This is a genomic window from Streptomyces sp. NPDC004126, from assembly GCF_050275515.1.
Classification (GTDB): Bacteria; Actinomycetota; Actinomycetes; order Streptomycetales; family Streptomycetaceae; genus Streptomyces.
On sequence record NZ_JBNNPF010000035.1, the window covers coordinates 2004 to 58170 of the forward strand.

At 69.5% G+C, this 56167-nt stretch carries 55 protein-coding genes and 1 pseudogene (1 of these 56 running past the window's edge); 36 read left to right on the top strand and 20 right to left on the bottom strand.

Annotation, left to right across the window (positions count from 1 at the left end):
- Nucleotides 1-100 precede the first annotated feature (100 nt).
- From ACQKM2_RS27970 to ACQKM2_RS27995, 6 genes are all read right to left on the bottom strand, one after another.
- Entirely contained in the window at nt 101-1504 is a 1404-nt protein-coding gene (locus tag ACQKM2_RS27970) for an 8-oxoguanine deaminase (protein WP_427714564.1), read from the bottom strand.
- A 187-nt stretch (nt 1505-1691) separates the two neighbouring features.
- Nucleotides 1692-2615, bottom strand: a complete 924-nt coding sequence (pucL, locus tag ACQKM2_RS27975; RefSeq protein ID WP_427714566.1) for a factor-independent urate hydroxylase — start codon at nt 2613-2615, stop codon at nt 1692-1694.
- A 1-nt stretch (nt 2616) separates the two neighbouring features.
- Nucleotides 2617-3006 (bottom strand): hydroxyisourate hydrolase, encoded by a 390-nt coding sequence (gene uraH, locus ACQKM2_RS27980; protein ID WP_385533518.1) that lies wholly within the window; start codon nt 3004-3006, stop codon nt 2617-2619.
- 2 nt (nt 3007-3008) lie between these two features.
- Nucleotides 3009-3524: a 2-oxo-4-hydroxy-4-carboxy-5-ureidoimidazoline decarboxylase gene (gene uraD, locus ACQKM2_RS27985; RefSeq protein ID WP_427714569.1), complete on the bottom strand. Its 516-nt coding sequence runs from the start codon at nt 3522-3524 to the stop codon at nt 3009-3011.
- Nucleotides 3525-3671: 147 nt separating this feature from the next.
- Nucleotides 3672-4076, bottom strand: a complete 405-nt coding sequence (locus tag ACQKM2_RS27990) for a helix-turn-helix domain-containing protein (protein ID WP_427714571.1) — start codon at nt 4074-4076, stop codon at nt 3672-3674.
- A complete protein-coding gene (locus tag ACQKM2_RS27995; RefSeq protein WP_125598709.1) occupies nt 4073-4324 on the bottom strand; it encodes a thiamine-binding protein in 252 nt (83 codons plus the stop codon). Before ACQKM2_RS27995 ends, ACQKM2_RS27990 begins: the two co-directional genes overlap by 4 nt.
- 125 nt (nt 4325-4449) lie before the next feature.
- On the opposite strand from ACQKM2_RS27995, the gene ACQKM2_RS28000 reads away from it, so the two are divergent.
- The 3 genes from ACQKM2_RS28000 to ACQKM2_RS28010 all read left to right on the top strand — a co-directional run bounded on the left by ACQKM2_RS28000 (nt 4450) and on the right by ACQKM2_RS28010 (nt 7946).
- The gene (locus ACQKM2_RS28000) at nt 4450-5283 is read left to right on the top strand and encodes a TIM barrel protein (protein ID WP_401247885.1); all 834 of its coding nucleotides are present in this window, start codon (nt 4450-4452) and stop codon (nt 5281-5283) included.
- Nucleotides 5284-5358: 75 nt separating this feature from the next.
- Nucleotides 5359-6249 (top strand): 2-hydroxy-3-oxopropionate reductase, encoded by an 891-nt coding sequence (locus ACQKM2_RS28005; RefSeq protein WP_427714573.1) that lies wholly within the window; start codon nt 5359-5361, stop codon nt 6247-6249.
- A 239-nt stretch (nt 6250-6488) separates the two neighbouring features.
- On the top strand, nt 6489-7946 hold the full coding sequence (locus ACQKM2_RS28010) for a catalase (RefSeq protein ID WP_427714669.1): 1458 nt from the start codon (nt 6489-6491) through the stop codon (nt 7944-7946).
- 582 nt (nt 7947-8528) lie between these two features.
- Here the strand turns inward: ACQKM2_RS28010 and ACQKM2_RS28015 are convergent.
- Together ACQKM2_RS28015 and ACQKM2_RS28020 are read right to left on the bottom strand one after the other, a co-directional pair.
- Nucleotides 8529-8783, bottom strand: a complete 255-nt coding sequence (locus ACQKM2_RS28015; RefSeq protein ID WP_427714574.1) for a hypothetical protein — start codon at nt 8781-8783, stop codon at nt 8529-8531.
- Nucleotides 8776-8922: a hypothetical protein gene (locus ACQKM2_RS28020; RefSeq protein ID WP_427714575.1), complete on the bottom strand. Its 147-nt coding sequence runs from the start codon at nt 8920-8922 to the stop codon at nt 8776-8778. The genes ACQKM2_RS28015 and ACQKM2_RS28020 overlap by 8 nt, the downstream gene beginning before the upstream one ends.
- Before the next feature lie 136 nt (nt 8923-9058).
- Here ACQKM2_RS28020 and ACQKM2_RS28025 point away from each other — a divergent pair, with 136 nt between their 5' ends.
- The 4 genes from ACQKM2_RS28025 to ACQKM2_RS28040 all read left to right on the top strand — a co-directional run bounded on the left by ACQKM2_RS28025 (nt 9059) and on the right by ACQKM2_RS28040 (nt 11856).
- A complete protein-coding gene (locus tag ACQKM2_RS28025; RefSeq protein ID WP_427714577.1) occupies nt 9059-9379 on the top strand; it encodes a putative quinol monooxygenase in 321 nt (106 codons plus the stop codon).
- The gene (locus ACQKM2_RS28030; RefSeq protein WP_427714578.1) at nt 9376-10605 is read left to right on the top strand and encodes a helix-turn-helix domain-containing protein; all 1230 of its coding nucleotides are present in this window, start codon (nt 9376-9378) and stop codon (nt 10603-10605) included. Before ACQKM2_RS28025 ends, ACQKM2_RS28030 begins: the two co-directional genes overlap by 4 nt.
- 173 nt (nt 10606-10778) lie before the next feature.
- Nucleotides 10779-11207: an ester cyclase gene (locus ACQKM2_RS28035; protein WP_427714579.1), complete on the top strand. Its 429-nt coding sequence runs from the start codon at nt 10779-10781 to the stop codon at nt 11205-11207.
- Between the two features lie 82 nt (nt 11208-11289).
- Nucleotides 11290-11856, top strand: coding sequence for a GNAT family N-acetyltransferase (locus ACQKM2_RS28040; protein WP_427714581.1), 567 nt, complete (start codon nt 11290-11292; stop codon nt 11854-11856).
- 602 nt (nt 11857-12458) lie between these two features.
- Here the strand turns inward: ACQKM2_RS28040 and gcl are convergent.
- Nucleotides 12459-14246, bottom strand: coding sequence for a glyoxylate carboligase (gene gcl, locus ACQKM2_RS28045; protein WP_427714583.1), 1788 nt, complete (start codon nt 14244-14246; stop codon nt 12459-12461).
- Between the two features lie 267 nt (nt 14247-14513).
- On the opposite strand from gcl, the gene ACQKM2_RS28050 reads away from it, so the two are divergent.
- A complete protein-coding gene (locus ACQKM2_RS28050; RefSeq protein ID WP_427714584.1) occupies nt 14514-15353 on the top strand; it encodes a hypothetical protein in 840 nt (279 codons plus the stop codon).
- A gap of 110 nt (nt 15354-15463) precedes the next feature.
- Nucleotides 15464-15952 (top strand): glutathione peroxidase, encoded by a 489-nt coding sequence (locus ACQKM2_RS28055; protein WP_427714585.1) that lies wholly within the window; start codon nt 15464-15466, stop codon nt 15950-15952.
- A gap of 51 nt (nt 15953-16003) precedes the next feature.
- Here the strand turns inward: ACQKM2_RS28055 and ACQKM2_RS28060 are convergent, their stop codons facing one another.
- Nucleotides 16004-17683, bottom strand: coding sequence for an AMP-binding protein (locus ACQKM2_RS28060; RefSeq protein ID WP_427714586.1), 1680 nt, complete (start codon nt 17681-17683; stop codon nt 16004-16006).
- 45 nt (nt 17684-17728) lie between these two features.
- Nucleotides 17729-18865, bottom strand: a complete 1137-nt coding sequence (locus tag ACQKM2_RS28065; protein WP_427714588.1) for a winged helix DNA-binding domain-containing protein — start codon at nt 18863-18865, stop codon at nt 17729-17731.
- A 79-nt stretch (nt 18866-18944) separates the two neighbouring features.
- Here ACQKM2_RS28065 and ACQKM2_RS28070 point away from each other — a divergent pair, with 79 nt between their 5' ends.
- The 3 genes from ACQKM2_RS28070 (at nt 18945) to ACQKM2_RS28080 (ending at nt 21379) form a co-directional block, all read left to right on the top strand.
- Nucleotides 18945-20084 carry a magnesium and cobalt transport protein CorA gene (locus ACQKM2_RS28070; RefSeq protein ID WP_427714590.1) on the top strand — a complete coding sequence of 380 codons (1140 nt, stop codon included), beginning with the start codon at nt 18945-18947 and terminating at the stop codon, nt 20082-20084.
- A gap of 399 nt (nt 20085-20483) precedes the next feature.
- Complete coding sequence (locus tag ACQKM2_RS28075; RefSeq protein WP_427714591.1) at nt 20484-20696, top strand: hypothetical protein; 213 nt, start codon at nt 20484-20486, stop codon at nt 20694-20696.
- 44 nt (nt 20697-20740) lie between these two features.
- A complete protein-coding gene (locus ACQKM2_RS28080) occupies nt 20741-21379 on the top strand; it encodes a restriction endonuclease (RefSeq protein WP_427714593.1) in 639 nt (212 codons plus the stop codon).
- Between the two features lie 61 nt (nt 21380-21440).
- Here ACQKM2_RS28080 and ACQKM2_RS28085 read toward each other — a convergent pair whose 3' ends face one another.
- The 3 genes from ACQKM2_RS28085 to ACQKM2_RS28095 all read right to left on the bottom strand — a co-directional run bounded on the left by ACQKM2_RS28085 (nt 21441) and on the right by ACQKM2_RS28095 (nt 23456).
- Entirely contained in the window at nt 21441-22688 is a 1248-nt protein-coding gene (locus ACQKM2_RS28085) for a tyrosine-type recombinase/integrase (protein ID WP_427714595.1), read from the bottom strand.
- A 45-nt stretch (nt 22689-22733) separates the two neighbouring features.
- The gene (locus ACQKM2_RS28090) at nt 22734-23051 is read right to left on the bottom strand and encodes a helix-turn-helix domain-containing protein (RefSeq protein WP_207917769.1); all 318 of its coding nucleotides are present in this window, start codon (nt 23049-23051) and stop codon (nt 22734-22736) included.
- Nucleotides 23052-23171: 120 nt separating this feature from the next.
- Entirely contained in the window at nt 23172-23456 is a 285-nt protein-coding gene (locus ACQKM2_RS28095) for a helix-turn-helix domain-containing protein (RefSeq protein ID WP_427714596.1), read from the bottom strand.
- Between the two features lie 252 nt (nt 23457-23708).
- Between ACQKM2_RS28095 and ACQKM2_RS28100 the strand changes: the two genes are divergently transcribed.
- From ACQKM2_RS28100 to ACQKM2_RS28115, 4 genes are all read left to right on the top strand, one after another.
- The gene (locus ACQKM2_RS28100; protein ID WP_427714671.1) at nt 23709-24602 is read left to right on the top strand and encodes a hypothetical protein; all 894 of its coding nucleotides are present in this window, start codon (nt 23709-23711) and stop codon (nt 24600-24602) included.
- 71 nt (nt 24603-24673) lie between these two features.
- Nucleotides 24674-25297 (top strand): ATP-binding protein, encoded by a 624-nt coding sequence (locus ACQKM2_RS28105; protein ID WP_427714672.1) that lies wholly within the window; start codon nt 24674-24676, stop codon nt 25295-25297.
- A gap of 29 nt (nt 25298-25326) precedes the next feature.
- Complete coding sequence (locus ACQKM2_RS28110; RefSeq protein WP_427714598.1) at nt 25327-26190, top strand: DUF2637 domain-containing protein; 864 nt, start codon at nt 25327-25329, stop codon at nt 26188-26190.
- Between the two features lie 117 nt (nt 26191-26307).
- A complete protein-coding gene (locus ACQKM2_RS28115) occupies nt 26308-26958 on the top strand; it encodes a MobC family plasmid mobilization relaxosome protein (protein ID WP_427714599.1) in 651 nt (216 codons plus the stop codon).
- 92 nt (nt 26959-27050) lie between these two features.
- On the opposite strand, the gene ACQKM2_RS28120 is transcribed toward ACQKM2_RS28115, so the two are convergent.
- Both ACQKM2_RS28120 and ACQKM2_RS28125 read right to left on the bottom strand, forming a co-directional pair.
- Nucleotides 27051-27599 (bottom strand): GNAT family N-acetyltransferase, encoded by a 549-nt coding sequence (locus tag ACQKM2_RS28120; RefSeq protein ID WP_427714601.1) that lies wholly within the window; start codon nt 27597-27599, stop codon nt 27051-27053.
- Between the two features lie 23 nt (nt 27600-27622).
- A complete protein-coding gene (locus ACQKM2_RS28125; protein WP_427714602.1) occupies nt 27623-28861 on the bottom strand; it encodes a Tat pathway signal protein in 1239 nt (412 codons plus the stop codon).
- Nucleotides 28862-29063: 202 nt separating this feature from the next.
- On the opposite strand from ACQKM2_RS28125, the gene ACQKM2_RS28130 reads away from it, so the two are divergent.
- The 6 genes from ACQKM2_RS28130 to ACQKM2_RS28155 all read left to right on the top strand — a co-directional run bounded on the left by ACQKM2_RS28130 (nt 29064) and on the right by ACQKM2_RS28155 (nt 34739).
- A complete protein-coding gene (locus tag ACQKM2_RS28130; protein WP_427714603.1) occupies nt 29064-29456 on the top strand; it encodes a hypothetical protein in 393 nt (130 codons plus the stop codon).
- A gap of 193 nt (nt 29457-29649) precedes the next feature.
- On the top strand, nt 29650-30510 hold the full coding sequence (locus ACQKM2_RS28135) for a glycosyltransferase family 8 protein (RefSeq protein WP_427714605.1): 861 nt from the start codon (nt 29650-29652) through the stop codon (nt 30508-30510).
- Entirely contained in the window at nt 30507-31415 is a 909-nt protein-coding gene (locus tag ACQKM2_RS28140) for a phosphotransferase (RefSeq protein WP_427714607.1), read from the top strand. Before ACQKM2_RS28135 ends, ACQKM2_RS28140 begins: the two co-directional genes overlap by 4 nt.
- Nucleotides 31412-32143 carry a glycosyltransferase gene (locus ACQKM2_RS28145; RefSeq protein WP_427714608.1) on the top strand — a complete coding sequence of 244 codons (732 nt, stop codon included), beginning with the start codon at nt 31412-31414 and terminating at the stop codon, nt 32141-32143. The genes ACQKM2_RS28140 and ACQKM2_RS28145 overlap by 4 nt, the downstream gene beginning before the upstream one ends.
- The gene (locus ACQKM2_RS28150) at nt 32140-33648 is read left to right on the top strand and encodes a PIG-L family deacetylase (RefSeq protein WP_427714609.1); all 1509 of its coding nucleotides are present in this window, start codon (nt 32140-32142) and stop codon (nt 33646-33648) included. The genes ACQKM2_RS28145 and ACQKM2_RS28150 overlap by 4 nt, the downstream gene beginning before the upstream one ends.
- Nucleotides 33645-34739: a glycosyltransferase gene (locus tag ACQKM2_RS28155; RefSeq protein WP_427714611.1), complete on the top strand. Its 1095-nt coding sequence runs from the start codon at nt 33645-33647 to the stop codon at nt 34737-34739. The genes ACQKM2_RS28150 and ACQKM2_RS28155 overlap by 4 nt, the downstream gene beginning before the upstream one ends.
- Here the strand turns inward: ACQKM2_RS28155 and ACQKM2_RS28160 are convergent.
- Entirely contained in the window at nt 34736-35758 is a 1023-nt protein-coding gene (locus ACQKM2_RS28160; RefSeq protein ID WP_427714612.1) for a phosphotransferase, read from the bottom strand. The genes ACQKM2_RS28155 and ACQKM2_RS28160 overlap by 4 nt on opposite strands.
- Nucleotides 35759-35959: 201 nt before the next feature.
- On the opposite strand from ACQKM2_RS28160, the gene ACQKM2_RS28165 reads away from it, so the two are divergent.
- From ACQKM2_RS28165 to ACQKM2_RS28180, 4 genes are all read left to right on the top strand, one after another.
- A complete protein-coding gene (locus tag ACQKM2_RS28165) occupies nt 35960-37018 on the top strand; it encodes a serine hydrolase domain-containing protein (protein WP_427714613.1) in 1059 nt (352 codons plus the stop codon).
- Nucleotides 37019-37120: 102 nt separating this feature from the next.
- Nucleotides 37121-38185, top strand: a complete 1065-nt coding sequence (locus ACQKM2_RS28170; RefSeq protein ID WP_427714615.1) for a hypothetical protein — start codon at nt 37121-37123, stop codon at nt 38183-38185.
- A gap of 131 nt (nt 38186-38316) precedes the next feature.
- Nucleotides 38317-38820, top strand: a complete 504-nt coding sequence (locus ACQKM2_RS28175; protein ID WP_427714616.1) for a DUF4365 domain-containing protein — start codon at nt 38317-38319, stop codon at nt 38818-38820.
- A 1-nt stretch (nt 38821) separates the two neighbouring features.
- Complete coding sequence (locus tag ACQKM2_RS28180; RefSeq protein WP_427714618.1) at nt 38822-39958, top strand: hypothetical protein; 1137 nt, start codon at nt 38822-38824, stop codon at nt 39956-39958.
- A gap of 50 nt (nt 39959-40008) precedes the next feature.
- On the opposite strand, the gene ACQKM2_RS28185 is transcribed toward ACQKM2_RS28180, so the two are convergent.
- A complete protein-coding gene (locus ACQKM2_RS28185; RefSeq protein ID WP_427714619.1) occupies nt 40009-41511 on the bottom strand; it encodes a hypothetical protein in 1503 nt (500 codons plus the stop codon).
- A gap of 846 nt (nt 41512-42357) precedes the next feature.
- On the opposite strand from ACQKM2_RS28185, the gene ACQKM2_RS28190 reads away from it, so the two are divergent.
- The 5 genes and pseudogenes from ACQKM2_RS28190 to ACQKM2_RS28210 form a co-directional block, all read left to right on the top strand.
- Nucleotides 42358-42789, top strand: coding sequence for a hypothetical protein (locus tag ACQKM2_RS28190; protein WP_427714621.1), 432 nt, complete (start codon nt 42358-42360; stop codon nt 42787-42789).
- Nucleotides 42786-44834 (top strand): hypothetical protein, encoded by a 2049-nt coding sequence (locus ACQKM2_RS28195; protein ID WP_427714622.1) that lies wholly within the window; start codon nt 42786-42788, stop codon nt 44832-44834. The genes ACQKM2_RS28190 and ACQKM2_RS28195 overlap by 4 nt, the downstream gene beginning before the upstream one ends.
- 125 nt (nt 44835-44959) lie before the next feature.
- Nucleotides 44960-45631 carry a hypothetical protein gene (locus ACQKM2_RS28200; protein ID WP_427714624.1) on the top strand — a complete coding sequence of 224 codons (672 nt, stop codon included), beginning with the start codon at nt 44960-44962 and terminating at the stop codon, nt 45629-45631.
- Nucleotides 45628-45990: a hypothetical protein gene (locus ACQKM2_RS28205; RefSeq protein ID WP_427714625.1), complete on the top strand. Its 363-nt coding sequence runs from the start codon at nt 45628-45630 to the stop codon at nt 45988-45990. Before ACQKM2_RS28200 ends, ACQKM2_RS28205 begins: the two co-directional genes overlap by 4 nt.
- Nucleotides 45991-46180: 190 nt before the next feature.
- Nucleotides 46181-46366: pseudogene (locus tag ACQKM2_RS28210) on the top strand (CorA family divalent cation transporter); the annotation flags it as partial.
- A 79-nt stretch (nt 46367-46445) separates the two neighbouring features.
- On the opposite strand, the gene ACQKM2_RS28215 reads toward ACQKM2_RS28210, so the two are convergent.
- Nucleotides 46446-47735, bottom strand: coding sequence for an MFS transporter (locus tag ACQKM2_RS28215; protein ID WP_427714626.1), 1290 nt, complete (start codon nt 47733-47735; stop codon nt 46446-46448).
- On the bottom strand, nt 47732-48970 hold the full coding sequence (locus ACQKM2_RS28220) for an aminotransferase class V-fold PLP-dependent enzyme (RefSeq protein WP_427714627.1): 1239 nt from the start codon (nt 48968-48970) through the stop codon (nt 47732-47734). The genes ACQKM2_RS28215 and ACQKM2_RS28220 overlap by 4 nt, the downstream gene beginning before the upstream one ends.
- On the opposite strand from ACQKM2_RS28220, the gene ACQKM2_RS28225 reads away from it, so the two are divergent.
- The 5 genes from ACQKM2_RS28225 to ACQKM2_RS28245 all read left to right on the top strand — a co-directional run.
- Nucleotides 48969-50396: a PLP-dependent aminotransferase family protein gene (locus ACQKM2_RS28225; RefSeq protein ID WP_427714628.1), complete on the top strand. Its 1428-nt coding sequence runs from the start codon at nt 48969-48971 to the stop codon at nt 50394-50396. The two genes, ACQKM2_RS28220 and ACQKM2_RS28225, sit on opposite strands and share 2 nt — an antisense overlap.
- A 157-nt stretch (nt 50397-50553) precedes the next feature.
- Nucleotides 50554-50772, top strand: coding sequence for a DUF6243 family protein (locus tag ACQKM2_RS28230; protein WP_427714629.1), 219 nt, complete (start codon nt 50554-50556; stop codon nt 50770-50772).
- 77 nt (nt 50773-50849) lie between these two features.
- The gene (locus tag ACQKM2_RS28235) at nt 50850-51803 is read left to right on the top strand and encodes a formylglycine-generating enzyme family protein (protein WP_427714631.1); all 954 of its coding nucleotides are present in this window, start codon (nt 50850-50852) and stop codon (nt 51801-51803) included.
- A gap of 141 nt (nt 51804-51944) precedes the next feature.
- Nucleotides 51945-54320 (top strand): arylsulfatase, encoded by a 2376-nt coding sequence (locus ACQKM2_RS28240; RefSeq protein ID WP_427714633.1) that lies wholly within the window; start codon nt 51945-51947, stop codon nt 54318-54320.
- A gap of 298 nt (nt 54321-54618) precedes the next feature.
- A protein-coding gene (locus ACQKM2_RS28245) for an FG-GAP repeat domain-containing protein (RefSeq protein ID WP_427714634.1) crosses the window boundary here: on the top strand, nt 54619-56167 show its 5' portion. The gene runs 176 nt beyond the window's last position; the window shows 1549 of its 1725 coding nt (coding positions 1-1549); it begins with the start codon at nt 54619-54621; its stop codon lies off the right edge, out of view.

Here is a 56167-nt window from a genome sequence, read left to right on the forward strand (position 1 = left end):
CACCGTCTGGGACGTCCAGTCCGTGAACCGGCCGGTGCCCTTGACGTTGCCCGTGCCGTCCAGCTCGGTGCGCTCGGTGCCCCAGCGGTCGCTGGGGAGATCAGCCCTGGGCGGAGATCCGCGCCAGGCGCTGGGCCTCCTCGCGGGTGGAGACCGCGATGGCCTCCTCGTCCGCGAAGAGCAGCCGGTTGTTCTCGACGATCTGCTTGCCGTTGACGAACGAGGCGGTGACCGGGGCGGCCGCACCGAAGACGAGCGCGGTGACCGGGTCGGCGATCGAGGAGTGCAGGAAGGTGTTCAGGTTCCACAGCACCAGGTCGGCGTTCTTGCCGACCTCCAGCGAACCGATGTTGTCGGCGCGGCCGAGGACCTGGGCGCCGCCGTAGGTGCCGAGGCGCAGCGACTGGCGGGCGTTGAGAGCGGCCTCGCGGTGCACCGGGTTCAGACGGTTGATCAGCAGCGCGTTGCGCAGCTCGGTGTGCAGCTCACCGGACTCGTTGGAGGCGGTGCCGTCCACGCCGAGGCCGACCGGGACGCCGGCGGCCAGCATGTCCGGGACGCGGGCGATGCCGGCGGCCAGACGGGCGTTGGAGGACGGGCAGTGCGCGACACCGGTCTTGGTGCGGGCGAACGCGGCGATGTCGGAGTCGTTCATGTGGACGCTGTGCGCCATCCACACGTCCTCGCCGAGCCAGCCGGTCGACTCGAAGTAGTCGGTCGGGCCCATGCCGAAGAGCTCGTGGCAGAACTTCTCCTCCTCGACCGTCTCCGAACCGTGCGTGTGCATGCGCACGCCCAGGCGGCGGGCCAGCTCGGCGCCCTGCTTCAGCAGCTCGGTGGAGACCGAGAAGGGGGAGCACGGGGCGACGGCGACCTGCGTCATCGAGTCGGCGGAGGCGTCGTGGAACTTCTTGATGGTCGCCTCGGTGTCCGCCAGGGCGCCCTCAAGGGTCTCGACGGCGTGGTCCGGCGGCAGGCCGCCGTCCTTCTCGCTGCGGTCCATGGAGCCGCGGGCGAGGGTGAAGCGGACGCCCATCTCGGACGCGGCGCGGATGATCGCGCCGGAGAGGTCGCCGGAGTTCTTCGGGTAGACGTAGTGGTGGTCCATCGCGGTGGTGACACCGCCGCGGGCCATCGCGGCCAGGGAGCCCTGCGCGGCCACGTACGCCATCTGCTCGTCGATGCGCGCCCAGGTCGGGTACAGCGCGACGAGCCAGTTGAAGAGGTTGTGGTCGGTGGCCAGGCCACGCGTGATCCACTGGTAGAAGTGGTGGTGCGTGTTGACCAGACCGGGGGTCACGAGGTGCCCGGTGCCGTCGATCCGGCGGACGACGTTGTCGAGGTTCTCGGGGGCTTTGCCCGCGCCGATGGACTCGATCTTGTTGCCGGCGATGACGATGTGACCCGAGGCGTACTCGGTGTCGTTCGCGTCGACCGTCGCGATCGCACAGTTCTCGATGACGATGCGCTCTACGGCGCTGTCATGGGCTGCCGATGCTGCCATGGGACTTCCTCGTGCTTTCAGTGGCGGTGCGGGCACGGCAAAACCCAGGGGATTTGAGTGCCGGATCCGGGGGCCTGACAGCTGACAGTACTGCCGCCCCGTGTGCTGGTCCGGGTGCCGATTCAGGAAGTTGTGGGGGTGTCGCGCCCCGGGGCCACTGCGGAGCCCCGGGACGCGCGTGCACTGCTTAGAGGTTGGTCATGTCCACGGGAATGCGGGCGTCAGCGCCGTCGCGGAGGACCGTCGCCTCGATCAGACCGTACGGGCGGTCCGCGGCGAAGTAGACCTCGTTGTCGTTCTTGAGGCCGAAGGGCTCCAGGTCGACGAGGAAGTGGTGCTTGTTCGGGAGCGAGAAGCGGACCTCGTCGATCTCCGAACGGTGGTTGATGATGCGCGAACCCATCTGGTACAGGGTCTGCTGCAGCGACAGGGAGTAGGTCTCCGCGAAGGCCTGGAGCATGTGCTTCCGGGTCTCGGCGTAGGACTTCTCCCAGTTGGGCATCCGCTGCTCGTCGTCGGTCCAGTTGAAGCGCCAGCGGCCCGACACCTGGGTGGCCAGGATGCGGTCGTACGCCTCCTGCAGGGTCGTGTACTTGTCCTTCACGTAACCCCAGAACTCGGAGTTCGTGGAGTTCATGACGATCAGGTCCTTGAGGCCGGAGACGACCTCCCAGTTCTGGCCGTCGTACGTGATCTGGGTGACGCGGGTCTCCATGCCCTGGCGGACGAAGGAGTGGTTGACCTCGTCGGCGCCGATGAACTTGGAGTTGGCGTCCGAGGTCGCGATGCGGTCCCAGGCGTACTCTTCGATCCGGATGCGGGCGCGCTGGATCGGCTCCTGGCTGTTGACGAACCAACGCGCCAGGTGGATGCCGAACTGCTCGGCGGACTCGATGCCGTACTCCTTGGCGAACGCGTACACCGTGTTCTTGGTGGTGTCCGTCGGCAGGACGTTGGCGTTCGAGCCGGAGTAGTGGACGTCGTCCATGTCGCCGGAGAGGGCGACCGAGACGTTCAGGTCCTTGATGTGGTGGGTGTCGCCGTCCCGCGTGATCTTGACGACGCGGTTCTCTGCCTTGCCGTACTGGTTCTGGCCCAGAATCGTGGCCATGCTAGCTCCCTCGGTAAACGGAGTAGCCGAACGGGTTGAGCAGCAGCGGTACGTGGTAGTGCTCGCCCGGGTTCACCGCGAAGGTGATGGTTACCTCGGGGAAGAACGCACCGCTGTCCCTTACGCGGGGGGCGTCCTGCTGCGCCTCGGCTTGCTTCTTTGCGAAGTACGTCTCGGTCTCGAAGTCGAGACGCACGTGTGTGGTGCCCTCCGGCAGGGCCGGCAGGTCCTTGCAGCGCCCGTCGGCGTCGGTGGCGCTGCCGCCCAGGGCCGCCCACTCGCCGTCGAGGCCCGCGCGGGCCGACAGGGAGATGGCGACGCCCTCGGCGGGACGGCCGATGCTGGTGTCCAGGATGTGGGTGGACACCGACGCGGTGGTCTCGGTGCTCATGGTCACTCTCCTTCTGCGAGTTCGGCGAGGCGGGTCAGGCGGATCCGGTTGATCTTCACCAGCTCGCCGCGGGCGATCTCTCGCTCCTGCTCGGCGGTGTGGTCGATCCGGACCTTAACCGCGTCCCGCATGAACTCACCGGTCGCACCGGTGGCGCAGATGAGGAAGACGTGGCCGAACTTCTCCTGGTAGGCCAGGTTCAGCTCCAGGAGCTCGTTCTTGAGCTCCTCCGAGGCACCGGCCATGCCACGCTGCTCGCGGGCGGAGGTCGGGTCTCCCGGCTTCGGCCGGCCGATCGGCGCGTGGCCTCCCATCGCCTCGCCCAGGTCCTCCGCGGTGAGCTCCGCCATGGCGGACTCGTTGGCGGCGAACAGGGCGTCGACGGTGGTGAAGGGGCGCTGGGCGAGCATCTTGCTCCCCCACGCCGAACTGGCGCACACCTCGTGCAGCTCGGCCGTGGCCGCGCTGTCGTCCAAGGCGTTGAACCGGGTGAGACCCGGGGTCGGACTCGAAGTCACGGTAGGCCTCCGTGGCCTGTTGTTGCTTTGACGGGCTGCGCATAGCTAACGCCCTCGGCAACACGGCGTCAACACTTTGTTGAAATTTCCCGTACACAAAAGCCGCCGCCCGGGTGAATTGGGCGGCGGCTCGTCACCACGGGTTAATCAGCCTTCACTCTTGGCTGTCTTCGCGGCCTTCGTTTGAGCGGCGGCGTCCCGGTTCAAGTAGTTGTAGACCGTGAAGCGGCTTACGCCCAGGGCGCTCGCGACCGTTTCCACACCGTGCCGCACGGAGAACGCGCCCCGCGCCTCCAGTATGCGCACCACGTCCTGCTTGGCCTTGCGGTCCAGCTGTGCCAACGGTACGCCGTGCCGGCGTTCCAGCACGGCAAGGATGCGGTCCAGCGAGTCGGAGAGCTGGGGCAGGCGCACGGCCAGCAGCTCCTGACCCTCCCACGCGAGCACGACGTCGTCGGGTTCCGCCAGGGACGGGTCCATCATCTCGCCGCCCATCGCGTCCACCAGCGGCTTGACCGCGGCGACGAAGGGGTGGTCGCGGGGCTCGGTCATGCGCCGTCCTCCCCGATCACATTGACCTGGAGCGAGACGCGCGTCGCGCCGGCGTCCAGGGAGTCGCGCAGCAGCGCGGCGACGGCGGTCAGCACCCGGTCGGAGTCGCCCTCGGCGGTGTTTCCGAACGGGCCGACGTCGACCGCGTCCAGCTCGGCCTTCTGGATGACCTCGCGGGCGGCCACGGCGTGGGCGGGAGCCTCTTCGAGGTCGAAGGGCTCGGTCGTGAACTCAACTCTCAATCGCACGTCGTCAAGCTACCGGGCGGTCGTGAGATTCCGGGAGTCCGCACTTGACAAGTCAGACGCTCTGCTTGCAATCTTCCATCAAGCAGAAAATAACTTCCGCAATACGGAAGGAGCGCACACCCCTCATGGGATACACGGACCAGCGCTTCGATGTGAACCTGTCGATCCTCTTCACGGAACTCCCGCTCCTGGAGCGCCCCGCGGCCGCCGCCGCGGCGGGCTTCACCGCGGTCGAGCTGTGGTGGCCCTGGATCGAAACCCCCACCCCCGCTCAGGAGGAGCTGGACGCCCTCAAGAAGGCTCTTGAGGACGCCGGCACCCAGCTGGTGGGCCTGAACTTCTACGCCGGCCAGCTGCCGGGCCCGGACCGCGGCGCGGTATCGGTCCCCGGCGAGGAGTCGGACCGCTTCAACGCCAACATCAACGTGGCGGCCGACTTCGCCGCCTCGGTCGGCTGCAAGGCGCTCAACGCCCTGTACGGCAACCGCGTCGAAGGCGTGGACCCGGCGGTCCAGGACGAGCTGGCCCTGAAGAACCTGGTCGTCGCGGCCCAGGCCGCGGACCGCGTGGGTGCGATCCTCCTGATCGAGACCCTCAACAAGCCCGAGTCGCCGCTCTACCCCCTGGTGAGCGCCCCGGCCGGCATCGAGGTGGTGGACAAGGTGAACGAGGCCACCGGCCTCGGGAACGCCAAGTTCCTCCTCGACCTGTACCACCTGGCGATGAACGATGAGGACCTCTCCGAGGTCATCGAAAAGTACGCCGCCAAGACCGGGCACGTCCAGATCGCGGACAAGCCGGGACGCGGTGCCCCCGGCACCGGCGAGCTGCCCCTCGAGGACCTCCTCGACCAGCTCAAGAAGGCCGGCTACCAGGGCTTTGTCGGCCTGGAGTACAAGGCCGCCGACGCCGCCGCGTCCTTCGCCTGGCTCCCGGCCGAGGCCCGCGCCGCCAAGTAAGAGGACGAAGTCCGGGCGATCGGCCAGGCACCTCACGCACTTTTCGTACGAAGCATTAAGAGAAGGACCCTCATCATGAGCAACCTCCCCAAGATCGCGTGGATCGGTCTCGGCATCATGGGCTCCCCCATGTCCGAGAACCTCCTCAAGGCCGGCTACTCGGTCACCGGCTTCACCCTGGAGCAGGACAAGCTGGACCGCCTGGCCGCCGCCGGCGGCTCCGCGGCCGGCTCGATCGCCGAGGCCGTCGCCGACGCCGACGTCATCATCACGATGGTGCCCGCCTCCCCGCAGGTCGAGGCCATCAACTACGGCCCGAACGGCATCCTCGAGAACGCCAAGTCCGGCGCGCTGATCATCGACATGTCGTCGATCACCCCGCAGACCTCCGTCGACCTGGCGAAGAACGCCGCCGAGAAGGGCATCCGCGTCATCGACGCCCCGGTGTCCGGCGGCGAGGCCGGCGCCATCGAGGCCGTACTGTCGATCATGGTGGGTGGCGAGCAGGCCGACTTCGACGCCGCGCTCCCGATCCTCGAGACCCTCGGCAAGGTCATCGTCCTGTGCGGTCCGCACGGCTCCGGCCAGACGGTGAAGGCCGCCAACCAGCTCATCGTCGCGGTGAACATCCAGGCGTGCGCCGAGGCCGTCGTCTTCCTCGAGAAGTCCGGCGTGAACCTCGAAGCCGCCCTCGACGTCCTCAACGGCGGTCTGGCCGGCTCCACGGTCCTGACCCGCAAGAAGGACAACTTCCTGAACCGCGACTTCAAGCCCGGCTTCCGGATCGACCTGCACCACAAGGACATGGGCATCGTCACCGACGCCGCCCGCAACGTCGGTGCGGCCCTCCCGGTCGGCGCGGTCGTCGCCCAGCTGGTCGCCTCGCTGCGCGCCCAGGGTGACGGCGGCCTGGACCACTCCGCGCTGCTGCGTGCGGTCGAGCGCCTCTCCGGCGCCCAGATCTGATCCCCGCGGCGGCCCGCTCCCCCGGGCCGCCCTCCCCCCGCCCTGACGGGGGCCTGAGTTTCCGGATGGTGCCGGTGCTGACACCTGTCCTGTCGCGCCCAAGCGCCGGCACCGTCCGGATCACCTCTCCTCTCTCTTTCTTTTAAACAAACTGTTGACGTCGCGTTCACGCCGAAATTAGGCTGTTCCGCATGACGGAAGACGATTTCCGTCAGCAGTTCCCCGTACGGAAGGTCACCATGTCGAAGCGCACGCTGACGACCGAGTCCGGCGCCCCGGTCGCCGACAACCAGAACTCCGCCACCGCCGGCGTCGGTGGCCCGCTCCTGATCCAGGACCAGCAGCTCCTTGAGAAGCTCGCCCGCTTCAACCGCGAGCGCATCCCGGAGCGCGTCGTGCACGCCCGCGGCTCTGCCGCGTACGGCTACTTCGAGGTGACCGACGACGTCACCGCGTACACCAGCGCGGCGTTCCTGAACACGGTCGGCAAGAAGACCGAGACCTTCCTGCGCTTCTCCACCGTCGCCGACTCCCTCGGTGGCGCGGACGCCGTCCGCGACCCGCGCGGCTTCGCGCTCAAGTTCTACACCGAAGAGGGCAACTACGACCTCGTCGGCAACAACACCCCGGTGTTCTTCATCAAGGACCCGATCAAGTTCCCCGACTTCATCCACTCCCAGAAGCGCGACCCCTTCACGGGCAAGCAGGAGCCGGACAACGTCTGGGACTTCTGGGCGCACGCCCCCGAGGCCACGCACCAGATCACCTGGCTGATGGGTGACCGCGGCATCCCGGCGTCCTACCGCCACATGAACGGCTACGGCTCCCACACCTACCAGTGGACCAACGCCCAGGGCGAGGCCTTCTTCGTCAAGTACCACTTCAAGACGAACCAGGGCATCCGCTGCCTCTCGGGCGAGCAGGCCGCCGAGCTCGTCGGCCAGGACGCCAACTCGCACCAGACCGACCTGCTCCAGGCGATCGAGCGCGGCGTGAACCCGAGCTGGACCCTCTACGTCCAGGTCATGCCGGCCGCCGAGGCCGCGGACTACCGCTTCAACCCGTTCGACCTCACCAAGGTGTGGCCGCACTCGGACTACCCGCTGCAGCGCGTCGGCCGCCTGGTCCTGGACCGGAACCCCGACAACGTCTTCGCCGAGGTCGAGCAGTCCGCCTTCTCCCCGAACAACTTCGTCCCGGGCATCACCGCCTCGCCGGACAAGATGCTCCAGGGCCGCCTGTTCGCGTACGCCGACGCCCAGCGCTACCGCCTCGGTGTGAACCACACCCAGCTGCCGGTCAACGCCCCGAAGGCGACGAAGGCCGACAACTACGGCCGCGACGGCGTGATGGCGCTGCGCAACGGTTCGCGCACCGACAAGAACTACGAGCCCAACTCGTACCAGGGCCCCGCCGAGACCGGCATAGCCCTCGGTGCCCCGAAGGCCGTCTCCGGCTACACGGGCACCCACGAGGCCCCGGCCCACACCAAGGACGACGACTTCTTCCAGGCCGGTGAGCTCTACCGCCTGATGTCGGAGGCCGAGAAGCAGCGCCTGGTGGCGAACATCGCCGGCGGCCTGTCTCAGGTCACCCTCGAGGACGTCATCGAGAAGAACCTGGCTCACTTCCACGCCGCCGACGCCGACTACGGCAAGCGCGTCGAGGAGGCCGTCCGCGCCCTGCGCGACGCCTGAGCCCAAAAGCTGCACCGGGGGCCTGACGGGAGGTCAGGCCCCGGGTGCCGAGCCCGCACCGCGGACCCGGATGAGGGGTGGTACGCGGTGGGGGCAGGACGAGGACCGTGGCGGGCGAGCGAGCCAGTGCGGTGGTAATGGGTTCCGAGGCCCGTCTCTTGACCTGAGGGAGACGGTGCCGGAGTTCTCGTCGCCCGACCGCCACGGTCCCAGCCACTCCTCTATATAGAGGGGCCACGCACAGGGCCCCCTCTATATAGAGGAGAACCTTCCGACTCCGCCCGGCGGTGCGAACGTCCTGTCGCGCCAGCCTCGCTCCGTCGGGCGGTAACAACCAGAGAGCCGAGTCACGGACGGTCCCGTGACTCGGCTCTTTGTTGTGTGTTGGGGGGGGGTGCCGTGCGGGCCCGCTATCTCCCCTTCGACCCCGTGGGGTGGGGCGGGGGTTGCCCACCCGCCCCCTTGTCTGCGGGCCGGGGGTGCGGGGGCGGGATCCCCGCGGACGGTCTCAGAGAAGCGTGGGGGCTTCCCGTCAGTCCCATCGTCCGAGCAGCCCAGGAATCCGACAGGCGCCGCAGATCGCTACGCGCTCCTCGGATCTCGGCGGCCGGCGACCGTCCGGGGCTGGTGTGGGGCGGGTTCGACGTTGGAGGCTGCGGTGGTGAACTCGCGCCCGGAGGCGCCGCGGATGTAGGCAAGCTCCATCCAGCGCTCGATGCCGGTATCCGAGACGTTCTCGTTGATCACAGCCATCAGGACGCCCTCGACACCGGAGGCAATGTCGCGCACACGTCGGTGGAGGAGGCGGTGAGGGACGTATTCGTAGCACTCACTCATCGGACTCCGCCTCGAAGGTGTCGAGGAAGCGCTCCCAGCCGGCCAACGCCCGATCGAGTAGATCCGCGCTCGGCGTGATGACCGCAGCCACAGCCTTCGACTGGCTGTCGCCGCTGCTGTGCACGGGGGCCTGAGGCATGTACACCCTCCTTGCTCACATTCGGTAGCAGAGCGACTACGACGCTACTCGCAGTGTTTCTGCGAATCAAGAGAATCTGCTACTCGCAGGATGTCTGCGTGCCTGCAAGACTGTCTGCGACTCGAAAGGAGCACGTATGAGCGAGGGATTCGGTCTGGTCGTGCGCTTCTCACTGCGCGACCAGGGAGCCGCGAAGGCATTCGACGAGCTGTGCGCGATCACCCTGGAGGGCATCAAGCAGGCAGAGCCCGGGACGCTGACCTACGTGGTGCACGTGCCGGAGGGTGAGCCCTTGGTGCGCGTGTTCTACGAGCTGTACGCGGACCGTCAAGCTTTCGACGCTCACGAGGCGCAGCCGCACACCAAGCACTTCCTCGCCCAGCGCGAGCAGTACCTTGCCGGTGTCGAGGTCACGTTCCTCGAGGCGATCGCTGGGAAGGTGGCGGCACTGCAGTGAGTTCCGAGGAGCGGCGCGTATTTGGGGCGCGCGTGGCCGATCTGCGTAAGCAGAAGGGCATGACGCAGGGAGAACTCTCTGCGGCCATCGGCCGCACGGCGAGCTGGCTGTCGCAGGTCGAGCGGGGTATCCAGCCGGTCAACCGTCTGGACGTGCTGCGACTTCTCGCTGGCGGCCTCAGCGTGCCGCTCCAGGTTCTTCAACCCGACGCGCCGCCCCCAGCCGAGGCGACGCCATCGCCCGCGTCGGAGACGAATGACCTCGATCAGGCTCGGCTGGTGCTGTCTGGGCATCCAGCGCTCGATGTCCTCCTCAATCCGCGCCAGGGCTTCCAGCCGGACGACCTCCCCGCCCTCCGTTCGTCGGTGGGCGCGATCTGGACCCTCACGCACAACGCTCGGTTCGCAGAGCTCAGTGTGGAAATAGGTGCGTTGGTCCCGAGGCTGGAGCTGGCCTGCCGTACGGCGTCGGCTGAGCACGTGCCCGAACTGCACGATCTGCTGGCCAGGACCTATCAAGCCCTGGCTGCGGCTTTCGTGCGCCAGCACGAGGCCGATGCGGCTTGGGTCGCCGCTGACCGGGCGATCCGCGCTGCCGAGCTTTCATGCAACCCACTGAACGTGTTCGCCGGGATCTACCGCCTGTGCCACGCCTTCGTCCGCCTGCAGCACCTCGACCAGGCAGAGCACGCTGCCACCACGGCCATCACCACCCTCGAGAACACCACGGCCGGCGAGCCCCAACACCTGTCCGTTCTGGGATCACTGCACCTGGTGCTGGCACTCGTACACGCTCGCGCGGGCGAAAGATCCGCCGCGCGGCAGCAGATCGAGGCCGCCCGAGGCGTCGCCCGACGGCTGGGCGAGGACCGCAACGACTTCCATCTCGAGTTCGGCCCCACGAATGTTGAGATTCAGGCCGTGTCGACCGCTGTCGAACTCGGTGATGCAGGCGAGGCCCTTGACCTCTGCAAGGGGATCAACGCGGACGGTTTGTCCTCCGAGCGCCAGGCGCGCTTGTTGATGGACATGGGCAGAGCCCACGCACAACGCCGCCAGCATGCGGACTCGCTGGACTGCCTACTGCGCGCCGAAGAACTGGCACCTGAAATGGTCCACACCCACGTTGCGGCCCGGGCGGCCATCAGGGACCTCGTGCTCAGCGCCGGCCGTACCGCGTCCGACGAACTCAGAGGCCTGGCCGAACGCACGGACAGCCTCGGCTGAGAGCGATGAGCACCCCGCCGAAGAACTCAATGCCACTCCACTCCGTGTCGGTTGCCGGGGTCGACGCCGAGCCGACAACGTGACCTGGTCCGCGACAGCGCACGTTTCGGGAGCGGTCATCTCGTCGAGCGCCCCCGCCTGCCGCAGCATGAACGGGATGCCAGACTTTGCCAATGATCAATGCCAAAGAGACCGTCCACCAGTTCCTCTTGCAGGTGCGCTCGGGGCGGCACCCTGACCGAGCCGGTCGCTTCATGGCCGACCGGGTCCGGGCCCACCAGGTCGTCTCAGAGGCACCGGTGGTCGTGGAGCGCACACCGCAGCAGTACACCGAGCACGTTCAGGAGATGCTCGACGCATACGGCGCTTTCACGCTGACCGTTGACGAGCTCATCGCCGATGGAGATCGGGTCTACGCCCGCTGGACCCAGAACGGGCGGCACGTCGGACCGGTCGACGGCCATCTGCCGACCGGTGCGCCGGTCACGGCAATGACCAGCGCGGTCTATCGCGTCGAGGACGGACTCATTGTCGAGTACTGGATCCAGATCGACCGGCAGGGAATCACCGCCCAGCTACAGCAAGCGGCTGCTGAGCACTGATCCAGACCCGATCAACAGGTACTGAGGATTGCTCGCCGCCGGCTTCCCACAGCGCCGTGGAGACCGCATGAGAGGGCCTGGAATGAGCCAGTCAGCACAGTTCAACGTCGAGCGTCTTGACGGTACGGCGGCGGCGAAGGCCGAGGACGCCTTCCGACTGGTCTACGCCGAGGCCTTCGCCGAACCGCCCTACGGCGAGACCGAAGCGGACGTAGCCGTCGCCTTCCGGCGCTTCCGGTCCCAGGCCCGCAACAGCACCTTCGCCGGAGCCCTGGCTACGACCGTTGACGGCGAACCGGTCGGCATGGCCTATGGCATCCGCCTGGGCCCGCAGGCGGTTTGGTGGGACCAGCTCACCGAGCCCGTACCGGAGGACATGCGTCGCGAGGACGGCCGCAGAACCTTCGGCCTGATGGAGCTCGCCGTGCGCGCCGCCTGGCGGCGCCAGGGCCTCGCCCACCGCCTGCACGACGCCCTGATCGGCACCACCGACGCCGAACGCGCCCTGCTCAACGTCCACCCGGACAACAAGGCGGCCGTGGCCGCGTACCGGGCATGGGGCTACCAGAAGGTGGGCGACGCCCACCCGTGGCCTGGAGCACCGTTGCACTACGTGATGCTGCTCGCCGACAAGCCGCAGGGTGCCTGACCTCTTCCCACGGCGCTGTGATCACCATGTGGTGCGGGTATCGGCCCCAGACGGCCGCCGGCCGCCGGCCGCCGAGGAAAGAGGAGCGCGTAGCGATCTGTTGCGCCTGGGGGCTTCGCAGGTCGCTCTGGTCGGCCTCTCGTGCGGGTAGCCGGGCCCCCGGCCCGGAAACGCAGACGTGGGGGCCCGGATGCCCGGCGGGCCAGCGCCCGGCTCCTCGTCTGATCGCTGAGATGCCCGTCCCTTCTCCTCTGGACCGTGCCGTTTCTTTGGGGGTTTCCCGGCAGTCTTTCGGCTTTCCGGGGCGGGTCGGTCTGTCAAGGGTGGAGCGAAGCGACATCGCGAAGCGACGCGACCGAAGGGAGCGCCCTTTACAGGCCGGCACGACACGGAAGGACGATGGGACTGCCGGGAAACCCCCAACCCGCTCTGAGACCGTCCCGGGGGCTACCGCCCACCGCACCACCGCCCCGCCCCACGGGGTCGAGGGGGAGATAGCGCGCCCGCACCGCAAGCCCCGTACCCCCCAACGCACCGCGGCCCCCGCCCCTCCCGGAGGAGGAACGGGGGCCGCAGGGTGCGTGCGTACGTACGGGATGCGATCAGACCTTGAGGCTCTTGATCGCGGTCGGGGCGTGGCCCGGCTCGGTCGCGAGCTCTTCGAACTCGGTGACGTCGCTCATGTCGACCGTCTTGCTCATCGCGATGTTGGTGATGCGCTCCAGGATGGCCTCGACGACGACCGGGACCTGGAACTCCTGCGCCAGCTTCTTGGCCTCCTCGAAGGCCTCGCCCAGCTTGTCCGGGTCGGTGACGCGGATGGCCTTGACGCCGAGGCCCTCGGCGACCTTGACGTGGTCGACGCCGTAGACGCCGATCTCCGGGGTGTTGATGTTCTCGAACTCGAGGTTGACCTCGAAGTTGATGCCCAGGTTGCCCTGCGCCTGGCGGATCAGGCCCAGGTAGGCGTTGTTCACGAGGACGTGGACGTAGGGGACCTTGTGCTGTGCGGCGACGGCCAGCTCTTCGATCATGAACTGGAAGTCGTAGTCGCCGGAGAGGGCGACGACCGGGGTCTCGGGCTCCGCGGTGGCGGCACCGATGGCGGCCGGGATGGTCCAGCCGAGCGGGCCGGCCTGGCCGCAGTTGACCCAGTGGCGCGGCTTGTAGACGTGCAGGAACTGCGCGGCCGCGATCTGCGAGAGACCGATGGTGGTGACGTAGCGGGTCTCCGGGCCGAAGGCCTTGTTCATCTCCTCGTAGACGCGCTGCGGCTTCAGGGGGATGTTGTCGAAGTGCGTACGGCGCTGCAGGGTGGCCTTGCGCTCCTGCGCGGACTCGGTCCACGCGGAGAAGTCGGGCAGCTTGCCCTCGGCCTTGAGCTCCTTGGCGACCTCGATGAAGAGCTCCAGGGCGACCTTGGCGTCCGAGGCGATGCCGAAGTCCGGGGCGAAGATCTTGCCGATCTGGGTGGGCTCGATGTCGACGTGGACGAACTTGCGGCCCTTGGTGTAGGCGTCCATGTTGTAACCGGTGTGACGGTTGGCCCAGCGGTTGCCGATGCCCAGGACGAAGTCCGACTCGAGGAACGTGGCGTTGCCGTAGCGGTGGGCGGTCTGCACACCGACCATGCCGGCGGCCAGCTCGTGGTCGTCCGGGATGACGCCCCAGCCCATCAGGGTGGAGATGACCGGAACGTTGATCAGCTCGGCGAACTCGACCAGCAGGTCGGAGGCGTCGGCGTTGATGATGCCGCCACCGGCGACGATCAGCGGGCGCTCGGACTCCAGCAGGAACTGGATCGCCTTCTGCGCCTGGGCGCGGCTGGCCTGCGGCTTGTAGACCGGCAGCGGGGTGTAGGTCTCGGGGTCGAACTCGATCTCGGTCAGCTGGACGTCGATCGGCAGGTCGATCAGGACCGGGCCCGGACGGCCGGAGCGCATCAGGTGGAAGGCCTGCTGGAAGACGCCGGGGACCTGCGCGGCCTCCAGGACCGTGGTGGCGGCCTTGGTGACGGGCTTGGCGATGCTGGCGATGTCGACGGCCTGGAAGTCCTCCTTGTGGAGCTTCGAGACCGGAGCCTGACCGGTGATGCACAGGATCGGGATCGAGTCCGCGATGGCGGAGTACAGGCCGGTGATCATGTCGGTGCCGGCCGGGCCCGAGGTGCCGATGCAGACGCCGATGTTGCCCGCCTTGGCACGGGTGTAGCCCTCGGCCATGTGCGAGGCGCCCTCGACGTGGCGGGCCAGCGTGTGCGCGATGCCGCCCACGTTCTTGAGCTCGCGGTAGAACGGGTTGATCGCAGCACCGGGCACGCCGAACGCTTGTTCGACACCCTCGAGCTTGAGGATCTCAACTGCGGCAGCGGCGGCTGTCATACGAGGCATCAGGTTCTCCTGCGGGTCTGGCGGTCAGACTTTTCCGTCATCCGGAATTTTTGTTCTGCTATACGGAACAAGCTAAGGCGCGGCTTCGCGCACGTCAAGGCGGTAAGACACCCCGGAACACACCAAAAGCCGCATCGCGTTCGGCGAGTTGTACAAATGACCAGGGCCCGGAGCCGGATCGGCGTGAATCGGCCGGTCCTCGTCCCCCTGCGGTCGCCGGTGGTGGAGCATGGACCCACGCACAGCGACGGAGGGGGTCCAGGTCTCATGGCGGAAGCGGTACCGGTGCGCTGTCCTTCGTGCCGGCGCGAGAACGGCTACAGCGTCCCGGTCTATCCCTGCGCCTGCGGGAGCCCGGTCGTGCCGCCCCTGGACCTGGCGGCCCCGCCCGTCCCCCTCACGCACCGCAACTGGTCGGAGGCCTGGGTGACCGTGCGCTGCGCGGCCTGCGGGCGGGAGAGCGAGTGGCCGCACCCGGAGGTCGGCTGCGGCTCCTGCGGGATGGTCGTACGGGTGCCCGTGCACCCGGTGGCGCAGCCGGCCGGGGATGCCCCGGCCGGCTGGGACGCCTCGGATGCCGCGAACGCGGGCACGGGCGCGCGGGGCGGCGTGCGGGAGGACCCGGCGCGGGCGGAGCCGGGCCGGACCGCGGGCGGGGCCGGGCCGCGTACCGGCCCGGGGGCGGGGCGGCCCGGCTCCGGGTCGCGGTCCCCGGTGTCGCGGCCGGCGTTCCGGCCCGTGACCATCCGTACCGCCCGGGACGCGGTGGTCACCGCCGCGCTGTACCTGCGCTGGCTCGGCTTCCAGGACGTGCGCCAGCCCGACCAGGTGCCGATCCCGTCGGCGGTGGTGGACCTGCGGGCACCCGGGGTGGTGGCGCAGGTGGACCCGACCACGGCTCCGGCCGGGCTGCGGGCGGTGGAGTGCGTGTGGCTGAACGGTCTGACGGCCTCGGCGACCAGCGTCTACTTCTCCCTCGCCGGGTACACCGAGGAGGCCCGGGGCCGGGCGGACGACCTGGGGATACCGCTGTTCGTGATGGACCTGACGGGCATGCCGCAGCCGGTCAACGACCCGGCGGACCGGCTGGTGGGAATGGGGGCCTAGGCTCTGGGGCTGTTGATACGCGTAACGACTTCTTGTTCCTACGTCTCGCGTCTCGCCGTATCGACTTCTTGCCTATCGTCCTGACGCCCCTGCCTGCCGAGGAGAGCCCGATGAGCCTGTACGACATCCCGCTGACGACCCTGGACGACGAGCCCACCAGCCTGGCGGCCCACCGGGGCAAGGCCATCCTCCTGGTGAACACCGCCTCCCAGTGCGGGCTCACCCCCCAGTACTCGGGACTGGCCCGGCTGCAGTTCAAGTACGAGGAGAAGGGCTTCACCGTTATAGGTGTGCCTTGCAATCAGTTCGGCGGGCAGGAGCCGGGCACCGCGGAGGACATCCAGACCTTCTGCGCGGCCGGCTTCGGCGTGACCTTCCCGATGCTGGAGAAGTCCGAGGTGAACGGTGAGAACCGGCACCCCCTGTACCAGGAGCTGGTGAAGACCCCGGACGCCGAGGGTGAGGCGGGGGACATCCAGTGGAACTTCGAGAAGTTCCTGATCTCCCCCGCCGGCGAGGTCGTCGGGCGCTTCCGCCCGCGCACCGAGCCCGAGGCCCCCGAGGTCATCGCCGCGATCGAGGCGCAGCTGCCGGGCTGAGACCCGTACGCGGCGCTCGGCCGAGGTCGGCCCGGCCCAGCTCGCCCCGGCTCAGCCCAGGTCGGCCTCGTCGTACTCGCGCGTCGAGCCGGCCGCGGTGAGCTCCCTCAGCTCGACCCGGCGGATCTTGCCGGAGACGGTCTTGGGCAGCTCGGCGAACTCGATGCGCCGGATCCGCTTGTACGGGGAGAGGACCGCCCGGGAGTGCTCGAAGAGCGCCCGGGCGGTCTCCTCACCGGGCTCCCAGCCGGCGGCGAGGGTGACGTACGCCTTCGGCACCGCCAGTCGCAGCTCGTCGGGTGCGGGGACGACGGCCGCCTCGGCCACGGCCTCGTGCTCCAGGAGGGCGCTCTCCAGCTCGAAGGGGCTGATCTTGTAGTCGGAGGCCTTGAAGACGTCGTCGGCCCGGCCCACGTAGGTGAGGCAGCCGTCGGCGTCGCGGGAGGCGATGTCGCCGGTCCGGTAGAGCCCGTCGGCCATGGCCTCGGCGGTGCGCTCGGGGTCGTCCCGGTAGCCGGTCATCACCCCCGCGGGGGCGCTGCGCAGGTCCACGCACAGCTCTCCCTCGACGGGGGACTCCTTGCCCGTGACGGCGTCCAGCAGGACGATCTCGTACCCGGGCGCCGGCCGGCCCATGGACCCGGGCTTGACCTCGGCCCCGGGGAAGTTCCCGACCTGGAGGGTGGTCTCGGTCTGGCCGAAGCCGTCGCGGATGGTGATGCCCCAGGCGTCCCGGACCCGCTCGATCACCTCGGGGTTCAGCGGCTCGCCGGCGGCGACGGCCTCGCGCGGGGGCTTCCGCAGCTTGGTGAGGTCGGACTGGATCAGCATCCGCCAGACGGTGGGCGGGGCGCAGAAGGTGGTGACGCCGCCGCGGTCCATCTCGGCCATGAGGCGCTCGGCGTCGAAGCGGGTGTAGTTGTGGACGAAGACGGTGGCGCCCGCGTTCCAGGGGGCGAAGATGTTGGACCAGGCGTGCTTGGCCCAGCCGGGTGAGGCGATGTTGAGGTGGACGTCGCCGGGGCGCAGCCCGAGCCAGTACATGGTGGACAGGTGCCCGATCGGGTACGAGGCGTGCGTGTGCTCGACCAGCTTGGGGCTGGCGGTGGTGCCCGAGGTGAAGTAGAGCATCAGGGGGTCGGTGGCGAGGGTGATGCCGTCCGGGGTGAAGTCGCAGTCGGTGGCGTACATGTCCTCCAGCCGCCGCCACCCGGTGGGGACCTCCGTCCCGGCGGCGATGCGGGTGTAGGTGCCGGGGACCTCGTCGAACTTGTGGGTGTCCTCGGCGCGGGCGATGACGTGGCGTACGTGGCCGCGGTCGACCCGGTCGCGCAGGTCGGCGGGGCCGAGCAGCGGGGTGGCGGGGATGACGACGGCGCGCAGTTTCATCGCGCCGAGCATCACCTCCCACAGCTCTCTCTGGTTGCCGAGCATGACGAGGATCCGGTCGCCGGCGGCGACGCCCTGGGCGCGGAGCCAGTTGGCGGCGGAGTCGGACCGTACGCTCATCTCGCCGAAGGAGACGGAGCGGCTGGTGCCGTCCTCCTCGACGATGCGCAGGGCGTCGGCGCCGTTCCCGGTCGCGATGTGGTCGAACCAGTCGAGGGCCCAGTTGAAGCGCTCGGGGCGGGGCCAGGTGAAGCCGGCGCGGGCGGCGTCGTACTTCCCGCGGTGTTCGAGCAGGAAGTCCCGCGCGGCCTGGAAGCTTTCGGTGGCGCTGTTCTCCGTCATGAGAGGCATCGTGCCGCGCCGGGAGGGGCCTCCACCAGGGCGGCGTCAGCCGTGGATTGACCCGAAGCGGACGGGTCCGGGCGCGCCGCCCATCCCGGTGAGCAGGGCTTCGCCCTCGGCGGCGATCTCGTCCTTCCGCGCCCGTGTCTGCGTACCGAAGAGCTCGACGGTCAGCCGCGGCCGTTCGCCGGTGTCGCCGGTGTCACCGGTGTCGTCGATGCGCCAGAGGCCGGCGAGGAACCCGTCGACGAGGAGGGTGCGGTGGGCCTGGTTCCCGGTCCAGCTGCGTCCCTTGGCCTCCGGGGGGATCACGCGGGAGCGGTCGGCGTGGGAGAGCAGCAGGTTGTCGAACTCGGGGAGGAAGCGGGGCGGCGCCGGGGTGCCGGCGTCGGGGCGGGGGGCGTCGGGCAGGTCGAAGAGCTCGACGCCGTTCTCGTCGCGGAAGGTGACCAGCCGCGGGCGCAGCCGCTCGAAGGCCTCGCGCAGCCGGGTGAGCCCGGCCCAGGTCTGCATGTCCTTGACGGAGGCGGGCCCGAAGGCGCCCAGGTAGCGCAGCACGACGTCGTCGATGCCCTCCCCCTCCCCCTCACCCTCCTCTTCCCGGGCTCCTGTCCAGGACTCCAGGGTGGTCAGCCGCACCTGCCCGCTGCGGCCCCACACCCCGCGCGGGGTGACCTGTACGAGCGGGAGCAGGCAGCGGGCGGCGACGGCCAGCGACTGCGGGTCGGCGGAGGGCCACTCCAGCAGCAGGTCCTCGCGGATCTCGCCCATGGTGCGCGGCTCTGCCTCGACGAAGGCCCGGGCGCGCCGGGCGAGCCGTTCCAGGTCCACTCCGACGAGGCCCTTGCGGAAGTAGTTCACCTCCCGGTCGCGGGCCCCCTGCACGAGCGGCCGGAGTACGAGGGCGTCCCGGACGGTGTGGGTGTGGATGGTGGACCGCATGGTCACCATCCGCACCACCTTCCGCTCCTCCATCAGCCGGGCCAACTCCTCCGGCCGGAACCCGGCGAGCCGGGCGTGCAGCTGGAAGTAGGGGGGTTTCACGTTCTGCGCCTGGAGTCCGAGCAGGTGCGCGACGGCGTCCTCAGGGGACATCTCGGCGCGGCTCAGCAGCAGCTGGCGGGCGAGCGTGGCACGGTTCAGAGCGCGGGTGTCGAGCACGGGGCTCGTCCTGGAAGCCATACCGGCAACCTATCCCCGATCGCGGACACCCTCTGTCCGCAACTGTCCGCAACCCTCGTCGTCCGGAGACTGACCAGCGATGTCGGAACGACCGAACCGCCGCCCCTCCTCTCCTTCGAGGCGCTCGGGCTGGCTCCGCCCTCCCGGCCCCGCCGCCACTCCCCCGTCGACGGCCCCCAACCCGGCACCCCCGGACCGCGAGAGCGTGATCGACTCGGCCGTCTACCGCGACGGCCGCCGGGTCGCCTCCCCCACCACCCTCGCGGACACCTTCCGGTTGCTGCGCGAGCAACCGGACGGCATGGCCTGGATCGGCCTCCACCGCCCCACGGAGTCCCAACTCCACTCCCTGGCCGCGGAATTCGATCTCCACCCCCTGTCGATCGAAGACGCCCTGGAGGCCCACCAGCGCCCCAAGCTGGAACGCTACGGCGACACCCTCTTCGTGGTCCTGCGCGCGGCCCGCTACCTGGACGCCCTGGAGGAGGTGGACTTCGGCGAGCTCCACATCTTCGTCGGCCCGGACTTCCTGATCACGGTCCGCCACGGCGCCGCCCCGGACCTCACCGCCGTCCGCCGCCGCATGGAGGAGACCCCGGACCTCCTCTCCCTGGGCCCGGAGGCGGTCCTGTACGCGATCCTCGACGCGGTGGTGGACGGCTACGCCCCGGTCGTGGCGGGGGTCCAGACGGACATGGACGAGATCGAGACGGAGGTCTTCCGCGGCGACCCGGAGGTCTCCCGCCGCATCTACGAACTCTCCCGCGAAATGGTCGAGTTCCAACGCGCCACCCGCCCCCTGGTCGGCATGCTCCACGGCCTGATGGCGGGCTTCGCCAAGTACGGCACGGACGAGGAACTCCAGCGCTACCTCCGCGACGTCGCCGACCACGTGACGCACACGAGCGAACGCGTGGACGGCTTCCGCCAGGCCCTCACGGAAATCCTCACGGTGAACGCCACCCTGGTCTCCCAACAACAGAACGCGGAAATGCGCGCCTTGGCGGAGGCCGGCTTCGAACAGAACGAGGAGATCAAGAAGATCTCCTCGTGGGCGGCCATCCTCTTCGCCCCCACCCTGGTGGGAACCATCTACGGCATGAACTTCGACACCATGCCGGAACTCCACTGGGCGGCGGGCTACCCCTTCGCGATCCTGCTGATGGCCGTCGTCTGTACGAGCCTGTACGTGATCTTCAAGAAGCGCGACTGGCTGTAGCAAAGCATCGCGCAAGCTTGATCGACTTAGCGTAAGCGAACCATGGATCACACCCTCAGAGGCCCCGTGGGGAGAATCTGGGGAGAATGCGCGGCAGAAGATCGGCCACGCCCAGCGCCGCCGCATCGACGGGGGCGCCGCCCGGCGCAGTCGTCGCCTGCCGCGCTCCGCAGGAACTGGCCATTCGGTCCGCCCTGCAATTCCGCTACCCGACATACAGCCGGAAAGCCTAGGCGCAGGCCAGCGGGCGATGCAGTCAGCCGGGGACTCGCGAAGACGTGGCCGACTTGCGCCCTTGCCGCCCGCACGATCATGACGGTGCATCAGGTTCTGTCAGTGGTCGCCGCTACAACCGATCTGGAGGTCCGCATAGCGCGGACCGATGGGGAGGGAATCAGCATGCCGAAGGTTCCGGACGGATACGTGAGCGTGCGCAGCTACATCCGCCGCAAGCCAGGTCCTAGGAAGGCCAAAGGTCTGAGCGTCTGGGCCGTGGCCGGTCTGTGCGCGGTGGTGTGGCTCTGGGGCCAGGTCTTCGGCTTCGGCGACAGCACCGCCGAACAACAGCCCGCGCCGAAGCCCGCCGTCTCCGCGCCCACGGCTGGGCAGTGACGGCCCGGCGGCGGCGAAGCGTCCGGTGGCGACCGCGCAACACCGTGGACCTCCTGGGTGCAGCAGCCGTTGCCCTCGCGCTCACGGTCGCCCTGGCACAGGCCGCATCGCGCCTCCTCACGAGGGTCGCCGCAGCCTGGCCGGTGCTCGTCCTGATCGGTCTCGCCCTCGCCGTCGGCTTGGCCTGCCTCCGGGTACGGGGCTCCCGTCGGCATCGCGCGGACAGCGAGAGGCTGGCCCGTCTACGCATCACCTTGTCCGAGTTGGACGCGATGGACGACCAGCAGTTCGAGTACGCGCTGCGCGACCTCCTCGTCCGCGACGGCTGGGCGGCCAGGAAGGTGGGCGGGGGCGGGGACCAGGCCGCGGACGTGATCGGCGTCCTGATCCCCCTCGGACGGATAGTGGTGCAGGCGAAGCACACCCGCGTCGGCGGCAAGGTCGGCTCGTCGGTGATGTACGAGGTGAAGGGCACGGCAGGGCCCGCGCACAAGGCGGACCACGCTGTCGTCGTCACCAACGGCTCCTTCACGCGTGACGCCATGGCCTGGGGCGTCCGCCACGGAGTCCACTGGATCGACCGAGATCGACTCGACCAATGGGCCCACAAGGGCAGGGCCCTACACGAACTGCTCGGGCTGCCCGCGCGGCGCTCCCGCCTGCCCTGGCGTCGAGCGGCATGAGACTCAGCGCGTGACCCGCCAACGAGAACGGGTGGCACAGCATGAGCTGTGCCACCCGTTCTCAGGCAAGGGCAAGGTCTTCCGGGACGTACTGAAAGGCCACTCCGAGCAGCGCATCGACTGCCGCGCGGCCCTTGCCGCCGGCCTCGGGCATGAAGTGGGCGTAGTGGTCGAGGGTGATGGTCGGGCTGGAGTGACCGAGCCACCGGGCGAGGGTGACCACGGACTCGCCCGCCTCGAGGATCACGGAGGCGTAGGTGTGCCGGAGTACGTGGAAGCCGTCCTTCCGGGACGCCTTCCAGCGCTGGCCCTTCTCCCGCACGGGGATCACTCCGGCCTTCGCGAGGGCGGGCTTCCACACCTCGTCGTTGAAGATGTTGGCGCGGATCGCGTTGCCGTAGGTCGTGGCAAGGACCAGCGGGAAGGAGCGCTTCTCCCGATCGGCTTCGGGGCCGCCCCAGGGCAGCTCGACCTCAACAGCCGGATGCTGCAGGAAGTGTGTGCGCAGCGCGCTGGCCACCGAAGGCGGCATGTCGACGACGCGGGTCTTCCCGCCCTTGGGAAGGGTGAAGTACAGGCGCCCGTATAGGAGCTGGACCTGTCGGCGGACGCGGATGAGGCCGCGCTCGAAGTCGACGTCCGCCGGCGATAGCCCGAAGACCTCCCCCTGGCGCAGCCCACACCCGAGGGCGACGACGACGGCGATCCGGTACCGCTGGTTGATGACGTCCCGCACCCGCTGCGCGGTCTCCAGCAGCCACGCCTCCCGCTGGTCCTCGGGAGCCTTCGGCCAGCGCACTGACTTGGCGCGCATCGGGTTGCGGACCAGGCGCTTGTCGTCGATCGCCGTCTCGAAGACGTTCGAGAGGGTGGTGAGGATCTGCCGGGCGTAGCGCGGTGCGCACTCGCCTTCGAGCGTGGCGATGTAGCCGCGCAGGACGGACGCGGAGACGTCCCGCAGCGCCACCTCGCCGATGTGTGGAAGGACGTGGAGGCGCACGCGCTCGTCAACCCGCTTGACCGTGCCCGGTGCGCCTCGTACGCCCGCCTGCCAGTGGCGCGTGACGTAGTCGGCGAGGGTGATGGAGCCGTCGCGCGGGTCGACGAACTCGCCCCGCTCACTGTCGGTGCCGGCCCTGCGGAGCCACGCCTTGGCGTCCTCCAGGGTGTCGAACGACATGCCCCGGACACCCGGGATGCCCGCGACCCGGTACCGGCTGCCCTTTCCGTACCGGGCTGTGCGCTCGCGCTTGCCGGTGACGGGGTCCTTCTTCTTGTTGATCCAGCGGTCTTCGATGTAGCCGGCCAAGTGCTTCCTTGCAGGTAGGGGGTCGGGAGGGGCGGCCGGGAGGCGTCAGACGGTTGCCGAGTAGGCGGCGCGCCGCTGCGGTGCGGCGCTCACGGGGTTGAGGGCTGGGTTGGATCGGGAATCCGCCTGCTCCTGCTCCCGTATCCAGGCATCGAGCGCATCGATCCGGTACGTCACTCGCCCGCGGGCACCCATGCGGAAACTCGGCGGACCCTGGCGCCGGTGACGCCAGACGTAAAGCGTCTTGGGTGAAATGCCGAGATATTCAGCTGCGTCATGCACACCAAGAAACGCGCGACCGATAGCCGGACGGTGGCGGAATGTGGCAGCGCTGACGAAGGAGAGCGGGTCGATAGAAGACAAGCGAGAATCCTTAAAGCAGAAGAAGGGAATGAAAGCGCCCTGCCACCCATGGGTGACGAAGACGTCCAGGACCACCAATGGTCCGGAGGATCCCCGGTTTCGGAAACCGGGGATCGTCGGCTATATTCCGCCCACCCCGGCCGGAGCCGGGTGAATCGGCGCCGTCACCAGCAGGATCTGCGGAGGGGTTCCGAGGGCGGCAGCGATGGCGATGAGGTCGTCGATGTCGCAGCGTCGGACCGTGCGTTCGATGCGGGAGAGCGCGGTGAAGGTCATGGGGCGACCGAGTGCGGTGACCCGGGCGGCGAGCTGGCGCTGGGAGTAGCCACGGGCCACGCGGGTGCGTTCGATGGCGTGGGCGGCGGCGCGTCCGGCGGGTCCGATTTCGAGAGGGCGTGGCGGCATTGGTGTGTTGTAGCTTGCTCGCCGGAGGTTCGGGAAGGTATTCCCCGTCTGCTGTGAGCGATCCCGTGCCGACGGTGAATATCGCGGGCGATTTCGCCAACCGGCGTTTCGGGTTTACGGTCGTGCGACCGGAAAACCTTTCATGGCTACTTGAGCCAAGTCTGGACTTCTGGACCCGGGGTGTGGCTGTGTTGTCCACGCACCCCGGCCCGGCCGGTTCCCTTCCCCGATTTCGAAAGGCGGTCGATCTCCATCGCCCGTATCCGCACCATCAAGCCCGAGGCCTTCGCCTCCGAGTCCCTGGCGGCCGTGTCCCTGAGCGCCGAGCGGACCTTCTTCGGCCTGCTCACCCAAGCCGACGACAAGGGCCGCATCCGCGACCAGGCCGCCGTCATCGCCGGACAGCTGTGGTCGCTACGCCGCGAACACGGCCCGGTGGAGGTCGAGGAGGATCTGACGCAGCTCGACGCGGCCGGCCTGATCTGCCGCTACGAAGGCGAGGACGGAAGGCAATACCTGCACGTCGTCGCCTTCGCCCTCCACCAGAAGATCAACCGCCCCAGCATCAGCAGGATCCCGTCCTGCCCGCACCACGACCTCGGCGTCCCGCGTGAGCCCTCACTGCCGGTGCACGGAGCCGTCACGGAGGCCTCCAGGACGGGTCAGGCAGCAGACAGGGAGCCTGCCGTGAGCCGAGAATCTGCAGGTCAAGGGAAGTTCAGTGAGCCCTCACAGCCGGTTGAGGAAGGGCTCACGGAGCCTGACGTGAGCCCTCAGCGTCCGGATCTAGGACCTAGGAACAGGGAACTAGGAACTACCCCGTTGGGGGGCGCGAGCGCCCCCGCGCCCCAGACCGTCTCGGCGAAGGACCTCGTCACCGAGTACACCGCGGCCTGCGAACACCGTCCACCGGCGAGCGTGCTCGGACAACTCGGACGGGAAGCCGCGAAGCTCCTCGCCGAGGGCATCGACCCCGCCCACGTACGAGCCGGTCTGGACCGCCAGCGGACCAAGGGCCTTCACCCGAAGACCCTGGCCAGTGTCGTGCACGAGGTCATGAACGCGGGGGCGCCCACGACCGCCGTCACCCACCGTCCCTGGACCAACCCCACCGACGTCGCCGCTGCCTACTGGGGTGCGCTCTGACCGCCACCACCCTGCCCCAGCCCTCCGGTCAGGCCGTCCGGGCCGTGGCGGGCATCCTGGCCCGCCGGGGGATGGCCCCCGTCATCGGCTCGGAGGAACCGGAGCCCACGCCCGAGCCTGTCAGCGCACTGGAACTGGCCGACGCCCGGATCCCTCCGCGATACCGGCACGCCCGCGCCGATCACCCCCAAGTCACCGCCTGGGTGGACGAGATCGCGCGTGCCGGGCGCCCCGGCCCGAGCGGGACGCGGGGCATCGCAGAGGGCCCGTCGCTGCTGATCGCAGGTCCCACCGGCACCGGCAAGACCCACCAGGCCTACGGGGCCGTCCGTGCCCTGCTCGCTGCCGGCGTCCGCCTGCGCTGGGAGGCGGTCACAGCCGCTGACCTGTACGCCCGCCTGAGGCCGCGCCCAGGGCTCGACGCGGAACGTGAGCTGTACACCCTTGCCCGCTGCCCGCTGTTGCTCCTGGACGACCTCGGCGCCGCCAAGGGCAGCGAGTGGACGGAGGAGCTCACCTACCGGCTGATCAACCACCGGTACGAGTACCTGCGCCCGACCCTGCTCACGACCAACCTTCCCATCCCCCAGCTCCGCACCGCCCTCGGCGACCGCGTCGCTTCCCGCCTCTCCAAGATGACCCACCGGGTCGTCCTCGACGGCGCCGACCGCCGCCGCACCTCCCCTGCCGCTTGAACACGCCCACCCTTTGGAGCACCACCCGCTTGACCACCACCTCCCACCGCGCGCAGACGGCTGAGCAGTACGCGCTGGCCGTCGCAGGCTGCGTCATAGTCGCGCTCACCGCAGCCGGGTTCTGGCTCTCCTACGCGCATCTCGCCGAAGTCGCGGGGCAGCACGGCCTCAGCGCTTCCCCAGCCCGCCAGTGGGCGTGGCCGGCAACGCTCGATGCCTTCATCGTCGCCGGGGAAGTGCTCATGCTCCGCGCCAGCCTCCGCCGGGAAACCGACGGGTGGGCGATAGCCCTCACCGCTGCCGGATCACTGGGCTCCATCGCCCTCAACGTCGCCGGCGTCGGCAGGACCGACGGCGCCCCGACCCCGGCCCTCGACTACGTCGTCGCCGCTGTCCCACCAGCAGCCGCGCTCTTCGCCTTCGGCGTCCTCATGCGGCAGATCCACCGCCACGTCGCCTCCGACGACTCCCACCACCATTGCCTTCCGGCAGGAGAGACCACAGTGCATCCCGCGGACCTGGATCGTCCCCGCGCGCACTCCGCCACAGCGCCGCTTCCGGACCCGGAACGGCCCGAGGGCCGGGAGGGTGACCGCCCCACTCCGGCTGACGCCGTACAGGGCGCATCAGCCGATGTGGCGGAAGAGACTGACCAAGTGGCGGAAGCCCACGTCCCGCCGAAGAAGCGCACCGGTCGCAAGCCCGCCGCCACCGACGACGAGCTCTTCACCATCGCCCTCACCGCCCCCCTCGGACGCGATGGACGCGCGTCAAGCCGCCACATCGAGACGGTTGTCCGCGCCCGCGGCCTCTCCATCGGCCGGGACCGCCGGGACAAGATCACCCGGCAGGTCCAGGCTGAACTCGACAGCGGCAGAGCCGACGCCGCGTAAGCCGCGTCCGAAGTCACGCTGCTCACCAGCGCATCCGTCGCGGGTCGAGCCGGCGTTCGTACGCCACAGCCCCTCAGCACCGAAGCCGTTGCAGCCCGGCCAACAGGAGGCACTTTCATGCACGACGACCCCACTGCCACGAGTCCCCACGACCACCAGCAGGCGGCCCCTACTCAAGCCCGAGACGGAGCAAGTTATCCCTTTGGACACTCCACCATCGGCGGAGTGTCCAAAGGGCTCACCGCCCCAGGGGGACGGAGCCTCGTCCGGCGCCGGGGGACGCCTGACGAGGAGGCTGCGACCGCGGGACGGACGCAGCCGGGGAATGAGCAACAGCCTGCGTGCGAAGCCACGTACACCTCCGCTGCCCCTCCAGCGCCCCGCACACGACGCCGTCACCACAAGCACCCCCAGCGCTCCAAAGTGTGCAGCGTCCGCGTGAACGACGACGAGCACGCGCTCGTCGTGACCGCCGCCAAGGCCGTCGGGTGCACCGTCGCCGGCTTCTTCGCCCGAGCGGCCCTCAGCGCAGCCCACGACCCGGGCAACAGCGCCGCAGCCATCGCCGGGCGCCGTGAGACCGTCAGCGAGCTGTTCGCTGCCCGCAGGCAACTCGGTCAGATCGGCAACAACCTGAACCAGCTGACCCGCGCCGTCAATTCAGGCGTCCAGCCGGCCGACGCCCAAATCAACGCCGTACTCGACTCGGTCCGCCGGGCGACAGCCCGAGTCCAGGACGCCACCGATCAACTCCTCAGCGACTGCTAAGACTCGCCATCATGACCCCGGAATCCACGAGCGCGGGAGGACGCCCAGGGTTCCCATCCCCGGCGTCAGGATCGCCCCGCAGATGTGCTGCCTCACCTGAGTACGCGGAGCATGGTGGTGTACACCGGAGCGTCGGGGAATGGCTGCTGGTCGCCGATGTGTTGATACCCCCACCCCTCATAAATGGCCTTCACCTTCGGGTGTCCGGGCTCGACGAGCAGTGTGACGCGCTCCTCGGTGCGGCTGGCCAACAGTTCCTCGTGGATCCGGTGCGCTAGGCCCGTGCCCCTCCAGGGAGACCGGACCATGATCTCGAAGAGGGCGAGGGTGCGGGTGCCGTCCTCGGTCGTGTCCGCCTCCGGGAGGGGCTGGAGCATGTGGGCCCACCAGCCGGTGTCCTGGGGCAGGGTCGCGGCGTAGGCGTAGCCGGCGGCCTCGCCACCGTCGTAGGCGACCACGGCCTCCCAGGACGGGCGGGAGGAGTGGCCGGTGAGACGACCCTCGAAGCGGTCGACGGAGAAGAACGGGTCCTCGCCGATCTCCTTCTCGTACACCTCGGCGTACACGCCGACCAGGGTGGGGCGGATGGTGGGCAGTTGGTCGGTGCCGTAGCGGTGGAGGGTGATCTCCGGGGTGGGCATGGTGCTCCTTGTCGCGTGCGGGTTCAGGCAGTGCGGGTGCGGTCGTTCCACTGGCGGGTGACAGCGGACTTGGGGGCCGCCTGGTTGAGTGCGGAAGTGAAGCTGCCAAGGAGGTGGGGGACCCGGCCCGCGTCAGCGCCGGTCGGGGCGATGACGCGGGTGGCGGTGGCCACGGCCTGCTCCACGTCCCCCTGCGCGACCTGCGCGAGGGCCGCTTGGGACAGGTAGTAGGCGCGGTTGCGGTGCTGGTCGTCGCGGAGGTCCGCGATGCACCGGTGCGCATGGAACTCGGCCTTCTCCGCCTCGCCGAGCCGGTAGTGGGTGATGCCGGTCAGGCCGTGGAGCTCGCCCCGGGTGTAGAAGGCGACGGAGGACGGACGGGCCTCGGCGGGATCGGCTCGGTCGTAGGCACCGTGGGCCCGGTCCAGGGCTCGGAGGGCGCGGGTCTTGTCACCGAGACTGGCGGCGGTCAGGGCGATGCGGGAGTGGGTCAGCGAGGCGTAGAGGGGGTCGGTGCGGTGCGCCCGGGTACCGGTGCAGGCTTCGGCCGCGGCAAGGGCGTCGGCGTACCGGCCGCGCTGTCCGGCGAGCATGGCGGCGTACCGCCAGGTCTGGTGCTGGACCTGACCGTCTCCGGAAAGCCCTGCGAGGGTGACGGACTGCTCCAGGTAGCGCTGGGCCTCCCCCAGCCGGCGGGCGTCGATGGCGGAGAACATGGCGAAGGCCGTGAAGGACGCGGCGACAGCATAGAGGCGGGAGCGGACGCGCTGGCTGGCGGAGCCGTGCTGCTGGAGGCTGAGCGTACGGGCGGCGAGGTCGGCGGCACGCTTCTCCAGAACGGGACCGCCGCCGTTCTGGTCGTCCAGGAGCCACAGTTCGGCCAGGAGAACGTACAGACGGTCGACGTCGGAGTGCCCGACGGTGGGTCGGGGGGCTGCGGTCGCGGTTCCGGTGGACACGGCGACGGCGGCGCCGGTGGCTACGGAGATGAAGCTTCGACGGCCAAGCACAGGGTCCTCCAGTCGTGCTGAGGGCGTTGCGGGGCGGGGGCGGGCACGGGGCACGAACCCCAGGTCGGTCCCCGGAAGCCCGGAAACGGCTTCCAGGGCCTGCCACTGGCGGTCCTGGGGCGAGCGGTTCTCTCCCGACAGCCACCGGTATACCGTCCGTTCGGTGACGGCGCCGCGGTGGCCGGTGAGGTCCGCCATGGCGTCGTTGACCTGCTCGGCAAGAGCGCCCGCACTGAGCCCGTGTTCCTTCATCCACGTCTCTAATTCCGCGTTCCGCTTCCGCACCATGCAGTCACGGTAGGGGTGGGGCCGCCATCCGAGGTAGCACAGGTCGGGACTTTTCGTCAGTGGTCACGCGAGTAGCTGCGAGCGGATTCGTCATGTCCAACACGGCTCGGACACGGGTTACTTGTCCGCACAGCCGAACCGGCAGCAGGCGGATGGGAGCGGAATCGTGACCGTACTCGCGCACGAAGTGGCGACAGCCCCGGTCGAGGTGCCCACGGCCACCTCCGCCAACCAGGAGACCGTGATCGCCTCTGCGGCCGCCGCCGTGGCCGGGGACGTCGAGGCTGCCCTCACCCTCGCCGACCACCACCCGGCCGGGGAGGCGGCCGTACGGCTGCGGGAGCGGCTGCGCTTGCGCATCCACACCCTCGCGGTGCCGGCCGAACAGTACGCGGACCTGCTGCCGGAGAGCCGGGAGAAGGACATCGCTGCCAGCACCGTGCAGTTCGCCCGCAAGGTCGCCCGGGACTGCGGGAGCGATCCGGCGATAGCGCTGCGGCTGCTGGCCAAGTCCGTGGCCCACCTCGCCCGGAACACGGACCTCCTGCGGCCTGCCTGAACCGCTTCCGGCGCCGGCCTGCCTGGGGCGCCGGTGCCGGAAGCCCTCCACCTGCCCGGCCGCAGCAGGTGACCGCAGCACCTCGCCGACACCGGTGAGGCGGGTCGGCTCCCCCGGATACGGGCGAGGAGCCGGCCACCATGCCCCGGCCCTGTCGGCCAGTCCCGTCCAACCTCGCCCTGGAGGCACCCGCGTGTACGCGATCGGCATGTGCGTCGATGCCCGCTACCTGCTACCCGCCCTGGTCACGCTCGGCTCGGTCGCCGACCACCTGCCGGTGGCCGACCGCCGCGAGAGCGCGGTACGGGTACTGACCAACGGCCTGTCCCCGGGGCAGGCCGCGGTAATGGAGTCCTTCGCCCGCCGCTGCGGGTTCGGCTCCTTCGACCTGCGCTGGCAGGCCCCGCCGCCCGAGAGCGTCATGGCGGACACCGCCTACATCTCGGTCGCCACCTACCTGAGGTTCGGATTCACCCCGGGCTTCCTCGACCGGCCCTTCCTGATCTACGTGGACGCCGACGTCCACGTACGCGCCGACGTCTCCGCGCCTCTGGACGGTCTGCCTGCGGACCGGATCGGCGCCGTGCAGGACGAGTTCAACCCGGCCATCGGGCAGTGCCCGGCACTGCCCGGGGTCGCGGAGCGCTGGCCCCACCTGGTCGGGCGCACCTACTTCAACGCCGGGATGCTGTGGGTCCCTGCCACGATGCTCGCCCCCATGCGGACCGGGGTCCAGCAGGCCCTGGTCCGCGGGCGGCAGTACATCAAGCACAACGATCAGTGCGCCCTGAACCTGTGGCTGCTGTCCTCCGGGATCGCGCACCCGGTCGGGCCGTTGTTCAACCGGTTCGAGGTGGACCGGTTCCTCGAGCGGGGGGACTGGGTCCGCCGGGTCCTCCGCCGCCCAGTCACCCGCCGGGACGGGCACGTGGTGCACTTCGTCGGGGGCCAGAAGCCGTGGAAGCGCTCGTGCCCCGGCACGGAAGACGTGCGTGCCTACCGGCAGCAGATGCACCGCACGCTGCGGCACCTGGCCAGGGCAGGTGCACTGTGACTGGCAGCACGGTCCTGGCAGTAGAGAGGGCCTGCACGGAACTGGCTGGGTCGGCTCCGGCCGAGACGGTCCGCGTCCGCAACGGACCGAAAACGGCCGTCTACCGCGTCCGTCTCGCCGACGGCCGCCCGGTGGTGGTCAAGCTGTTCGCGGTCGACGGCACCCACGGCGCTGTCGATGAGGCCCGCCTCCTGGCCGCCGTCACCGCCGCCCGGCGGGTGCGGGTGCCGACCGTGATCGGGTACGGACCGGTTCCCGGCCTGACCGTCTCCGCCCTGGTCACCACCGATGCCGGAACGAGCACCTTGGGGGATGCCGTCCGAGCCGGGCAGATGCCGCGTCCGGCGGCACTGCTGAGGCTCGCCCTGCTGATGGCTGCCTTCCATACCGTCAAGGCCCCGGCCGGGGTCCCCCTGGCGCCAGGCATCGGCCAGCAGGTCAGCGCTCTGGCCGCCCACTGCCCCAAGCAGGTCTTCGTCCGGCTCGCTCCCGCCCTGGAGGTCATCGCGGCCGGGGCACGACTGGAACGACTCGTGTGGTGCCACGGAGACCTCCACCTGGAGAACGTGATCTGCGGAGGCGACCGACGCCTCACCATCGGCGAATACGGCCAGCCCCGCCTCCCCGACCACCTCGTCGACTTCGAGGCCGCGACCGTGGAGGTCCCCGAGTACGACCTCGCCCAGACCCTCGTGACCTGCGACGCCCTGGAGCCGTCCGACCGGTTGTTCGTGGCCGCCGCCTACGGACGGCCCGTCGACACCCGACTCCTGGACGCCTACGTGACCTTCCAGGCCGTACGCGGCTGGACGTATGCCGCCCACCGGGAAGGCCGCGACCGTGACGCCTGGGCGGCCCGCCTGCACCTTGCCCTGTCCCCGCAATCAGGAAGGACCGAGCTGTGACCGACCCCGATCTGTCGGTGATCATCCCCGCCTACAACGAGGCCGAGTACCTGCCCCGCTATCTGCCCACCGTCTTCGCTTCCCTCCGGGCCTGGGAAGCCCTCTCCGGCCTCGTGGGGGAGGTGATCGTCGTGGACAACGCCTCCACCGACGGCACCGCGACCGTCGCGAAGGAACTGGGAGCCAGGGTGGTGACGGAGCAGGTCCGAAGCATCGGCCTGGCCCGCAACACCGGAGCCCGCGAGGCCGAGGGTCGGATGTTGTTCTTCGTCGACGCAGACGTCGCTCTGCCGCTGGAGGGGATCACGGCCGCCGTCGCCGCGATGGATGCCGGAGCCGTCGGCGGGGCGATCCCACCGCTCTACACCCCCGCCCGGTTCGGGGCCCGCCTGCTCTGCGCCTACTGGGACCACCACCGCGCCCGCCACGGGGGCGCCCAAGGCGTCAACCAGTTCTGCACCCTGGACGCCTTCAAGGCAGTACACGGCTACCGCCCCGACTACTTCATGAGCGAGGACATGGAGTTCTTCGCCCGCCTGACCGCCTACGGCCGCCGCACGGGCGGGCCGGTCGCGGTCCTCGAAGACCTCCGCGTGCGGCCCTCCACCCGCCGCTACGACGCCTGGTCCACGGCCCGGATGCTCTGGTGGCAGAACCCCGTGGTCGTCCGCCTCGGCCTGACCTCGCCCCGCTTCTGGCGCAACTGGTACGCCACCACCGTCCGATGATCGGAGAACCCCAGGTGACCCGCCTTCCTCTGCCGGACGCCGACGGCATCTACACCTTCCCCACCGACCTCCTGACCGCGCACCGGTCCTGGATGGACTCCCTGACCCAGGCGAAGGAGATCATGACGCTGACGGCGCCGCTGACCCTCGCGCCGTACTGGATCGAGCCGCGCAAGCCGTCCGGGCGGCCGGTGGTCGTCATCGAACCCCACCACGACGACTTCGTCCTGTCCGCCTCCGGAACCTTCCTCGCCCGTCCCCGACCGCTGACCGTGGTCACCGTCTTCACCCGCTCCCGCAGCGTCCATCCCTCCCTCGAAAGCACCTACAACAGCGTGGAGACGGTCTCCGGACTCCGCGACCGCGAAGCCGCCCAGTCCCTGTTGCCCCTGGGGGCGGCCCGGGTCGGCCTGGGGCACAAGGACGCCGAGAAGCCCTATCGGGCACCCGAGCCCGCCCAGGTGGACCGGATCACCTCCGAACTCGCCGAGGTGCTGGACGGGATGGACGACGCGGAGCTGCTCGCCCCGGCCGCCGTTACGCGCCACCCGGACCACCTCGCCGTCCACGAGGCGGCGCGCCGCCTGGGCTGCCGGTGGTTCTGGGAGGACGCCGCCTTCTGGTCCACCTACGGGCTGTCTGGATGCGACCAGCAGCTGTTCCGACAGCGGGTACGCGATGTCTTCGAACCGGAGCTGGAGGACATCACGGCCACCGTCCTGGACAAGGTGACCCTGCTGCACATGCACGGCTCGCAGATGCATCCCGCGCGAAAGATGTACCGGCCGATCCGGCACGCCCACACCGTCGCCGCCAACCTGCTACCCGACCCGGACGGCCGTCCGCGGGGCCAGTTCGCGGAACGCTTCTACCGGCTCGGGGGGGTCGTGATGATTCTCGGCCTGGAAGGCCCCTCGTACGGGGGCAAGACCTCCGCCCTGGGGCGGCTGCGCCGGGTGCCGGCGATGCAGGACGCGCTGTTCTTCTCCTGCTACGTGAAGTCGTTCGCTCGCCGCGAGGACATCCCCACCCCCTCCACCCGGTCGGCAGACGAGCAGGTGATGGCGTTCATGACGTTCATGGAGATCGAGGGCAACCGCGTGGACGCAGCTCGCCGCCACGGCGGGCTGGTCGTCCTGGACCGGACCGTCGACACGCTCCTCGCCCACGCCCACGCCATGGACGAGATCTACGGCTTCAACGTCCTGCCCGAACTGACCCGGCGGGCCGAGGAGATGCCGTACCTGAGGCCCGACCACACCCTGTACCTGGACGTGACGCCCGAGCTCTTACACCTGCGGCGCAAGGCCGCCGGACACCACGAGGTCGAGCCGGAATACTTCCTCCACGACCCCGCCTTCCTCACGCACTTCCGCGACTATTTCTGCCGCCCGGCCCACCGCCCGGCGACTGCGGAGTTGGCCGTCGCCTCCGGGGACGGCGACCGGCAGGAGACGGCCGCCGTGGTGCAGGCCCTCTTCACGTACTGGGCGGGTGCCCGGTGACCGGCCCGACGGTGGTGTTCGTATGGCGACGAACGCCGCCACCGCTGCTGATCGGGGGCGCGGAGGTCTCCCAGCAGCTCTTGGCGGAAGAGTTCGTCGGGGCCGGCTGGCGGGTCGTCTACCTCGGCAGCCACGAGGCCCCCTGGAACGGGTCCGCCCAGATCGGGCACCTGCGCGCCCACCTCCGGGCCCACGGAACCGTGTGGGAGGAGGCCGGCGGGGAGGTCCGCTACCGGTGGAACGGAGTCTCGTGCCGAGCCGTGCCGCAGGACAGGGTGGAAGCGACGCTGAAGGGCCTCCTGACCGAGGACCGGCCGGATCTGGTGGTGACCTCGCAGGAACGGGCCGCCGACCTCGCCGCACTTGCCCGCCGGTCCTCGCGGGTCGCCGGATGGCTGCACTCGGTCTCGGCCAACAGCATGGGCGCCCTCCACGGCCGACCGCACGTCGCCCTCGCCACGTCGAAGTTCGTCGCGGAACGGGCCCAGGCCCACGCCGACACGAAGGTAGTCGTCTTCTACCCGCCGTTCGCGCCTGCCGAAGGCGCCGGGCCCCTCCTCGCCGCGGGGCGCGGCACAGCCGGCCGCGTCCCCGGCAGCCCCGGCGGCGTGCTGATGGTCAATCCCATCCCCGCCAAGGGCGCGGCCCTCCTGCACCAGCTGATCCGCCGCTTGCCCGCCCGCCGGTTCACCCTCGTCGAGGGTTGGTGGGACACGGCGAGCGAGTTCACCGCGTACCCGAACGTGCACTGGGTGCCCCGCACCTACGCCATGGGCCCCATCTACGCCGCGAACGACCTGCTGCTCGTGCCCTCCCAGGTCGAGGACGCCTTCCCCCGGGTGATCGTGGAAGCCGGGCTCCACGGCGTCCCCACGATCGGCTCGTCCCGCGGCGGCATTCCCGAGGCGGTCAGGGACGGCGGAGTGATCCTCCACCCCGACGACGTGGACGGCTGGCTGCAGGCGATCGAGTCCGCCGACCGGACCGGCTTCCGCTCGAGGGCCCGCGCCGGGGCAGCGCCGCTGGTCCGGCCGTGCCTGCCCGAGCTGGCTGCCGCCGGACTCATCCCGGCGGCAGCAGCCGCCGGCTAACGGGCCGCGTAGGCGGCCTGCACCTCGTCGGCGCGGTCGGTCCACCAGTTCAGCAGTGCCTCGTCCGTCAGGAACATCTCGCCGAAGGTGGGGTCCTGGCGGTCGAGGTAGAACTCCAGCTGCCAGAAGTCGGTCAGCCGCTTCCACCACAGCCGCTTCACCGCGTCGGCGAGGTCACCCTCGGACAGATCGATCACGGACCGGTATCCGGAACAGAACGCGGCGACACGGTCGAGGTCGAAGGCACCACCGACCCCGAACTGCACCTGCGCGGTCCGCGCGACCTCCTCCCCGTACGGACGAACACCGAGCCGGTCCCAGTCCAGGACCGCCACCACCCGGCCGTCCCGGCGCAGCAGATTGCGGTACTGGAAATCGCCGTGCGTCCACCCGCAGGGCCCGGCCGGCACCTCGCCGGCCGGCCGGGCATCGGCGTACCGCGCGAGAAGGCCGCGGCGGCCGTGCAGGGCCTCGGCGGCGGCCTTGTCGAAGTCCGTCACCGGAGCGGAAGGCAAGCGGCTCAGGAGGGCAGCAGCCGCACGGTCGGCCTCGGTCACATCGCGGACCTTCGCCACTGGCGCCTGCTCCGGGACTGGGCCGGGACCATGCCGCCGCAAGCCCTCGTGGAGGCGGCCCAGCAGAGCACCGAGATCGCGCACCTGGTCGAGCGGGAGATCCGTCCCTTGAAGGTGCTCGCCGTCCACCCACGGCAGGACGCAGTAGCCGTGACCACCGACTTCCGCCACGAGGTCACCGTTGGCCGCGCTCAGCGGCGCCGGCACGGGGATGCCCTCGCGAGCCAGGTCTAGGAGGACCGCAAGGTTCCTGCGGACCTTCGGAAGAGGAACGTCGGTGATCTCCTTTAGCGCGAACACTCCAGCAGCGGTCACAAGCCGCCAGTTCTGGTTCATCAGGCCGTGGGCAAGGAACCGCCGATCACTCACCGCGCCCAGCCCGAACGCGTCGGACAGGCTAGGCAGCACTGCCGTCAGAGCATCTTCTCGAGTCGTATCCGTCACCCCCAGCACGGTACGCCGACGCCGAATCGCGCACCCGAATTCGTCACCCAGATCCCCACTGAGAGTCGGAGGGAGAGGCGAGCCGAGATCGCTTCCGCCACCAGCTCGCCTGACTCCGCCCGTGGCGGAGCCGAAACAGTCCTGGCGGCCTCACTACCCTGACCGACGGACCACCCGCGGCCGTACGACGATCGGGAGACCATGACCACGCCCTCCACCGCCCGAATCGAAGACCTCCTGCAGACCGGCGTGCGCGAGGAGGTCTACCCCGGCGCGGTGTGGGCGGTCGGGGACGCCGACGGCGTCCGCGCGAGCGGCGCCGTCGGCCTCCTCGACCCCGACCGGCCCGACGAACCGATGCGGCTGGACACCGTCTTCGACGTGGCCAGCCTCACCAAGGTCCTCGCCGTCTGGTCCACGATCGGCACGCTCGTCGAAGAGGGGAAACTCGACCTCCACGCCCCTCTGGGCACCTTCTGGGACGAGGTCGCCGGCCACCCCCTGGCCCGAGCCACGGCCCACCACCTCCTGACCCACACCGCAGGCCTGCCCCTCCGCGCCAACCTGAAGAACCTCTACGGCACCGACTCCCAGGACATCCGCGACGGCGTCCTCCACGAGGCCCTCCACCGCCCACTGGGCGAGGCCGTCGAGTACACCGACCGGGCCGCCCTGATCCTCGGCTACCTCGCCGAGCACCTCTCGGGCCAACCCCTGGACCGGCTCGCCACCGCCCGCGTCTGGCACCCCCTGGGCATGACCCACACCCGCTTCGGCCCCCTCTCCGCCACCGAAGCTGCCCGCTGCGCCCCCACCGAGTACGACGACACCACCGGCACCCACCTCAAGGGCACCGCCCACGACTTCTCCGCCCGCCTCTTGGGCGGCGTCTGCGGCATCGCCGGCACCTTCTCCGTCCTCGACGACCTCGCCCTCTTCCTCCGCCACATGCTCACCCCCACCCAGGCCGCCTTCGGTCCGACCTGGATCAAGGACTCCCTCCGCCTCCAGACCGGCGCCCTCACCCCCGCCCGCGGCCTCTTCTGGCACCCCGCCCCCGGCACCGACCCAGCCGAGGACGTCTGGGTCCACTACGGCTTCACCGGCACGGGCATGTGGATCAGCCCCGCCCAGGGCCGCTGGGCCGTCCTCCTCACCAACAAGCTGCGCTACAACCGTGATCGGGAACCCCTGACGGAAATTCGAAACGCCTTCCGCATCACCGCGCTCACCACCCCAGCTGCCGATATCCACACATAGTCACAGGCCGCGACCGAACTAGGACGGCATCTCCCTTCACGGGGCCTTCGTTGTCGGTGCCGCCGTCTAGCCTTGAGCCAGTGCTGCGCACAGGAGGCTAGGTTGAGCGGGTTCAAGGTCAACAGACGGGCGATCGAACAGCTACAGAAAGAGATCGCCAAAGAATTTGAGCGCGCGAACCGCAAGCATCCCGTTCGCGTGCCCATCGAGCTCGATGTTCCCGATCTGGGAGGGCTGCTTCTGTCCAGTACGAGTGGGCTGGAAAGTGAGCCCCACCTGTCACGGCTGCTGATCTGGCTGCACGAGTCCGTTCGGCCGCGTCCGGGCGGCTTTGCCGACATCAGAACGTTCCTCCAAACGGAACACCTCCCAGAGGATGAGGCCGACAATATGGCCCTGAAGCTGGAAAAGCTGGGGCTCGTGCGGATCGCAAGGAGCTTGGCCGGTGGACTCTCCGAGGTCTACCCGACAGACGACGGCCTCCTAGAGGCGCGTCGATTGCTCGAACTCCGACGTGATCCCATTGCCCGCTTCAGTCACGCCTGCGACAGGTTGCTCCGCGGCGTACTTCGGGCCGGCGGAGCAGCAGGAACGGTGGACGTCACGGGCTTCGCGAATGATCCCGCGTGCAGCTTTGCAGGGGAACCTCTCACGGAGGAGGAGATCGTCAGGGTCATGGACTACCTGTGTGAGAACGGACTCGTTCGCCTCCGTTCATCCGAGGACTGCACGACAGCCCAAACAACCGCCACAGGAACCCGCTGCGTACTCGCCGGAGGTACCGTGCACGACTACCTGAACCGAACCCAGCCGAGCGGCGACACCTACAACATCACCAACTCCCATGGCTTCGTCGCTGGCTCCCAGCACCACGTGACACAAAACAACAATTTCGGTCTGGACGCTTCCAAGTTGACCGAGTTCGCACAAATGGTCCGACAGTTCTCGCCTAGCCTCGGCACCTCCGACGAGGAACGCGATCAGTTGCTCCTCGACGCTGAGGTATTGGAGGAGACGACCACCGCCGATCGACCCGAACCCAGCCGAATCCGCGCCGCCTACCAGCGTGTTCACGAGGCCCTCACCGCGATAGGCGCCGCCACCCCAGGCCTCACGCTGCTCATCGAGACTGGCCAGAACGCGTATCGCGCGACCTTCGGCGCCTAGAACTGGGAACCTGCTCCACCCATCACACATGGAGCGGGCCTGCCAGCGAGTCCGCAGTGCCCCACCAACGCCCTATTCCCTCACGCCGCCGCCCCGCCTATCCTCACGATCACACAGCCGGGGGGGGTGGCATGGCCTCACAGGCCACAAGCTGGCAGAAAGAGCAAGTCAGTCGCGCCTTCGTCCATGCCCTAGCCACGCAAGGCGGCTATACAGTCTGCGACTGGAACGTGGACAAGGACGGAGTGGACGTCACACTTCGTGCACGCGGCCTCATGGTCGACATTCAGCTGAAGTGCACTCAGAGCCCACGCACTTCCCGAAGCGGCTACAGATTCGACCTGGACGTCGAGACCTACGACAAGCTGCGTGACCCAGAGCGATCAGCACCTGGGCACCTAGCACTGCTGATCGTCCCGCCGGACATAGGGCGGTGGGTCACCCACCAGCCCGACTCGATCATCCTCGCCTGCCATGGCTACTGGGCCTCGCTACACGGTATGAGCCGAGCCGCAGGCAGCGCCACCACGGCAATCCACCTTCCCGAGCACCAAGAGCTTACGGTGAAGGCCATGGGCAGCATGTTCGACACAGCGCGTCGCATGGCCTTCGGGACGGGACTGGGGTTGAACTGACATGGTGGACTTCAACCTGAACTACGGGCCCGCGGAGATCCGTAGCTATCTCAGGGTCGCTGGCTGGGCTCCCGTGTCGGGCGGCGACGTCGCGGAACTATGGACCCTTCCGGGGCCGGCAGACGAAGTCGTCCTGGTCCCCATGAAACCTGGCGCCCCAGATTTCACGAAGCGAGCGCGCATCCTTGTCCAGGACCTCGCGCGGGTGGAATCAAGAGAGGCACAGGCAGTCCATGACGCCATCGCCACCGTCTACCACGACGTCACAGATCTACGAGCCTCCCACCCCTCGCTGACTGACGGATCCATCCCACTCGAATCGGGGTACGAACTATTCGTCTCGGCCAAGCGCCTTCGCGTGGCCTCCGCTGCTGCAACGATCCGCCGGCAAGGGCACTACCGGAACTTCCCCACCCGAGCGCGTGCACAGGCACGAGAGGTACGCCTGGGACAAACTCGCCGTGGTTCCTACATCGTCCCAATCATCAGCCAGGCACGCGCACCAGAGGACGTGTACTCGCCGCGCCAGGATCATATTGATGTCGCGGTAGAAGAAACCCTCTTCGACCGCCGCGTTACAGCCACAATGTCCCGCGCTCTGGGCATTTTGGAAGAAATGGCCGCTGCCGAACGCGAGCCGACCAAAAGCGAGATCAATGACTCGATCGGCGAAGGCGTCTCCTACGAGCTCTGCCAGGCCCTTACCAAGGTAGTCAACACGGAATCAGTAAGCACATTGGACGTTTCGTTCAACTGGTCTCGCGTGGCTGCACCCCCGCCAGGCACCCCAGCTCAGGTCGAATTCAATCGTGAAGCGATCGATATCGTCGATCGCGTTTCCGATCACCTCAAGACCAAGGCCTACACCAGTGAGCACGTGATCTACGGCGTGGTCACCGACCTCAGTCGTCACCCCGAGGATGATAATGGGCGCGTCGGTGTCCAAACACTCATTCAGCGCCGCAGCCGCACGGTGTGGATGCACCTTCCCGACGCCGACTATCACACAGCCGTGCGCTGCCACGACGCCGGAGTGCCCGTTCGCGTGCGTGGATCGCTAACTAGCCCTCCCGGAGGGCAGGCCCGGATGAGCGTCGTCGACTTCGGCCCGGACCCATCACTGGGTCCAGATTCCTAGGTCACCGATTTCCCTCGCGGGCCCAGTCACCACCTCGCCCTGCCGTTCTGTCACACGCCGATCCACGCAGCCAGCTCTTCATAACTGTTGGCTGCACGCAAAACGTTCCCGCCAGCATTTATGTCGAGCACTTCGGTGGCTGCACCCAGCACGGTGTAGGGCGTATGCGGAATACACACCACACCCAGGATCCGCCGGTAGCGGCTGAAATCGTAGTTGGCTCCAACAGGCTGCTCCGTGAGCGTGGCAACAACCTCGGACCACTTCGCAACCGCACCCTCAACCAGGGTGGCGGCGTTTCGGACCGCCTTGTAGTCGCCAGCATCATATTGTGCCGTATATGGCCGGCTCTTACAAGAGACGATCAGAAGCGTGTCCCCTAGCTCGCCCACTGCATCGAAGTCTGTGAGGACCCCGCTGCCGAGAGGCCGCGGTTTGAAGTTCCTAACGGGGGCAGTTTGCGACGGCTTCCACGGTGAGCGGTCGATAAGCTGCTGGACAGTCTCTTCGAAGTGATCGGCGCGGATCTTGGACACTGGTGTGTCGTTTATCGGCGCGACGGTGCATTGCCGAAACAGATGGCGCGAGGCTGCATCGAAGTCAACCAGCACATCGGGGCCGGCGCGATGGAAGATTGGGCCGGGCTCCTGGGGCCAGAGGCTGACGGGCAAGCCATCAAGACGCTCCAGGATCTGCTGCGCATCCGCGAAGGCGCTTGGCGGAAACCAACTGTCCAACTCTGCCTTCAGCCAGGGCAGCGCCCTATCGAGAAGTTCGCGCAGGATTTCCCAGCGCAGGACTACGTATCCGTAGCGCACCAGGCTCAACCAGCCTCCAGCAGTGTCGTATGTCAAGTACATACTGAGGGCCTGCAGCAGCGCAATTAGGGCGGGGAGTTCCGGCTCCCACCACGGCGTGGTACGCGTTGGGGTCAACCCAAGCACAGCCCGCACTTCACGCAAGGAAATGACGTGTGGCGTGAAGCGGCCACGCGTCGTCATGGGCGTACCCCCAGAAAGGGGACCTTGCCAGGTCGGAAGCATGTCCCACGCTGGGAGCGGGCTGACAAGAACGATCGGTAGCGGGTCCCCATCACGGTAATCCGGGGTCAGCATGATGGTGCCTGGACTGGTCAGCCCGGTCGGATGAGCACAAACGCGCCGGTCATATAGGTCGATCGCGGCGCGAACCGATGCATTTGGAACATCAGCGGGAAAGCCCTCACCTTGCGGTGCGAATGCAATGCCCTTGCCCGCACGGCGCAGCCGCGAATGAATGTCACTCAGTGTAACTGCCATGGCGCAAAGGCGGAGAACTCGTCGCACAACACCGTCGGTGACCGGAAAATTGATCTCCCCACCAGTGATGGGCAGTTGCGTGCATGCCTTGGCGCTTGCGGCGGCCACCAGGTCCATCAGCCCACGGTCATAGGGTCCTGTGGTGGACAAGGCACCGTCAAAGAGGTCTGGAAGGCGCCGCAAATACCACAGCCACTGGACCGATGGATAGGACTGAACCATGGTGCGGATCTCGGCCTCGGTCGTCTGCCGCAAGGCTGTGAAGTACTCACCGGCTGCTTGTGGATCCAGCTCCCGTGTCGCCCGGGAGTGTCCCGTGAGTGCGCCCTGAATGCTGCGTTGCCTCCAGTTGGTGCCGGTCTGCGGCCACTCGCGTTCTGCCAGGCCGGCAAAGTGCCAGACTGTCCAGTGCCAGCCGCGCGCTATGCGCCTTCGGGACGGGTCGCCTACTCACGTGGCCAGCATGCCAGCCTAAGCACTCACGCTGACAGGGGCCCCGGACCGCGAGAAGGAACGTAACGACCATTCGCAATTGAGATCGCCGGAGCCAGGACCCAGCGACGCCCACCTCATGGCCGCTGCCCAGAACTTCAAAAGCAATTGGGGCTGCGGCACCGCCTCCTCCCTGTCCTCCATCTCCCACAGGGCCGCCCTCGGCACGCTCACGGCAGACCTCTCCACCGAACTGGAACGCCGCCGCGAGCTGGACGACCGCCGCCTGACCACCATCAAGGCCCTCGCAGACATCCCCGGTGTCGACGTCGGCGGCAACCCGACCGGAGCCTTTTCTGTTCGCCGAGGTCTCCGCCACCTACAACCACACCCTGGCGAGCCGCACGATCACCTCCGCGGCGGACTTCGCGGAGCCTTTCCCGACGGAGGCCAGCGTCGCGGTGGTCCCCGGCGCCGACTTCGCTGCCCCGCACCACGTTCGCATCTCCTGGGCACGGTCCCGCTTTGGCACGCCCCGGCGGTGACACCGACTGCAGTTTTCGGCCGCGTAACGCAGTGAACTCGCCTTGTTTGCCTTGGTGTTCATGAAGGGCCGGGGTGGGGGAACGAATGGGGCTTGTCACTGTTGCCGCACGGGAGGGGACGGACTTGGACGTATCCGGAGAGCTGGCGACCGTGGGGGTGGCGGGCGCCTCGGCGCTGGTCGCAGCCATGATGTCGGATGGGTGGCGCAGCGTCAGGGACTGGATGGCGCGTCTGCTCGGGCATGGGCAGGCGGAAGCTGAGGCGCGCCAAGTCGCTCGTCTCGACCGCGACAGGGAAATGCTGTTGGCCGCTCCGGCAGGCGAGGATCGGTCAGGTGAGGTGTCGGCATCCTGGACGGTACGGCTCCAGGACCTCGCCGATGAGGATGAGGAAGCGGGCCGCGAGCTGTTGGAGTTCGTCAACCGGTGGCGGGAGCAGAACCCCGAAGCCGCGCAGAAGCCGACGGTGGTCCGACAGAGTGCCAAGGCAGGCGGCAAGGCTCGGATCAACCAGGTCGGTGGCAACCAGACCGTCATCAACCCGGGGCGGTCATGAGCGGCGGCGAGCCGGCGCCCGGGGAGGGCATCCACCAGGAGGCGGAGGCGGCAGAGCATTCCCGGGTCACCCAGGTGGCCGGTGACTACGAGGAGCACCACCACACGTACGTCCGTGAGTGGCAGTACCTGAGGGCGGTCGGCATCGACGCGGGCGAGATCGCCCTCGTCGATAGCGAGTACGTCCACGCGGAGCCCGTCGGCGAACTGGAAGGCCAGGTCGCGCGGGCGACTCGGCTGCTGAAGGGTCCGGAGGGTGGTCAGCACAGTGTGGCTGTGCTGACTGGTGCGGCTGGATCGGGACGGCGAACGACGGCCTTGCGCGTCCTGAGGGACGTGGGCGTGAAGGGTGACAACATTCGCAGCTTGGTCCTGGACTGGGACCGCCCGCGGACCGAGCAGATCCCGTCCACGCCCGACCACGGGTTCATCCTCGACCTATCGGAATACAGCACCCTGCCCGCCGACTTCTACCAGGGGGTGAGCAGCTACCAGAAGGACAGCGCTGTCGGTGGGGCGTACCTCGTCATCCTGACCACTGCTGAGGCGTGGAGGCCGAGCACGCTGGCATCGGTGCCTCGTATCGACCATGTGCAGCCCTCGGCGATCGAGGTCGCCAGGGCCCACCTCCGATACGTCAAGCCCGATCGGCTCGAATGGTTCGCCGACGGTACGGATCTCGCCGAGCTCCTCGGCCCGACGACGAGGCCGGCTGACGCGGTGCGGCTTGCCCGGATCGTTGCCGAGAGCGCGCCTGGTGGTGAACAGAACGCCAAGAGCGAGTTCGAGAACTGGCAGGACCATCTCACCCTGTGGTTCAACGAGCATGAAGGTGTGGAGCATCTCCGCGACCGGGCCTTGCTGATCGCCACCGCTCTCCTGGAGGGCTTGCCTGCCGGAGTTGTGATGGCTGCCGCCGACAAGCTCTTCAACCTGGTGGAGGGCATCCTTCCACCAGGCGGCCCCCTGGCCGGGCCGGATCTGAAGGTCCGCCTGGACAACGTCGGCGCAAACCGGGTGGGAGACGACGGCCTGTCTCTCAGTAAGGACCGCCACGGGCTGCACGAAGCGGTGCTGTCCCATGTCTGGTCGCAGCGTCCGCCTCTGCGTGAGGTGCTGCTGCGCTGGGCCTCGGACATCACGGCTCAAGGCGGGGTCGCTGGAAAGTACAGGGAGCGAGTCGCCGAGGCGATCACCCGTCTGGCCGCCGGACCTGGAGGGGAGGCGGTTCTGGGCATCGTCAAGGAATGGACCGCCATGGACAGCCCTGCTCACCGTAGGCTCGCAGTGGGCGTCCTGGAGAACACAGCGACCCACCCGCGCATAGGCGTAGTGGTCCGCAAATACCTCTATGACACGGCCAAGCAGAAGAATCTTGCTGAGGCGCAGGCCACCACCGTCGCTGAGGTCTGCGCAGGCAATCTGGGGCGCGCCTTCCCACGGGTCGCGCTCACCAGGCTCCGGCTCCTAGCCTCCCGTGCTGATCGACGCGGTACTGCCGCCGTCGCTCAAGCCATCCGCACGATGGCCGAGAAGCCCGGACTGAGGAATTTGGTCCTCAGCGAGATCGTTGGCTGGGCCGAGGACGGCGACGACCAGATCCGGCAGGCCGGGGCTACCGCCTTCCTTGCCTTGGCCAGCCTGGCCGGCGAGCATCCCATCGCCCTGGCACTCGTGGGCGAGCCGGGTGAGGTGGAACCGGCGGTCGAGGACGGTTTGTTCGTACGCGGCTGGAGGGCTGCTTGGCGCCACGCTTCCGACAACGCTGTGGAGTCACTGGCCGCCTGGCTGGACTCTTCCGCCGTACCGGAGAACCAGTGCCTCGACATCGCTGAAGCCGTCCTCAAAGGCACCGTCGGAGACGCAGGGGTGTCGAACCTCCTCGTGGGGGAAGCGGGGGTCACCACGAGCGCCGGGATTCACCGACGCCGCATCCTGCTCGATCGGCTCCTGCCCTCCGCGCCGCCCGAGCCCACCCCCGCAACCGCTGTGGGATCCAGTCCTGCGACCCCTCCCTCCGGAGCAGCTGACGCCGCATCCGCATGAGTCTCCTCCCCCGTCGGCTCGGACGTCCGAAGCCGCCGCCAGCCGCAATCGGCCCGGCGGCGGCCTCGGAGGCCTCTGCATCAGAGGGAGTCGTTGAACTCCATGACGAACGGTTCGCCAGCCGCGTGCCCAGCATCTTCTTCACCGCACATATCCACGGATCCTGGCAGGTGCCGGAGGAGGGGCCGCACGAACAGCTCGATTCCGTGGCGCTGCCAGCACGGGCTCGCCACGCCCTCCGTGAACGTGCCCGCCGCACTCTCTCCCGCTACTCGGTGCTCGAACTACCGGCCGCGCAAGACGACGTGAACCTGGCCATGGCCCGCCCCATCCAACCGGCGGGAGGGTTCACGGCGTACGGCTCTGCACGCCTGACCGTGGATGAAGGGGATCGCAATGTGGCGCACGAGCACCTGCGCAGAGCACAGCTGACCGACCTCGAGCAACAAGATGCCCAGCGCCGCCTTGTCTTTCTTCAAGGCCTCCTGGCCAACCCCGACCTACGCCGCGTGTGGTGGATCGACCGACATCCAGACCGCCTCGACGCGCTGCAAGACCTGGAAGAACGGGTGAAGGATCTCAGAGCCCCGCACGACACGGACCGTGACGCCGTCAGAGGTGAGGTCATCCGCTTCGTCGATCAGATGCTCACCGACATGCGCACTCCGCAGCAGCGCGAGGTGCTCCTGCGCGCTCTGACCCAGTCTCTGCACGCGCTCGGCAGCACGGAACTCCAACAGACGGCGGCCACCTGGCTGCCCACCCGCCTGACCGATTCCGGAGGCGATACCGCATGAACATGCGCACCAGACGCTGGCTCCTCGCCCCCTCCCGTCAGTGGCGTACTCGCCGACTCATGAAGCAGCACGGGCCTTCCCTGGCCTACCCGACCGCATGGGCTCTGATCGCCTTACGTCACGCCCCCAACGAGTTCTTCTTTGCACAGCAGGCCGCACGCGAGGCAGGCACGGTCGATGCTCCAGGCGTCCTGTACGACGACTGGAGCACGCTCAGCGGAACGGAGCGCGTTCGCAGGGATCGCTGGCTCCAGCGACGGCAGGTATCGCCCATCCAGCGACTCGGCCTGACCGAGGAGGTGATCGAGCGGGCGGGTCTGAGCGTGATCGACTGGGGCCGACGAACCGAGCAAAGCTGACGGGCCCGTCGAGGAACAGCTCGATGCCGCTGGGGAGAACCTGGGGAGAATGACGCCCCGCTGGGGAGCGGCTGGGGAGGATCAGGCGCATCAGCGGGTAGCACTCCGAAAGGACCGGAAAGACGGATCGTCGCAGGTCAGGCCACTTATACAGCAGGATTCCGCAGGTCAGCGGGGTGAGGGTGACGACTTCAAGAAGATCTCCTCCTGGGCGGCCATCCTCTTCGCCCCCACCCTGGTGGGAACCATCTACGGCATGAACTTCGACACCATGCCGGAACTCCACTGGGCGGCGGGCTACCCCTTCGCGATCCTGCTGATGGCCGTGGTCTGCACGAGCCTGTACGTGATCTTCAAGAAGCGGGACTGGTTGTAGTCCGTGCGTCCGGCGGGTGGTCGGGCAGGTTGTCGCAGGGCCCCGCCGTGGATGGCGGGGCCCTGCGGGGTTCGGCGTTTCAGGCCGTCGGTTCTGCCGGGGCCGGGGGGAGGGTGCGCAGGCGGGTCACCGGGGACAGGGCGAGGGCGATCAGGACGGTGGCCGAGGCGATCGCCGCCGCGGTCAGCGCGCCCCGGGCGCCGAGGCGGCCGGACAGGAGGCCCGCCAGCAGGCCGCCGAGGGCGCCGCCGCCGAACAGGAGGGTGCGGAAGACCGCCGTCATGCGGCCCATCATCGACTGCGGCGTACTGGCCTGGCGCAGGCTGACGATGACGACGCCCGCGACGCCGAGGCCGAGGTAGGTGGTGAAGAAGGAGAGGACGAACATCCCCACCATCACCGGCCGGGGGCCGGTGGCCAGGACGAGCAGCGTCGGGCCGATGAGGAGGGCCGACTGGGCGACGAGGTAGACGAGGCCGAGGCGGAAGCGCCGGATGACCCCGCGGGAGACCGCCGCGCCGATCAGGCCGCCCACGGAGGCCGTGGCGAAGATGCCGCCGAGGGTCGTCGAGTCCAGGTGCAGGTCCCGTGTTCCGTGGAGCAGGAACAGCGTCCACACGGAGATCATGGACAGGTTGCAGCAGAACCCGATCAGGGCCAGCGACCGCAGGACCGGGTTCTTCAGCACCAGGCGCAGGCCGTCCCGGAGTTCGGTGGGCAGGTGGCGCCGTGCCGCGGGCGGTTCGGGACGGGGTTCGGGGGTGCGGATGAGGAGCAGGGAGATCAGGGACGCCAGGTAGGAGAAGGCGTCGGCGATCAGCGCCACGGGTGCGGTCAGGGCACCGACCAGGACGCCCGCGAGCCCGGGGCCCGCCACGTCGGCCGCCGAGGAGCTCATCCCCATCTTCGCGCCGGCTTCCACGTAGTGCCCGGGGTCGCGGACGAGCGTGGGCACGTACGACATCCAGCTCACGTCGAACAGCACCGAGGCGACGCCGACGGCACAGGCGATCGCCATCAGCGATGCCATGCCGAGCGCGTCCGTCCAGTACAGGACGGGGACCAGGGCCAGCAGGACCATCCGGACGAGGTTGGCGCCGAGCATGATCCGGCGCCGCCGCGCGCGGTCCGCCCACACCCCGAAGACCAGGGCGAGCCCGAGGTACGGGACGAGCTGGAGGAACCGCAGGAAGCCGACCTGTTCGTCGGTGGCGTCGAAGGCGGTGATGGCGGTGAGCGGCAGGGCGAGGTTCGTGACCTGGGTGCCGAGGAGCGAGAGGGTCTCGCCGAGCCAGAACCTGAGGAAGTCGCCGTTGCGCCAGAGGCTCGCCGTGGACGGCTCCCGGGTGAGTGTCGGCGAGGCGGTCATCGCCGTCCCCGGCCGGCGAGCTCCGCGACCGCTTCCGCGACGTGGTCCACTTCCTCTTCGGTGTTGTAGTAGTGCGGCGACAGGCGCAGGCACCAGTCGACGTCCTTGTCCCCGAAGTCGAACTGCGCGAACTCGCGGAAGCTGAGCGCCGAGTTGATGCCGCGGGCGTCCATGGCCGCCTTGAACGGCTGCGCCTGCCAGCCCTCCACCTCGAAGGTGACGAGCGCGGCGAGGCGCGGGCCGCGGTCGAGCACCCGCACCCCCGGGACGGGTGCGAGCCGGTCGCGGAGGCGGGCCGCGAGCGCCGGGGTGCGCTGCTCGATGGCCTCGATGCCGACCTGGCGGGCGTAGCGCGTGGCGGCGGCGCTGCCGAGCACCGTGGCGTAGGGGAACTCCCACTCCTCGAACCGGGCCGCCGTCGCCACGGGCTCGTAGCCGCCCGGTTCGGTCCAGCGGGCACCGTGCATGTCGATGAACAGCGGTTCGTAGCCCGCGCGCAGGACGCGGTCGGCCACGTACAGGAATCCGGAACCGCGCGGGCCGCGGAGGAACTTGCGGCACGTGGCGGTGAGGAGGTCGCAGCCGATCTCCTCCACGTCGATGGCGTACTGGCCCACCGACTGGCAGGCGTCGACCAGGTAGAGCAGGTCCAGTTCCCGGCAGTGGCGGCCGATGTCGGCGATCGGCGAGACCAGGCCCGAGTTGGTGGGGACGTGGGTGGCGGACACCAGGCGGGGGCGGTGGGTCCGCATCAGCGCGGCCATCGCCTCCACGTCGACCCCGCCCTCCGCGGTGTCGGGCGCGTGGACGACGCGGACGCCGAACCGCTTGCGCAGGGAGAGGAAGGCGATCTGGTTGGAGACGAAGTCGTCGCGGGTGGTGAGGATGACGTCGTCCGCCTCGAACGGGATCGACGAGAGGGCGTTGGCGTAGGCGTGCGTGGCGCTGCCTGCGAAGGCGATGTTGTCGGCCGTCGTGTTGATGAGGGCGGCGGTCTGCGCGTAGAACTCGCGGACCGCGGCGGCCTGGGCGGCCGAGGCCTCGTAACCGCCGATCCGGGCTTCGAGGTTGAGGTGACCGACCATCACGTCCCGCACGGGTGCCGGCAGCAGTCCGCAGCCCGCGTTGTTGAAGTGGATGACGTGGCGGCACCCCGGGGTGTCGGCCCTCAGGGCGGCGACGTCCAGCTGAAGTGCTTCCCGACCAGGACCAGAAGCGCTACTGTTATCTCTCATGAACGACAGTAGCACTTCTGGGGAGTTGGCCGACAGCCTCCGTTCTCTGGTCTCCCGGCTGTCTCCCGGCGACCGGCTGCCGAGCAGCCGGGACCTGGTCAAGGAGTACCGGGTCGGACCGGCGACGGTGGCCCGGGCCATCGCCGCGCTGGCCGCCGAGGGCGTGGTGGTGACCCGTCCCGGCAGCGGGACGTTCGCGGCCCGGCCGGCCCGGCACCGCGACGGGGCGGGCGCCGCAAGCGCGGACACCGACTGGCAGACGGTCGCCCTCACCGACCGCGCGGTCGACACCCACCTGATCTCCGACCCGCTCGGCCCGCCGCCGGCCGGGACGATCACGATGGACGGCGGCTACGTGCACCGCTCGCTCCAGCCCACTCGGGCCCTGAGCGCGGCACTGGCCCGGGCGGCACGCCGCCCGGACGCCTGGGACCGCGCCCCGGCCGGCGGTCTGGCGGCCCTGCGCACCGTGTTCGCCCGGACCGCCGGCGGCGGCGTGGGGCCCGAGGACGTGCTGGTCACCGCCGGCGGGCAGAGCGCCCTGTCGATAGCGTTCCGGGCCATCGCCGGGCCCGGCAGCCCGGTCCTCGTCGAGTCCCCCACCTACCCCCGGGCCCTGGCCGCCGCACGCGCCGCCGGGCTGCGGCCCGTCCCGGTACCGCTCGACGCCGACGGCCTGCGGCCCGACATGCTGGCCGACGCGTTCGCGATGACCGGCGCACGACTGCTGTACTGCCAGCCGACCTTCCAGAACCCGACCGGCACCGTGCTCTCCCCCGAGCGGCGCCGCCAGATCCTCGACGTGGCGCGCGCCTCGGGCGCGTTCGTCCTGGAGGACGACTTCGCACGGCACCTGGGACACGGGGGCGCCGTACCGCGACCGCTGGTCGCCGACGACCCCGACGGCACGGTCGTCCACGTCACCTCGCTCACCAAGCCCGCCGCACCGAGCCTGCGGATCGGCGCCCTGGTCGCCCGCGGCCCGGTCATGGAACGCATGCGGGCGGTACGCCTGGTCGACGACTTCTTCGTCACGCGCCCGCTCCAGGAGGCCGCGCTGGAAGTGCTCAGCTCCCCGTCCTGGGAGCGGCACGTCCGTGCTCTGGGGGCGGCGCTGCGGGAGCGGTGCTCCGTACTGGCCGCCGCGGTCACCCGGGAGGTCCCCGGTGCGACCTTGGCGGGACCGCCCACGGGCGGGCTGCACCTGTGGGTCCGCCTGCCGTCCGGCGTGGAGGACACCGTCCTCGCCGGCGCCGCCCGCCAACGCGGCGTGGCCGTCAGCGCAGGCAGCCGCTACTTCGCCACCGAGCCGCCCGCGGCCCACCTGCGCATCGGGTTCGCCGCGACCGCCGAGCCGGCCGAGCTGACCGAGGGTGCGCGCCGGCTGGGAGCCGCGCTCGCCGACCTCGGCCCGGAGCGCGGCTGAGGCGCACGACGACCGGGCCCCCGCGGCGGGGCCCGCGGGAGGGGGTAACGTCGTTGTCATGTTCCTCCGGTCCTCGGGTCACGGGTGAGGGCGTGACGCGCAGCGTCCCCCCGCCAGTGGATGCGCGGACCGCTCCATACCGACACCGGGAGATCCCGTGCCCGACAGCAAGAACATCAACAACCCCGTGGGCCAGGGCGGCGGCCAGCGCAAGAGGCAGTCCCGTGCCGAGCGGCAGGAGAACGGGCCGCACCGGAACCGGGACCGGCAGAGTGCCGCCGACCGGAAGGCGGAGCTGATCCGCAAGCTGCTCGAGAAGGCGCGGGCGGACGAGGCCGCCTCCGGGCAGGCGGGTGACGGCGCCGCGGAGGGCTGACGTCCGGTCGTCCGGGCCGGCGCCCCGTGCCGCGTGGCGCGTGGCGTGGGGGTGCGGGGATGGGGCACCGTGGCGGCATGAGCAGCTCGGGGCGGGATCGGCCGGGTGCCTCGCGCAAGGGCATGGTCCGGGTGCCGGGCGGTACGTTCCTGATGGGGTCGGACGCGTTCTATCCGGAGGAGCGGCCGGTGCGGCCGGTGGCGGTGGACGGGGTCTGGATGGACGAGCACCCCGTGACGGTCGCGCAGTTCCGGCGGTTCGCGAAGGAGACGGGTTACGTCACGGTCGCGGAGCGGGAGCCCGACCCCGCGGACTTCCCGGGTGCCGATCCGGGTGCGCTCGTCGCGGGGGCGCTGGTGTTCCGGATGCCGCCGGGACCGGTGGACCTGGACGACTGGCGGCAGTGGTGGTCGTACGAGGCGGGTGCCTGCTGGCGCCGGCCGCTGGGCGGCGGGCGGGCGCTCGACGGGCGTGATCTGCACCCCGTGACGCAGGTGGCCTTCGAGGACGCCGTCGCGTACGCCCGCTGGGCGGGCAAGGAGCTTCCCACGGAGGCCGAGTGGGAGTTCGCGGCCCGCGGCGGGCTGGAGGGGGCGGTCTTCGTCTGGGGCGACGAGTTCGCCCCGAAGGGCCGCCGGATGGCCAATACGTGGCACGGCGCCTTCCCCTGGCAGTACCTCCCCGCGTCTGCGAAGCACCGGGTGCCGGGCACCACGCCGGTACGGGCCTTCCCGCCCAACGGGTACGGCCTGTTCGACATGGCGGGCAACGTGTGGGAGTGGACGTCCGACCACTACCGGGCACGGCATCCGGACCCCGCCCCCCGGCCCTGCTGCGTACCGCGCAACCCCCGGGTCGACCGGCCGGCCGGAGCCCCGGCCGCGGGCGCGCCGTTCCCCTTCCGGGTCACCAAGGGCGGCTCCCACCTGTGCGCGCCGAACTACTGCCTGCGCTACCGGCCCGCCGCCCGGACCGGTCAGAGCGAGGACACCGCCACCTGCCACCTCGGCTTCCGCTGCGTGATCCGCTGATTGCCGGGACCATCACCCTCCCGTACCCCCGGGGCGGGCGGCCCGCCGCGGCTGCGCACAGACTTGCAGGGCAACCGTCCCGACCGTGGAGCGGCCCCGTGACCGCCCGGCGTGGGACGTCGACCCACAAGGGGATGAGGCATGTCCGACACGTTCCGTGGTGTGATCAACCTCGACGTCCGGGAGTCGGTGCCCGACTGGGCCCCGTACCAGCAGCCCAAGGCCCGGAAGGGCTCGCCGAACGTGGTGTACATCGTCCTCGACGACGTCGGGTTCGGGGCGATGAGCTGCTACGGCGGTCCGATCGAGACGCCGAACATCGACCGGATCGCCGCGAAGGGCCTGCGCTACACGCAGTGGCACACCACCGCGCTGTGCTCCCCGACCCGCTCGGCGCTGCTGACCGGCCGCAACCACACCACCAACGGCATGGCCTGCATCAGCGAGGCCGCGATCGGGTTCCCCAGCGCCAACGGCCACATCCCGTCGGAGTGCGCGACCCTCGCGGAGATCCTGGTGGACCACGGCTACAGCACCGCCCTGACCGGGAAGTGGCACCTGTGCCCGGAGGACGAGATGAACCTCGCCTCCACCAAGCGGAACTGGCCCACCGGCCGGGGCTTCGAGCGGTTCTACGGCTTCCTCGGCGCGGAGACCAGCCAGTGGTACCCGGACCTCGTGCACGACCAGCACCCCGTCGAGCAGCCGGCCACGCCCGAGGACGGGTACCACTTCGGCGTCGACATCACGGACAGGGCGATCCGGTTCATCGACGACGTCAAGGCCATCGCGCCCGAGCGGCCCGTCTTCCTCTACTACGCTCCGGGCTGCGCCCACGCCCCGCACCAGGCGCCGCCCGAGTGGATCGAACGCTACCGGGGCCGGTTCGACGCCGGGTACGAGGCGATGCGCGAGGAGACCCTCGCCCGGCAGAAGCGGCTCGGGCTGGTCCCCGCGAACACCGAACTGCCCCCGGTGAACCCGATCGGCACGCCCGACACCCGCAGGGGCCCGAACGGCGAGCCGTTCCCGCCGCTCGACTACACCCGCCCGTGGGCGGAGCTCTCGGCGGAGGAGCAGCGGCTGTTCGCCCGGATGGCCGAGGTCTACGCGGGGTTCCTGTCCCACTGCGACGACCAGGTCGGACGGCTCCTCGACTACCTGGAGGAGATCGGGCAGCTCGACGACACGATCTTCGTCGTGGTGTCCGACAACGGCGCCAGCGGCGAGGGCGGCCCGAACGGCTCGGTCAACGAGAACAAGTTCTTCAACAACGTCGCCGACGACCTCGCCGAGAACATGGCCATGCTCGACGAGCTCGGCGGCGTGGAGACGTACGGCCACTACCCCACCGGCTGGGCCATGGCCTTCAACACGCCGTTCAAGATGTGGAAGCGGTACTCGTTCAACGGCGGCACCTGCGATCCCTGCATCATCTCGTGGCCGTCCGGCATCTCGGCCCGGGGCGAGGTCCGCGACCAGTACCACCACGCCATCGACATCGTGCCCACGGTGCTGGACTGCCTGGGCCTGGCCCTGCCCGACACCGTCAAGGGCTACTCGCAGATCCCCCTCCAGGGCGTGAGCATGCGCTACAGCTTCGACTCCGCCGGGCTGCCCTCGGCCAAGAGCACGCAGTTCTACTCGATGCTCGGCACCCGGGGCATCTGGCACCAGGGCTGGAAGGCCGTCACCACCCATCCGGCGATCAGCGGCTGGAGCGACTTCCACCGGGACACCTGGGAGCTCTACCACACCGACGAGGACCGCGCCGAGCTCCGCGACCTCGCCGGACGGGAGCCCGACAAGCTGCGGGAGCTGATCGGGCTGTGGTTCTACGAGGCGGGCGTCAACCACGCCTTCCCCCTCGACGACCGCTCCGCCCTGGAGATCCTGTCCACGCCGCGCCCGCAGCTCACCCCGCCCCGCAACCGCTACGTCTACCGGCCCGGCGGCGCGGAAGTCCCCGAGTCCGTGGCCGTGAACATCCGCAACCGCTCCTACTCGATCGGCGCGGTCGTCGACCTGGCCGGCGCCGGCGGCGGCACCGGCGGCGGCGCATCCGGGGTGCTCTTCGCGCACGGCGGCCGCTTCGGCGGCCACGCGCTCTACGTCAAGGACGGCCGGCTGACGTACGTGTACAACTTCCTCGGCAGCGAGGAGCAGCGCGTCGTGGCCACCGAGCCCCTGCCGGCCGGCGAGAAGCTGATCCTCGCCGCCTCCTTCGACAAGGACGGCGAGGTCTCCCCCGGTGTGGCCACCGGCGTGCTCAGCCTGTACCACGGTGACAGGAAGGTGGGCGAAGGCCGCATCAGGACCCAGCCCGGCAAGTTCACGCTGGCGGGCGAGGGCCTCAACGTCGGCAGGGACGGCGGGGACGCCGTCACCGCCGACTACCCGGGGGCGGCCCCGTACGCCTTCACCGGCGGCACCCTCCACCGCGTCGCCGTCGACGTCAGCGGGGAACCGTACGTCGACCTGGAGCGCGAGGCGGAGGCCATGCTCGCCCGCGAGTAGACGGGAGGCCGGAGGGGCCGGAGGGGCCGGAGGGGCCGGAGGGGCCGGAGGGGCCGGAGGGGCCGGCGGGGCCGGAGGGGCCGGAGGGGCCGGCGGACGGTCGTAGGAATCACCAGGTCACGCCCGCGGGGCAGCCCCGGAACTGGTGGGACGTCCGATGACCTCGACCGGCGCGGCGGTGTTGACTGCGTCTGACTCTCCATCACACCGCCGCAGGCCGACTCCTGCTGTCGGCGTGCCGCAACATCCCCAAGGGGCGGGTACGTTGAAGACTTCCACACCACGCAGAGCCGGGCTCGTGCTCGGCTCCGCAGCCGCACTCGTGGCCGGGCTGTGTCTGGCGCCGGCCGCCCAGGCCGCACCGGATCCCGGCGTCTCCTTCGGCGGGGCGACCGCCGTCCCGCTGCCCGCGGGCTCCGGGAAGGGCACCGCCCCGGCGCTGGGCGACCTGAACGGCGACGGCAAGGCCGACCTCGTCACCGCGGTCAAGGGGTCGAACACCCTGGTGGCCGCGCTCGGCGACGGCAAGGGCGGCTTCGGCCCCGGTGCCTCCTTCGGGCTCGACACCGGCACCTTCCCGACGGCGGTCGCGCTCGCCGACCTCAACGGCGACGGCCGGCTGGACGCGGTCGTCGCCGCGGCCCTGACCAAGCAGCCCACGCAGCACGGCACGGAAAGCATGGGCAGCATCGTCGAGCTGCTCGGCGACGGCAAGGGCGGCTTCGCCCCGGCCACCTCCTACTCCGCGCCGACGCTGGTCAACCCGTCGACGAACGCCATGTTCCCCATGGACATCACGGTCGCCGACATGAACGGTGACGCCAGGCCCGACGTCCTGACCGCCAACGGCAACGGCGACAACGTCTCGGTGTGGACCAACGACGGCACCGGCGCGCTGGGCACCGCGACCAACTACTACGTGGGCGGCGGCCGGCCCAGCAGCTACTCCGCCGCGCAGCTGCGCCCCGCCGGCCTGAAGGCCGGGGACGTGAACGGCGACGGCAAGCCCGACGTGGTCACCGTGAACGCGGGTACGTCCGACATCTCCGTCCTCCTCGGTGACGGCAAGGGCCGTCTCGGCCCGGCCACCCGCTTCGCCGACGGCGTCTTCCTCGGGCGCGCCATCGCCCTCGGCGACGTGAACGGCGACGGCAAGCAGGACGTGGCCGTCGCGCACACCGACCGGACGATCACCGTCTTCCTCGGCGACGGCGCCGGAGCCTTCGGCGCCCCGGTCACCTACCCGGTCGGCGGCACCGCTCTCGACGGCGTGGCCATCACCGACGTCAACACGGACGGCAAGCCGGACCTGGTCACCGACAACGGCCCCGACAACCAGCCCACCGTCCTCCTCGGCGACGGCACCGGCACCTTCCGCAACGCCGGCGCGCTCTACGACACGAAGGCCGGCGCGAACGGCGCGTACGCCGTCGGAGACCTGAACGGCGACGGCCGGCCCGACCTGGCGGCCTCGTCCACCGCCGCGGGTGTCGCGGCACAGGTGCTGCTGAACACCTCGAAGCCGAACCGGACCGCCCAGTCGATGTCGGTCCAGGTCGCCAAGGCGCCCGGTGTCCTGTCGATGGAGGTGAACCTGCCGGCCGTCAACTTCGACAGGCTGACACCCGGCACCGTCAGCGGCGCGGCCGGACTCGGCACCTTCAAGTACACCAACACCCTCTCCACCACCGCCCCCTGGTCGGTGACCGTCGCCACCACCGACCTGGTCAGCGGCACGGACACCATCGGGTGGAACAACCTGAGGATCACGACCGGCGGACACCTGGGCGGAACCGGCGGCGAGTGGACGGGCACCGCCAAGCCCGGCCCCGGCGGCCACTTCCCCG

Excerpts from the sequence above, each read along its gene's own strand:
- ACQKM2_RS27970 (WP_427714564.1), bottom strand. The coding sequence starts at position 1,504 with ATGGCAGCATCGGCAGCCCATGACAGCGCCGTAGAGCGCATCGTCATC.
- pucL (WP_427714566.1), bottom strand. The coding sequence starts at position 2,615 with ATGGCCACGATTCTGGGCCAGAACCAGTACGGCAAGGCAGAGAACCGC.
- uraH (WP_385533518.1), bottom strand. The coding sequence starts at position 3,006 with ATGAGCACCGAGACCACCGCGTCGGTGTCCACCCACATCCTGGACACC.
- ACQKM2_RS27990 (WP_427714571.1), bottom strand. The coding sequence starts at position 4,076 with ATGACCGAGCCCCGCGACCACCCCTTCGTCGCCGCGGTCAAGCCGCTG.
- ACQKM2_RS28000 (WP_401247885.1), top strand. The coding sequence starts at position 4,450 with ATGGGATACACGGACCAGCGCTTCGATGTGAACCTGTCGATCCTCTTC.
- ACQKM2_RS28005 (WP_427714573.1), top strand. The coding sequence starts at position 5,359 with ATGAGCAACCTCCCCAAGATCGCGTGGATCGGTCTCGGCATCATGGGC.
- ACQKM2_RS28010 (WP_427714669.1), top strand. The coding sequence starts at position 6,489 with ATGTCGAAGCGCACGCTGACGACCGAGTCCGGCGCCCCGGTCGCCGAC.
- ACQKM2_RS28015 (WP_427714574.1), bottom strand. The coding sequence starts at position 8,783 with ATGAGTGAGTGCTACGAATACGTCCCTCACCGCCTCCTCCACCGACGT.
- ACQKM2_RS28020 (WP_427714575.1), bottom strand. The coding sequence starts at position 8,922 with ATGCCTCAGGCCCCCGTGCACAGCAGCGGCGACAGCCAGTCGAAGGCT.
- ACQKM2_RS28025 (WP_427714577.1), top strand. The coding sequence starts at position 9,059 with ATGAGCGAGGGATTCGGTCTGGTCGTGCGCTTCTCACTGCGCGACCAG.
- ACQKM2_RS28035 (WP_427714579.1), top strand. The coding sequence starts at position 10,779 with ATGATCAATGCCAAAGAGACCGTCCACCAGTTCCTCTTGCAGGTGCGC.
- ACQKM2_RS28040 (WP_427714581.1), top strand. The coding sequence starts at position 11,290 with ATGAGCCAGTCAGCACAGTTCAACGTCGAGCGTCTTGACGGTACGGCG.
- gcl (WP_427714583.1), bottom strand. The coding sequence starts at position 14,246 with ATGCCTCGTATGACAGCCGCCGCTGCCGCAGTTGAGATCCTCAAGCTC.
- ACQKM2_RS28050 (WP_427714584.1), top strand. The coding sequence starts at position 14,514 with ATGGCGGAAGCGGTACCGGTGCGCTGTCCTTCGTGCCGGCGCGAGAAC.
- ACQKM2_RS28055 (WP_427714585.1), top strand. The coding sequence starts at position 15,464 with ATGAGCCTGTACGACATCCCGCTGACGACCCTGGACGACGAGCCCACC.
- ACQKM2_RS28060 (WP_427714586.1), bottom strand. The coding sequence starts at position 17,683 with ATGACGGAGAACAGCGCCACCGAAAGCTTCCAGGCCGCGCGGGACTTC.
- ACQKM2_RS28065 (WP_427714588.1), bottom strand. The coding sequence starts at position 18,865 with ATGGCTTCCAGGACGAGCCCCGTGCTCGACACCCGCGCTCTGAACCGT.
- ACQKM2_RS28070 (WP_427714590.1), top strand. The coding sequence starts at position 18,945 with ATGTCGGAACGACCGAACCGCCGCCCCTCCTCTCCTTCGAGGCGCTCG.
- ACQKM2_RS28075 (WP_427714591.1), top strand. The coding sequence starts at position 20,484 with ATGCCGAAGGTTCCGGACGGATACGTGAGCGTGCGCAGCTACATCCGC.
- ACQKM2_RS28095 (WP_427714596.1), bottom strand. The coding sequence starts at position 23,456 with ATGCCGCCACGCCCTCTCGAAATCGGACCCGCCGGACGCGCCGCCGCC.
- ACQKM2_RS28105 (WP_427714672.1), top strand. The coding sequence starts at position 24,674 with ATGGCCCCCGTCATCGGCTCGGAGGAACCGGAGCCCACGCCCGAGCCT.
- ACQKM2_RS28115 (WP_427714599.1), top strand. The coding sequence starts at position 26,308 with ATGCACGACGACCCCACTGCCACGAGTCCCCACGACCACCAGCAGGCG.
- ACQKM2_RS28120 (WP_427714601.1), bottom strand. The coding sequence starts at position 27,599 with ATGCCCACCCCGGAGATCACCCTCCACCGCTACGGCACCGACCAACTG.
- ACQKM2_RS28125 (WP_427714602.1), bottom strand. The coding sequence starts at position 28,861 with ATGAAGGAACACGGGCTCAGTGCGGGCGCTCTTGCCGAGCAGGTCAAC.
- ACQKM2_RS28150 (WP_427714609.1), top strand. The coding sequence starts at position 32,140 with ATGATCGGAGAACCCCAGGTGACCCGCCTTCCTCTGCCGGACGCCGAC.
- ACQKM2_RS28165 (WP_427714613.1), top strand. The coding sequence starts at position 35,960 with ATGACCACGCCCTCCACCGCCCGAATCGAAGACCTCCTGCAGACCGGC.
- ACQKM2_RS28175 (WP_427714616.1), top strand. The coding sequence starts at position 38,317 with ATGGCCTCACAGGCCACAAGCTGGCAGAAAGAGCAAGTCAGTCGCGCC.
- ACQKM2_RS28180 (WP_427714618.1), top strand. The coding sequence starts at position 38,822 with ATGGTGGACTTCAACCTGAACTACGGGCCCGCGGAGATCCGTAGCTAT.
- ACQKM2_RS28195 (WP_427714622.1), top strand. The coding sequence starts at position 42,786 with ATGAGCGGCGGCGAGCCGGCGCCCGGGGAGGGCATCCACCAGGAGGCG.
- ACQKM2_RS28205 (WP_427714625.1), top strand. The coding sequence starts at position 45,628 with ATGAACATGCGCACCAGACGCTGGCTCCTCGCCCCCTCCCGTCAGTGG.
- ACQKM2_RS28215 (WP_427714626.1), bottom strand. The coding sequence starts at position 47,735 with ATGACCGCCTCGCCGACACTCACCCGGGAGCCGTCCACGGCGAGCCTC.
- ACQKM2_RS28225 (WP_427714628.1), top strand. The coding sequence starts at position 48,969 with ATGAACGACAGTAGCACTTCTGGGGAGTTGGCCGACAGCCTCCGTTCT.
- ACQKM2_RS28220 (WP_427714627.1), bottom strand. The coding sequence starts at position 48,970 with ATGAGAGATAACAGTAGCGCTTCTGGTCCTGGTCGGGAAGCACTTCAG.
- ACQKM2_RS28235 (WP_427714631.1), top strand. The coding sequence starts at position 50,850 with ATGAGCAGCTCGGGGCGGGATCGGCCGGGTGCCTCGCGCAAGGGCATG.
- ACQKM2_RS28240 (WP_427714633.1), top strand. The coding sequence starts at position 51,945 with ATGTCCGACACGTTCCGTGGTGTGATCAACCTCGACGTCCGGGAGTCG.